Source organism: Salinivibrio sp. YCSC6, assembly GCF_004916735.1.
Taxonomy (GTDB): domain Bacteria; phylum Pseudomonadota; class Gammaproteobacteria; order Enterobacterales; family Vibrionaceae; genus Salinivibrio; species Salinivibrio proteolyticus.
Genome location: NZ_CP039516.1, coordinates 2766215 through 2823885 on the forward strand (window position 1 = coordinate 2766215; position 57671 = coordinate 2823885).

A 57671-nucleotide genomic window follows, 5' to 3' on the forward strand; every position below is an offset into this window, starting at 1 on the left:
CCCTTATTAATTCAGGTTTGATGGTAGCAATGGTAGCGCTTCTATCTCTATCTAGACCAGCATCAGCCTTCCAACTCAAGATCCACGAAGTGGACATCGCTCACAAGGCGGTTGCTGAAATCCCCGTAGCAAATACCTTAAATACACCAATAGTCGTGAGAATTACTCCCCCGGATGGATTGCAAGTCTTCCCCCGGCGTTTCCAACTTCTTCCAGGAGAGCGGCAAGTAGTAAAAGCACGTGAGAGTAATGGGAAAGTATTAAAACCAGGCGCGAAGATGGCATTCTCATATGCCGTACAAAGCGAAGAAAAACAAGGCGTTCACTCAAGAATCACGCTCAGACTCCCGGTGAGGGAGGTTTCTCGATGAAGAAAAAACTTTCACATGTGAAAGTTTTTGTGCCCACTGTCTTGGCCGCAGCTTTCACACTTACAACCTCACCAACACGTGCGGATGACTACCTGATGAAGTTTGTCGTGAACGGACAAAACAAGGGGGAATACCTTGTTTCTCGTGAAGTAGATAGCGCCATTGCTGAACCAGGGCTATGGCATGCTGCTGGTGTAAACACAAAAGAGCAACTTCCCTTGGAAAGGCTAAACAACCTTGGTCATGCAAAAATTGTTTGGTCAGAACAAACCATCTACTTTTACCCACGTAACAACGTAGCCAAAGCCAGAAAGGTCAAACCAGAGGTTACAATTGAGCCAGAGGTATCCAATCTGGATGCAAAATCCTTTGACTACTTTCTCACCTATCAAAGCAAAGGTGATATTTCGGGTAGCATCACGGGAACAGGCCGAGTCGGAAACCTCGATGTAGATATTAGAGCTGGACTAGGAGGGCAAGAATCATATTTCTCCAGCCAGTGGCACGACGAGGAGAACAGCAATGTCAAAGACATTGAAGTCGGTCGTGTTCAGCGCTACGGGCTGGATGGTTTCTCTCTCACGAATGAAAGTAGACTTGCTACTGGATCATTTTCTAATGACCAAATTGAGCTTTATTGGCCTGTTGGAACACGGGTAGATGTTTACCGTGACGGAACCTATTTACAATCCTTGGTTCTGGATAGTGAGCCGTTCTCTTACAAAATCGAACTGGATTACAGCAATAATCTATATAAATTTGACGCTGTATTGCCAGATGGCACAACGGACACCAAAACAGTAGAAAGAGCCATTTCGGGACGACTTGCCCCTGTGGGAGGGTTCAACTATCAAGCGGCTCTAGGTAAGTCTCCAACCACGGATGAAAGCAAGTTAATTGGACGCTTGAGTTACGGAGTGACCAATGAATTGTCACTTTTCGCTGGTCAGGACGAGCAGGAAAGACAGTATTTTTCTGCTTTATATTCAAGAGATGACTTTTCAATTGAGCCTGCTTGGTATGGCAGTAGTGGATACGCTCTGAGCGGCTCTTGGCAGGATGACAATCTTGCGATCTTTGGGAAATTAAGTGATTTAGACAACTATCAATTACGCTCTGTTAGTGTTTCATCACGCTCTCTGTTCCAACCAACTATTCAGTATTCTTCCCGCACGCACGGCGGCTATGAAACTCAGGAAACGACGCTACGCACGTATCACAGCCCGCGCCTTGAGACACTGAATACATCAATATCTTTATCTCCATACTATTCGAATCGTTTAGCCAATGGTGTCAGATCCAACATCTTTGGAGGGCGGATGCTTGCTAGCATGGAGGCGGGTTGGCAAGTTTTGGCGTTTTATGAGCACGAAAGTAAAGATATTAATGGTATTAGAGATATAGAACGTTTCAATGGAGAGATATCAAAACGATTCAGCTTGGGGAGTCTCACCTACCGCTACACGGCGAGCAATTTTGGGCATGGATGGGAAGGCCAGCAACAAGGCTTGCGCGCTGATCTTTGGAACTGGAAATTTGCAACTCTATCTGCTTCGTTCAACCATTCGCCTAGTGCTGGTAATAACATTACTTTATCAATTAGTGGTAGCTTTGGCCGCACGGGATTTCAGAGAACTCCCCAGCGAGGTCAAGCCACTCTCATGTTGTCCACCTGTCGGGATCTTAATGCCGATGGTATTTGCCAGGAAGATGAGCCGGACGTTAAGGGGGTTGTCGCTAGTGTGGATGGTCGCCAAGTGAAAACTCCGGCCATTGTTGACTCTCTGACTCCGTACCGTCGGTACAATATAGAAGTATCTGGAGATTTCGGGTTATCGCCTCGGTACAAGTCTATTCAGTCAGATCAGCTAGTTCGTGGAGGGATAAACCATCTTCGCCTGCCTTTGTCTGAAGTTAGGGAAATTGAGGGCCAGCTTGATCGAGACGGAATTCGAGTCGCTCTCGTTGACGCTGAAAAGGGAGATGTTCTAGCGGAACAAACCACTGAGTTTGGGGGATGGTATCTGTTTTATGCACCGGCTGGTCGCAAGATCAAGGTTGTTGAAGAACCTGAGTCACAACAGGCTCAAAACTTTCACATGTGAAAGTTTTGCATCCACTTCTTCGTCAGCCGTCTGATTTATCGCCAACGGCTGACGCCTCAGCCTTCTCATCAATATCTTTTATAATTTCCTTTGCTTTTTCATTCGCTTGCTGAACAACATCTGGTTTCTCCTGATCTAGAATCTGCTCTAACGTTCTTGCCATAATGACCTCCTTTTAAGACCAAGCTATTATAAACGATAGATGTTAGATAACGAGAGGGATGACGGATGACGCCGTTGATCTGGGGAATCTTGGGATTATTTGCCTTCTTTACAGTAGTAACTGTAGGTAGTCTGTACCTTTACAGAAAACGGGATAAACACTGAGTCAAATAACGCTCAATGTGTCCGTATTGGGCAGTTTGAGAGTCAATATACTGAAGGAACAAATGAGAAAATAACAGCAAGTAAAGTAAGTGAAGGGAAGAAAATGACTGAAAATCAACTTGCTGAAATGTTTGAAAATATCAGCTCATTAAAGGCCATGACAAAAGAAGTCATGACTATAAACGAGTGCGCACAATACACCGGGCTTTCCGTATCATATCTCTACAAGCTAACCCATAGAAAACTGATCCCGTTTTTCAAGCCGATGGGCAAACGGGTCTACTTCAAACGCACAGAAATAGACCAGTGGTTGCTACGTAACAAGCAAGGGGGTATCTATGAAGCAAGCTAATAGATACGCTCCCCCGCGAGCAGACGAGCGCGGAGCACTTCTCTGTGCCTACCGTGAATCTGAACGTTTTGTAAAAGAAAACGAGCGAGAGCGCATAACATCGATTAGCAGAACAACTTGGTGGAGACTGGAAAAAGCTGGTCAAGTACCCAAAAGGAAAAGAGTTGGAGGAAGCACGGTCTGGTTGCTGTCAGACATTCTAGCTTGGATGCAAAAGTAACAACACAACGATAAGCCTTGCTGTAAGAGAGTAATAACGGTTCATACTAAGTATTAAAGTATCAGACTAAAATGGCAGCGATCACAGTCGATACGCTGTCATTCCTAAATCGAAAATGCCCCATTTCGTTTCAGGCCCCCCCTTACGCTATAACGAATAACTCAGTATGCTATAAATAATCTAATCTCATTTTGAATGAAAAGGCGTACTATGAGCAAAAAAAGGTTGTCTGAAAAAGGACTGCTGGAGGGGATGACACCCCATACTGCGCATAGTGATGATCTAGCCGAGGTAACATTGGATGAGTTGGGCCTTGAAATCTCTGAGAGTGATTACAAGGCCGCGTTGAAGCGAATCGAATCACTGTTTGATGCGGTCGAACCTGGCACTCCTGAAGGTGAAGAGCTAGAAAGGCTAGCGGCAATGGTTGAAGAGTATGAGGAAAAGCACTTCCCCATTTAATAACTGCAACGCACTTCTGCCCCATTCCTTGTTTCGACTGTGGAACACACACTTCACCTAAGCCTCATTTGACTTACTTTTCGTAATACCAGTAATGTGTCTATGCGAATGGGGCTAAAATTTGAGTGTTAATTTTTTGTTTGAGCAGAAAATGATCGATAGAGGTTCGGGTTTGATGAAACTATCAGTGAATGAACGTAAAGCATTTTCAAAACTGTTAACGGAGCTAGCTCGTACATATAAAGTTTGGATAGATGACCCTAACGTTTACTACCAAGAGGTGCAAAAGGACAATTTAATATTTACATGCATTGATGCCCCTAATGACTTAAAGGAAGAAATGAGAGCGAAAAGGAAGAGTCAGGAACCTTGCATTTTCCAGTTGCATCATACAGCGTGCTCCCTATCACTAGTTAGAGAATTAGCGACGCTTATACATAAGAGAAGCCTAAACTGTTTATCCTATGAACTAAACCCTATCATAGAAGCGATAGTGTATGAGTATGTTAATTCTGATCTGGATGGCTTTGCTCGAAGCATTATGCATAACGAAGAGCAATTCGATGTTCGGCTTCAAACATTAAACGAAATTGTAAGTCGTCGAGTGTCTGCCTTCAAAAAAGAATTTACTCGTTCTGTTTTTCAGTTCCCAGTTACGATATTTAACTTGAACGAAAAATTACGACTAAGCAAAAGTATCCAATTGCTACCTGTAGACGAAAGTGTTTTGACAGAAAGGCAGCTAACGCAATTTAAAGATACAAGAACATTTGACTGTAACTATTACCTCGAAGTTTCTGTACAAACACAATGCAGTGAGAATTTAGCACGACAACTGGCAGAAAAAGCGAGAGATGCTACTTATAACGCATTGAAACTCTTAGCCACCCGATTATCACCCAGAGCAATTCCACTACTGGCGTCCAATGATAGAAATAGTCACCTATTTGACTTTTACAGATCTGGAAAAGACAGAAACAATATGAGCAATACGACTACTCGTCAGTTTCACTCTTTTCAGTTTGATTCTGAACTATTTTGGGAAGCCTTTCATGAGGGTAGATCTTCTGAAAAAAACCTTATAGACACTGTATTTCAGATACCAGAATTGCTTTTGATCCCCCACTTTTCTAGTCAGAGGGTCGTAGAGCGTTTAGAACGATCTTTACTATGGTATGGAGATGCTACTATAGAACCTAACTTCTATCAGAAAATACAAAAGCTAGTCAGTTCAATGGAAGCCTTGGTCAATTTTCATGATGGTGATCTTACAAAGTTATTCAAACAAAGAGTTACTCATTTAAATATTACTCACAGTGGGCTTAGTGATTTAATTGAAAGTAAAGCAACACAACTCTACAAAGCACGTTCAAAAATCGTTCATGGCTCATCAGTCGATGAGAGATTGGATTTTTGTGCCATTGATTTTTGTTCGGAAACATTACTAAGAGCTATCTACTATTTTTCTCTCTTTGGTTTTGAAAAAACAAACTTTAACAAAAAATTACCTGATTTCTTGGATGCGTTGCCAACCCGCGCTGAACTACGGTGTGATTAGTTAGAGGTGGCAGAGGGCTTATCAGCACGTGTAACCCTCCCTGTTTTAGTGGCATTCTAAATTAGAGTTTTTCCTACTTTCATGCCTTGCTAAATACTCCCAAGGAGTCAGATCATCGAGTGAGTCATGAGGGCGTTCATCGTTGTATTCCTTCATCCATTTTTCTGTCAGGTCTCGAACTTCACTCAAGGTTTTGAACACGTACATGTTGAGTATTTCTGTCCGATAAGTTCGGTTAAATCGCTCTATATAGGAGTTCTCCGTTGGTTTGCCTGGGCGAATAAATTCCAACTCAACTGCGTTCTCTTCCGCCCATTCAGCCAGCGTGGTCGAGATGAATTCAGGGCCATTATCCATGCGCAGCTTACTGGGGTACCCTCGCCAAGCAATAATGCGTTCTAGCACCCTTATAATGCGTGGTGCTGGCAGATTGAGATCTACTTCAATCGCTAGCACCTCACGGTTGAAATCGTCCACGACATTGAACGTACGAAAGCGCCTGCCGCAGAGCAAAGAGTCACTCATGAAATCGATAGACCAACAACTGTTGATCGACTCTGGACATGCCAGTGGTGCTGGATTTCGTTTTGGTAGGCGATTTTTTCCCTTGCGCCGTAGGTTTAGCTTGAGCGAACAGTACACTCGATGGACTCGTTTATGATTCCATCGGTGTCCCCAGCGCCTAAGTACTTTAAATAATTTTCCAAAACCGTAGGCAGGATAACGCTCTGCTGCGTCCTGCAACGTCGCGATAACCTCATCATCCCGATGCGGATCTGGTCGGTAACGATAGACTGAGTCGCTAATGCCAACTACGCGGCAGGCCATTCGCAAACTGACCTGATAGTGTTTGCGAGCGTAATCGACAAGCTCGCGCTTAACCGCTGGCCCTACAGCTTTTTTTCCAGAATATCTTTAACGATACGGTGCTCAAGGCTTAGGTCGGCAAACATTTGCTTGAGCCTCCGATTCTCATCCTCAAGCTCTTTAAGCCGTTTAACATCTGACGCTTCCATCCCACCATACTTGGACTTCCAGTTGTAGTATGTCGCATCAGAGATGCCATATTCGCGACAGACTTCGTTGACCTTTCGGCCTGCTTCGACTTCCTTCAAGATCTTTACGATTTGTGTTTCTGTGTAGCGTGATTTTTTCATCATGCGTTCTCCGTTTGTTTCAGTGTAAACGGAAAACCTCTAATTGCTAATGACCAGTTTTTTGGGGAGGGTTACACACGAACCTGAGTAACTCGTCCTTGCCCCAAAACTATTTAGAGTAAACAATCTTCAAGATAAGTTTGAAGTATATTTTCCCAACTTGAAGTTATCCAAATTTTTGAACCTAGGTAGACCTGATTGTAGGAAAATAATAAAGTTGCATAGCAATACACACAAAGAGAACAAGGCTATGCCACTAAAGTCTTTTCAAGAAAGGTTGGATTCGCTAGATGAAGGACAAGAACCGTCCATCCTACTAGCAAATGGCTTTTCACAAGCTTGGGATAGAGACATATTCAACTATCAAAACCTATTCACCGAAGCACAGTTCGGTGCTCGAGATGCGCAGCTAAGAGATATCTTTAATCGTTTTGAAACCTATGACTTTGAGCAAGTAATGCGAAGTCTCGAAGCGGCTGAGATTATAGGTGATGCTTACGGTGTTGATAGAGCAAAGTTAGATGAAATAAGATCTGACCAAGAACAATTAAAAGATGCACTAATTGACGTTATCTCTAGAACTCACCCAGCACGTTCTAGCCGAGTAACCACTGCACAATTTGAATCAGCAAAGAGCTTTATCAACCAGTTCGACAACATTTTTACCTTGAACTACGACCTCTTGCTCTATTGGATTGTTAACAAGAACGATATCGAACCTTTCGGGTACATTACCGACGATGGTTTCCGTGGTCCCGAATGGGAAAACACCGATGAGCAAGATGTTTACTTCCTGCATGGTGGACTACACCTCTACGATTCAGGTTCTGCTATCAAGAAACATACGTTCAGAGCTGCCACTGACACTAGTATCGTCGACCAAGTAAGAAACAACCTAGATAACGGCAAGTTCCCCCTGTTCGTTTCTGAACCTAGTCACGAGAAAAAACTTCATAAAATCGAGCACAACCCATATTTGAATGCAGGCTATAAAGCTCTAAAGCAGCTTGATGGTGTGCTATTTATCCACGGTCATTCAATGGATGAAAACGATAAGCATATTTTCGACCAAATCAAAGCAAGCAATGTGTCGAAAGTTTTCGTAAGTATCTTTGGTGATAAGGACTCTCCTGCCAACACTCGTACAAGAGCTAACGCCAAAGCATTCATAGAGCGCCCGGGATTAGAAGTTAAGTTCTACGATGCAGCAACAGCACCTATTTGGTAATACTGATATCTGTACTCAAACGCTCTCGCTATCGAGGGCGTTTAACCAATCTTTCTCTAGCTTCTTCAGCGGATAATCAAGGAAGCACTTAAAGTAAGTCTTGAGCATTTCTTTGTCGTTACAGCTATGGACGATTTTGAGAACATCTTCTGCATCAAAGTAATCTAACTTGTACTTACTGGTACTCTCTTTTGCCCGAGACAAAAGCTCTAACGATTCTTCGGAAAACCCTCCGGACGTCCACAGTGCAAAATATAAGTTCTTCCTCTTCCAGTCTGGATGCTCCAGTGCATATTTTCTGAGAGTTGGCACCCGAACCTGAAGCCACCTTTTAATCTCATCAAATGACACTGTGCCATTGGGTTGATGACCTTTACACTCAATAAACAGAATCTCCCCTGAGTGCAGTTCAGCAATAATATCTGACTCTGCTCGGCTACCATCCTGTGTTTTGCAAACCTCATTTAACCGGACATAGTTGGTTCGATAAGCCTTCTGAACAACGCTTGCAGAGAAATACTCAAACAATACGCCTCTGAGATTTCCAACAGCACCTTCTATTTTGCCCAACTGATCGAACAATTGATTGAATCTCTCTGGCTCTATAATGACAGCTTGAGCAGCACTCTCTAGGGTTCGCAGTAAGTTGACCAATCCCTTAGCAACATCACGACCAAAAAGACTTTCCACTGTAGCAGGTAAAACTCCGGCTTCTTTCGCCAGCTTGAAAGCATCAGATTTGTACTCGTTGGCAACAAACATCTGCATACAACGACCAACATTAGGCAGCCCCCTTAACGTTTTACACTTCCTCAAAAACGGCTGAATACCATCATCGCTGACTTTCTTGTTCAATAGGATGTCGCAAGCGAAAAAGCCAGGCTTTATCTTGTCGTTCTGCCCGATATCAACCAAGGGTGATATATAAGATGGTCCAGCCATATCCCAAACTGTTGTGCTTACCGTAGGTAACTCTTCCTCATCACGATCTTTGAAAAGGTTGTAACTGACTAAACCTAAATTCTTCGCCCATTGAGATACTGCACTTATGAGGAGCTTTTCAGCTATCAATCTTGCTCTAATGTCCGGAAGAATGAAATCCAAGTCTTGCTCATACTGAGTAAGCACAACACATCGCCCAAAGCCATCTAAATCACGAACCGACAGAATTTCGTGCATCTCAAGACGTTCGATGATTTTTTCAGGTGGTATATGCTTTTGCTGTCGTACGGGCGCACCGCATGAAATCAAAAAGTGCTCGTAAGGCATCACTCCATCACGCTCTTTAAGTGCTGCAATTGCATACCAATAAGCAGAGTTCGTATCTTTAAATGCAGAATACAATGCTCCCCAGAAGTAAGGAGAACGATAGTCCTTTTTTAGATACACAAATTTCACATTGCGAGGGAAAGGTAACCCTTCTAGACGATATATATCTTTACCTGCTCTCGAAACCCGCTTGCGAGCTGCATCATGAGATAGATGGTGTCTATCAACCAGTTCTTGTACCAAGTCCGTACTTAGACAGGGACCTATTTCCTTCAAGATATCTTCTAATAAACTCATGATGTCACACTGCGCTATATATATTTTCATTTTATGGACTAAGGGTCTTTTAAGACTCTTGGTTAACAATACCTTATAGATAGGGGACTAGCGAGGCATGGAGTCAGACAAATTGGGGGGATATGTCACAGTCACTATAAAATCCCTATTTTACACCCCTCTAAAAAGCTCTCAGATATCGCTACAGAAAGAATTTTTTTAGTTTTCTTTGTCGATCCGTTTGACAGAGCCATCAAAAAATAAGTATTAGATCTGTGCTAAAAAAAAAATAAATGAGCATAGAAAATTTATACTTACGAGAGCTACTTATAGCTATTGAGGAAAACGATAAGAACCTCACCACTGTTAAAGATCTAGAAGCCCTAGGTATCAAGGTCTACTTAAACAACAATGGATATGAATGCCGATTGGATGCGAAGTTCCATCTTCACTTCCAGCTCCTCGTTGAAGAGGGATTGATTGTCGATTGCGACCTGACGCCCTACAAGACCATGGGTGAAGCCGGTGTTATGTTTGATAGTTATGGTGATGCTTGGGACATCGAACTCTGCTGCAAGATGTTTTGGCTGACTGCTAAAGGGCGAGAGCGACTAAGCACCCTAACTAAAAGTGAGGTTGGTAAACACTTTGAAGATGACTTGAAGAAGTTACCAGCCAAAGCGTTAACCACCATTGTCACGGAATCAATTAAGACGGGATTGAAAAATCTCTTCTAGGTTGTAAAAGCTCGATGCCCCGGATTCTCGGGGCATTTTTTATCTGGTACTACATGGATATGTCTACCATGTCATCCGGGGTAGGCGTATCGGTATTGACGAAAGCTAGTTAGATTTATTGATAGCCATGAGAAATTGATTCACCACTATACCCTAAATCGCCATGTAGATGAGTTTTTATTCGGCTACACGGAACTGCCACTCGGTGTTTTGCAGTACAAAATGTTATCCGAACGGTAAATCTCTACTTAAGTACCTAACTCGGAAATGTCCAGAAGTGAGTTATAACGAGTATGAAACTTTATTCCTCTCCTACACTTCCGGTATGATTGCGCGTGAATGTCGCTTTAAACTGGTATTGTTTCACTTTTGCCAAATGGTGAGTGAACTGGTAAGTATGAACATTAAATCATGGCAAAAAATGCATATAACCAATTGATTTATATATTCATATACTTTTCACTCCACGAGCAGATCCAGAATATTGAGTAATCACTAGCGATTCTCAGCACTGACATTCAGACAGATAGAGATAGCTCGAGCGCTATACATTGAGCTGCCTCTATCTGCTCACCCTATACTCGCTCAGCCATTATTTGCCCTACATTTGAGGCTCGTGGCGACAAAAGACACGCATCGGCACCTAGCCTACTGCCAACTTCGCCGCTTGCTGCCACATAAAGTTTGGCATCGGAGTGGCTAGCTCCCACGTAATATCCATCGGCTGAGATCCGGTGTGCGAGATATAATTCACTTCGCCAAAATTCACAAACCCCATGGTACGCCCGAATTCATCCTTCGTTTGCTCACGTACAAACAAAAACAGGCGCTTCCCTATCTTTTGATGTTGAATGTAATCTTTTCCTCGGCCTTTATCAGGGCGCGAGCTGTTTTGCGACTGCCAGTGAAAGCGTGATGCGTTGATCGCATAATCGTGATACATGGTCGTCGGGGAAAATTGCTTTTCATTTTTATCCAAGGTGACAAATAACAGTTCGATATTTTGATCTTTAAGCGCATAAAGCCCCTCTCGTGCAGGTGGCTGCCGCTCCAAAGTGGTAGCACCAAACCCAACTAGAATTTGCTCACGCGCATATCGAGCATGAAGCCGTAATGGCACATCAGGCAAATCGTCCATCCTTAACTGCTCGTGCTTGGTTTGTGACAATTTCCAGTTCACCACATCCATTAATTCTGCTTTGATGCCCAGCCGTTTTAACGCGGCAAAGCTTTGCGCAATGGATGAAAAGCCAAGAACTGGCCCTGTTTGTTGCCAAACATCATAATGGCACATAAGTCGATGCCGTTCGCTACCCGTATCAGGCGCAAAATCTGTTTGGCAAAGCTGCTTTAAAAACTCTAGATACGCATGATCATCCGTGGTTAAAATCCGCTGAAAAATCGCCTTCTTGATTGCTTTAAGTGCACTTTCATCAACAGGAGAATCATTGACCTGCAGATCTGCTTTGTACACCAATTCTGACCAGCAGCCTCGCTTGTATAGTTCGTTCAAATCAATATGCGGATACAAGGTTAGGAAGTTCGCTAGCGTCAGCGGCAGGTGGGTGTGCTGAGGATATTGCCGAACCATTGCCACTAAGCGCCTTAGCGTTAGCGACGCTTTGCGGATGTTATCCAAGACCATTTCTTGGGTGCGCTTAGTAAGCTCAATACGACAGCCCAAAGGCGCATGGGGGAAGCCTTGTTCAATCTCGCGATTGATCGCTCGAGTGCTCTTGCCCACCAGCGCCCGAAACTTGTTTGCAAAGTCATACTCGGGACGCGAATGACCGACAAAGTCCAGGACGGTACAGCACTCTTTGCCCTCGGCTAACCGTAAACCGCGGCCTAGCTGCTGAAGGAAAATGGTTAAACTCTCGGTGGGACGCAGAAACAATAAGGTATCCACTTCAGGGATATCGACCCCCTCGTTGAAAATATCAACCACACAAAGCACATTGATCTCACCGACGCGCAGCGATTGCTGCTTTCGCTGGCGTTCATGCCGATTGTCGCTGGTCAACACATCCGCCTTAAGCCCTTGCAGTGAGAACTGTTGAGCCATGTATTGAGCGTGTTCTTTACTCACACAAAAAGCAAGTGCTTTCATACGGCTAAGATCCGTGATGATCTCGTTCATGCTGAGCAATATCTTATCCACCCGCGCTTGGTTGGAGGTATAGAGGTTGGTCAGCTGTGCAATATCATAGCGGCCACGCTGCCAAGGAATGGTCCGTAGATCGGTATCATCATCAATACCAAAATATTGGAATGGGCAAAGATGACGACGATTAATCGCCTCTGGCAACCGAATCTCAGCCGCAATAACGCCACCAAAATCCGCGAGAATATCGCCGCCATCGTAACGCTCGGGTGTCGCCGTCAGACCCAGTAGTATTGACGGCGAAAAGTGGTTCAAAACCGCTCGATAACTGCTCGCGGCAATATGATGCACTTCATCAATCACAATGTAGTCATAGTAATCGGCCGTCAAGTTGAGCGTATCGAGCTGGTTGTTCAATGTTTGAATCGAGACAAACAGCTGACAGTAATGATCTGGCGTGTGACCACCGACCCACAGCTCGCCAAAGGTGCTGTTACGTAATACCCCTCGATAGGCCGCACGCGCTTGCTTAAGGATTTCTTCACGATGGGCCACAAATAAAAAGTTGGCATCAGGGTGTTTTTTCAAAAAACGGGCAAAATCAAACGCAGAGATCAGTGTCTTACCAGTGCCTGTTGCCGCCACCACTAAATTGCGAAAACGTTGATGCGTCTGGCGCTCAACCGTCAGCTGCTCCAAAATCTCCTTCTGGTGAGGGAAAGGAGAGAGGTCGAAGAAAAACGTAGCACCATCTTCTTCGCCACCGCGCTGCTGCCGAAGAGCTTGATTCAGTTTTTCGGTACTTTTTACATCTCCGTCAAATCGCTCAAATTCATTCGAGGCCCAATAGGTTTCAAAGGTGCTGAGTGATTTATTGATAATATGGGGAATTTCTTGCGAGGTAATTTTGAGGTTCCACTCCAAGCCATTCGTCAGTGCAGAATGAGAGAGGTTTGACGATCCGATATAACCGGTGTGATAGCCGGTCTCGCGCAGAAACAAATAGCTTTTTGCGTGAAGACGCTCGCGCTCAGTGTTGTAGCTTAGCTTCACCTCGGTATTAGGTAGGCTAGCTAAATACTCCACCGCTTTCGCGTCTGTCGCGCCCATGTATGATGTGGTGATGACCTTTAACTCGCGACCACTGCGGGTAAAGGCTTCCAGCTCTTTTCGGAAAATTCTTATCCCCGCCCATTTGATGAATGACACCAACCAATAAATTCTGTCTGCGGATAAAATCTCTCTTTTCAGCTCTGACTCCAGTGAAAGACCCGCATTACTGCCACAAAAAAGCTCACTTTGCGTTAAGCCAGTGAGTGGGAAAACATCTTGCACATAACGCGCTAAATCAGATGCTATCGGGTTTTCAAACTCATAAAGGGCCGTCAGGATTTTCCCCTGACTCGCGAGCAAATTATCGTCGATAATGTCTTTATCGTGGATCTGGGTTTTCAGCCACAGCAAGAATTGGTTGGATAGTGTGATTTGCTGCTCTAGGCGATCATCACTGGCAGGCACGGCGTCGAGCACATGGTGCAAAACATGCGATAAAAAGCGAGACAACCAAACTGACGCCTCGTTGCTGGTAAGCGTCCGCTCGCCAACATAAAATCTTTCTCGATCAATACGGCTCTCAATAAGCTGCGTTACCAGCTGCTCATAAATTCCGACCTGCTGCATTTTTCCTTCCACGTGATGAGTCAGTTTCACCTTACAAACCACGGGTTGTAGGCGCTATGAAAGAGTCACTTTTCTATATTTTTCAAACAATAGCAACAAAGAGTTGAGCCAGACTCTATCAACGGATCAATGTGCCGACACGCCAAACAATCACGCCCCTCATCAGAGGGGCGTTTGCTTAACTCACCACTTCAGGCTTTTTTTCGGCCACCGGTTGCTCGGCGCGGCGCTTGTGTTTGCGATATTTGGGGTGGGTGATTGGGATCGCGGAGAGTAGCTTTTGGGTGTACTCATGCTGGGGATGATGGTAGACAGTTTCGGTCGGCCCCTCTTCTACCACATGACCAAAGTACATCACTGCCACCTTATCGGAGATATGGCGAACCACCGATAAGTCGTGGGAGATAAAAATCATCGCCAAGTTCATCTCTTGCTGGAGTTTCAGCAACAGATTAAGAATCTGTGCCTGCACCGATACATCCAAGGCGGAGACGGATTCGTCACAAATAAGCAGTTTCGGTTTAAGGGCAATTGCCCGCGCAATGCCAATTCGCTGTCGCTGACCGCCCGAAAACTCATGCGGATAGCGGTTAACCGCGTCATGGGGTAAACCGACTTTGTCTAATAGCTCAAGTACCCACTGACGACGCTCTTTCGCGGTGCCAATATTGTGAATAATAAAGGGCTCTTCTAAGATCCCGCCGATGGTATGGCGCTGGTTTAGCGACTCGAGCGGGTCTTGAAAGACAATCTGCATGTCTTTACGCAGTGGCCGCATCTGACGTGGCGATAAATGCGTGATGTCTTTACCTTCAAAGAAAATTTTCCCTTCGGTAGGCTCAAACAGCTTAAGCATGGTACGGCCAAGGGTGCTTTTGCCACATCCCGACTCACCGACCAGCCCGAGCGTTTCACCTTGTGACACCGAGAGCGATACGCCATCGACGGCTTTAATGGTATAGCCTTGACGAAGCAGGCCTTTGCCCGAGACAAAATACTGCTTCAGATTTTCTACTCTGAGGACTTCCTTGCTCATCTCGTTCTCCTGCAACTACGTGGATGATGGCGCAGCATCAAAGTCTTCCAACGGACGAATATCAATCATCTGCTTGGGTTGATGGTGACGCCCTGGCATTAATCCCAGCAAACGCTTGGTATACGGATGAGCTGGGTGATCAAAGAGGGTGAAAATATCTGCCCGTTCGCGAATTTGACCATCGTACATCACCGCCACATCGTCACATACCTCGGCGACCACTCCCAGATCGTGGGTGATAAAAATCACCGCCATGCCGGTTTCTTCTTGCAGCTCGTTAATCAAATCCAAAATCGAGGCCTGCACCGTTACATCCAAGGCGGTGGTTGGCTCATCACAAATCAAGATATCAGGCTTGCAGGCCAGAGCCATCGCGATCATTACCCGCTGACGCATCCCGCCGGACAGGTTATGTGGATACTCGTTCAGTCGCTTTTCTGGCATCGGGATTTTCACCTTAGCCAGCATGTCGAGCGCACACGCCGCGCGTGCTTTTTTGTCCAGCTCTGGGCGGTGTAGCGTCAAGACTTCATTGATTTGTCGGCCAATGGTGTGCACAGGGTTTAACGCTGTCATCGGGTCTTGAAAGATAATCGAGATCCGATTGCCGCGCATTGCATAGCGCTCTTTGGCGGGCAGAGTGACCAAGTCGGTCCCGCGGTACAAGATTTCACCACCCGTTATTTGCCCATAGGGTTTTGGAAGTAATCCCATGATTGACATCGCGGTGACACTTTTGCCGCTACCCGACTCGCCCACTAAGCCGAGCGTACGCCCGGCTTTGACCTCAAAGCTCACCCCGTGAAGTACCTCACGGGGGCCATCGTCAGTGGTAAAATTAACGGTCAAATCCTTAACCGATAGAATGACATCCTGCGTCATAATCGCCTCTACAGCTTGTATCTGTCATCAATGATGCTCACCGGCTCAAACGTTTTACCTTCGTCCATAGCGTCTTCAGTGGCTTCTTTCATCTCTTCATCAATCCAGAAGGTACCAAAGCCCATCACGCGGCCACTGGTGACCATGTTTTCGGTGCGCTTGGTCATCGCGTTGTCTGGGATTTGCACATAACGCCAAAAGCCTTGGCGTACATACGGCACCATGTAACCGGGGGCAATCACGCTCGCCTCAGAAATCTTAGCGCGGATCTGGTGCGACAGCTGATACTTCTTCTCCAGATCAAACTCCGTTTTGTACGCCATAATTAACGCATCCAACTCTGGAGCGCTGTAATTGGTATGGTTATTGGTTTGCGCTTTATTGGCATTATCTGAGTGGAAATATTCCCAGTAGGCAGGGATCTCTGAGGTGCCCATATTGAGAAAGGCAATTTGATGCTTTTTCTCCAGCACGTATTTAAACGCCGATGAGCCATCGACCAAGTTAATGGTAAATTCCAGACCCGCTTTTTTAGCTTGTTCTTTTAAGTAAGCAATACGCGGTGTGTGGTGTTGATAACCATAAGTGATCGCAAAGCTTAAACGCTCGCCTTTGTCGTTGATACGAATACCATCTGGCCCCACCTGATTAAAGCCGGCTTTTTCGAAATAGCTGATTGCTTTTTTAGGATCAAACGCTGGCGGTGTCGCCCCATCGTTATCGTATTCACCATGACCAAAGCCCATTGCATGCGGCTTACGCGAGTAGTCGCCTCGAGTGATTTTTTTGATCATACCATCAAAGTCAGTGGCATAGATGATGCCTTTGCGTACATTAATGTCATCCAGCAATGGCATTGCAGTGTTCAGCCACAGGCCGCCCGCGCCAACAGGAACCTCGTTATACCCCCAAAACTTGGTGATATAGCCTTTTTTATAAGGATCAGATTGGGTTTTATCATGCCACACATCCGGCAATAGCAGATCAAACACATCTAGGTTGCCCTTCTCAAAGTGCTTCATGGCAATGTCGTTATCCCGGATCACACGTAGACGAATTTTGTCGACGTTATAGCGGTGTTGATAATACGGGTTGGTGTAACCCCACCAATCATCCACGTGCTCAAAGGTGACACTACGGCCTTTTTGTACCCGCCCTAACGCATAAGGTCCCACTGTAGGCTCGGCCTTAAAGTTGTAGCGACGTACAAAGTCGTCAGCAATACCATCTTGGTTTTCATCTTTACTTGGATTGGCGTAAAAGTGTGCTGGACGTGGGATCAAACTACCCAAGGTATACATCAACTCATCGTCGTTTTTCTCTACCGCGGCCGATATCGCAATAGTGTGTTGATCAATCTTCTCTACCCCACCAATGGTATTGGTGTAGTACTCGTTGTACCAAGGCGCAACAATATCTTTGGAGCGATAAAACTGCATCATAAAGACAAAATCATCGGCGGTGACGGGCTCACCGTCCGACCACGTCGCTTTTGGGTTCAGTTTGAAATAGATGGTTTTATTATCGTCACCATAGGCCCACTCATTAGCCAAATCAGGGATCCATTCCAGCGTGTCTGGATGACGTTTTACCAATGAGGGCATTTCATCGAGAAAATAGCTTCGCAGGCCTGAGTTGGAGTCTGGGCCAACCGTACGCAAAGTTTGAGGAAAGGAGTTTAAGTGTGAGCGCAGAGTACCACCGCGCTTTGCCTCAGGTGAGCCAATTTTGGGCGCATCCCAATTGGTTTGCCAATTAAGGTTTTCAGGCAAATCTCCCGCCCAGCCGCTGAGGCTAAACATCGAGATTGAGGTCGCAAGGATCAGTTTTTTCATCGTGATTTCCTTATCGTGATTCATACACTGCGCGTTGTGTTTAAAGTTAGTCGTAACGGGTGAATTTTTTCGGATCAAACGCGGCGCGCACCGCTTCACCAATGAAGGTCACCATCACCAATACCACCACCAGTGAGGTCACCACGGACGCAACAATCCATGGCGCGTCCAAATTCGATTTGCCTTGCTGTAACAGCTCCCCCCAACTTGGCGTCGGTGGCATCAGCCCCAAGCCGAGATAATCCAACGCCGTTAGCGCGGTAATATTGAGGGCGATGGTAAAGGGCGCCAAGGTAACAATCATCACCATGGTGTTGGGTAAAATATGACGGAAAAGGATCCGGCTGGTTGAGGCGCCTAGTGCACGCGCGGCCATCACGTAATCGCGGGCCGACTCTTTATAGGTCATGGTGCGCATATACCAAGTGATCGCCATCCAACCAAACAGTACGTTAATCCCTACAAAGAGGGCAAAAGTCGGCTGGAGAATCGAGACCAATATCATGATTACGTACAAAAACGGCACCATCGACCAGATTTCGATAAAGCGCTGGAAAAACAAGTCAAACTTGCCGCCCCAAAAGCCCATCGCGCAACCTACCGCAGTGCCGATCGCATACGAGGCAGCCATGGTCAGCAATGCAAAACCCATTGCGGTACGAAAGCCATAGACAAGGCGGGCGAGAATATCGCGTCCGATCTCATCGGTGCCAAGATAGTGCTTGTCCGCTGCGCTTGGCGCGGTCGGCGGGAAGTCACCGCTAAAGTCTTGTTCCAGTGGGTTCCACGGCACCAGTGGCATCACCACATAATTATCACCGCCTTGCGCGGCAAAGGCTTTGGCGAGTTGACGATAGTTAGCTTCGCTAGTGCCCACTTGACCAAAGTCACTCGCCAAGTGCACATCACTCAGTACGGGGAAATAGTACTCGCCGTCGTATTTGACCATTAACGCTTTGCTGTTAATAAAAAACTCGGCGAACAGCGACAACACCAGCATCAAGGCAAGGATGATAAACGACCAGTAACCGCGTTTAATTTGCTTAAAGCTGCGGATTTTCTTTTGAGTTAAAGGGCTAAACGTCAACATATCAAGATCCAAACTTCACGCGAGGGTCAACCATAGCAACACAGATATCTGAGATAATGTTGCCAGCCAGTAGTAAAAGCGCATTGATGGCGACAATGCCCATCACCACCGGATAGTCACGCTCCATAATGGACTCATAGCCAAGTAAACCGATGCCGTTGATATTGAAAATTACTTCAATCAAAAACGCGCCAGTCATAAAGAACAATAAAGAGTTACCAAAATGGCTAGCTATGGGAATTAAGCTATTGCGCAGCGCGTGTTTGCGCACCGCCGAACGGAACGGTAATCCTTTGGCGATGGCAGTACGGATATAATCGGCAGATAAATTTTCCATCAGGTTGTTTTTCATCGTCATGGTCAAGGTAGCGAAGTCACCAATCAGATAACAAATCAGCGGCAGTACCGCATGCCACATCACATCTTTAGCGCGTTCCCAAAAGCTGGTCGCGTCATAATAGGCATCGCCAACAAAGCCCCCCATCGGGAACCATTCGAGGTGATAGCTAAATAAGGTGATCAGCAATACCCCCACCACATAGCCGGGTAGGGCAAACCCAATAAAGATCAGCACAGAGGAAGAGGAATCAAACACCGAACCGTGTTTGAGGGCTTTGTAATAACCAAGCGGAAGAGAGATAAAATAACTGATAAAGAAGGTCATTCCGCCGTAAAACAACGAGACGGGAAGACGCTCGGCGATCATGTCGGTAACCGGCTCGTAATAGCGCGTCGACTCACCCAGATCGAAATTGGCTAGTTTGCCCAGCCAATCAACATAGGCTTCTAGCACGGGTTTATCGAGCCCGTAAAAGGCGCGCAACTCGGCAATTTGGTCTTCCGACAACGCCGAGCTGTCACCGGCTCGCTGCATGCTAGAGCCACCATCGGCTTGTGCTTGCATTTGCGTCATCATCCGCTCTACCGGCCCCCCAGGCACGAGACGGGTGATACCAAAGATCAAAATAGTAATGCCAAGAAAAGTCGGCACCACTAACAACAACCGACGTAAAAAGTACGACAGCATAGTCCACTACTCCCTGTTAACTATGTTTCAGCTAACTGATGCTTGGGCAGGCGACATTGGCCTACCTTCTCACAAATGGTTTTATGCCATCCTAGGCGTAAAAACATTTATCCGTATTATACGCTTCAATTAAGTGGTCTATATTTATCTTGATTCGTCCTGTCGATCAACGATAACAGCCTGTCACAATGTGATTTTTTGAAAACTGCCGACCTACCTCAAATCGACCTATAACACGATATTTCTCTAATCACGTTATCACCAAAAGCAATAAACAACACAGTCAATAGAAGAAGAAGTTTGGAATAAAATGCACTAAAGATGATATTTCATGTCACCCAACACGCCGATCTATTGAGAAAGAGCCTTGTAACAAACCTTGACCAAACCTGCATGAAATCCAATACAAACCAACTGTAAAGCACTTAGCTTTGCGACTATTAAATCTCATAACCATTCAAACCGATATAAGCTCATAGAGTTGGTATTATTCACTAAAAAACTGTCCCTATTCGACATTTAACTCTAGGCCAAAAGACACGCTAATAATAAAACTATAAATTAAATGAAGCACCTATGTATTGCGTCACAGCCACTCACATTGACCAAAAAGACAAAAGTCCTTGTCTCTATTTGCGTTAATGGAAAGCGTCTCTCCTCATTGAATGCCCCTACAGGAAGAGGGTTGGTAATTTCCAGTAATCCTCTACAATTGGTTGGGTTATGCCGAGCATGTAGATGCTCGGCTTTTTTTCACCCTATTAACCCAAAGAGTGCCTGATGGAGTCTGTCTCTCGCGCAAAGCGCTTGTTTTCTACCACCCTGCCCATGCTATTCGGGGTGCTGTCACTGATGAGTTTTCAGTTAGTCGACAGTGCATTTATCGGCCAACTTGGGGTGCTTCCCCTTGCTGCGCAAGGCTTTACCTTGCCCATTCAAATGATCATTATCGGGATTCAGGTCGGGTTAGGTATTGCCACGACCGCGGTCATTTCACGCGCGCTCGGCGCGGATAAGTGCAATTACGCCAAGCAACTCGGCGGCTTAATCCTCCTTATGGGCACACTCGGTGTCGCGGGTTTCGCCTTGCTTTTGTATGCGCTACGTCACCCGATATTGATGCTACTCGATGCCCCTCAGAGCGTATTTCCGGTGATTGATAGTTATTGGATTATTTGGCTGGTCAGTGCTTGGGCGGGGGCGGTGCTGTATTTCTTTTACAGTATTGCGCGAGCCAACGGAAACACCTTGCTGCCCGGCTCCATGATGGTGGTCACCAGCCTGTTAAACTTGGTCCTCGATCCTGTGTTCATTTTCTGGCTCGATTGGGGCATAAATGGCGCTGCCGTCGCAACCCTGATCGCTTTTGGTAGCGGTGTGGTCATTGTCGCGCCACGGGTTATTCGCAAAGGTTGGATCTCGATGGCATGGCACGATTTAGACATTGCCAAAAGCGTCAAATCCATCGGCCATATTATGGGGCCGGCGATGATAAGTCAGCTGCTACCGCCCGTCTCGTCCATGCTGGCAACCAAGCTACTCGCCGGCTTTGGTCCTACGGCAGTTGCGGCATGGGCGCTGGGATCTCGCTTTGAATTTTTTGCGATTGTATCTGTGCTTGCACTAACCATGTCGATGCCACCTATGGTGGGTCGCTTATTGGGTAAAGGTGATCTCACCGAGATCCGTCATTTGGTGAAACTGGCCTGTCAGTTTGTCTTAGGCTTTCAATTGCTGATCGCTGTAGTGACCTGGTTTGCCGCCGATCCACTCGCCCAACTCATGACAAGCGATCAGCAAGTGACTGACATTTTGCATTGGCACCTGACCCTAGTACCGTTTAGCTTAGGCGCTTTGGGCGTGTGCATGTTGATGGTCTCCATTACTAATGCATTAGGCCGTTCATACACCGCCTTGACCATCTCCGCCCTTCGTCTGTTCGCATTTTTCTTGCCATGCTTATGGATTGGCGCGCAAGTGGCTGAGTTATATGGCTTATTTGTGGGCGCTTTAGTCGGCAATATTCTCGCTGGCGCAGTGGCTTATGGTATGTATCGACGCGCAATGGCTAAGCTTATGACGCGCAAGCCCCTCTAAACTGACTTAACAGTCACCACTATCATCGACGAGATACCACTAAAAAGCCCGCCACAACAGGGCGGGCTTGTGAACACAATGCGCTTAACGCATACGGGACTAATAACCCAGCTTGGTCAGTGTCGCTTGAATATCTTTGCCTTCACCGCCAGAGAGAGTTTTCACCGCAAGGTTAGGACGGTTGGTGAAAAAGCCATCCACACCACGGTCACGATAGCGCTCAAAATCTACCGCTTGATCAACGGTGTAAACATGCATCAGCAAGTCTTTCTCATGGCTCATCTCTACCATCCAAGGCGCTGCAAGCTCCATGTAGCTAAACTGGCTTGACCATGCATCATCGTGCTGCGTTTGGATAGTGGATGGACCCACACCGATCGCGCCATGCTGTTTGGCATAATCCAACCATTCTGCGTAGCCTTCTTTCGAAGCCACTTCTTGGCGCGCATAGTACTCGGCGTAAGACTCATCGTCTGCTTTCGGCGCACTGTCCTTGGTGGGAATGTAGCCATCACCCGCCCAAAGCAGCAAGATTTTTGGCACGGTTGGCATCACGCTTTGCAGCGTTTCAAGGCTCGATTTATTAAAAGTTTGTAGGATCACTTTGCCCTTGGCATCGTCATCTAGCCAGCCATGCTTGGTCAGATCGTCTTTCAAATCTTTCTCAATGCCAGGGAAGAACTCCGGCACCTTGGTCTCGATATACAGACCGGGCTGATGCGCACAGCCTTCAGCGATTTCACGCACTTGGTCTAAGGTGACAAGCTTCAAGCCACGGAAGCTTTCACGCGCGCGCTCTGGGTATGATTCATTAAACCAGCTACCCGCATCCAGTTTTTCCAGCTCTGCCCATGTAAAGGTATTGACCGGATCGTCGGCACGCTCAGGGTAGACCGTCTCGATATTAGTATTGCGCTTGAGGTTATCGTCATGCACAGCAATCAATTTGCCGTCTTTGGTGCGCTGCAGATCAAGCTCGAGGTAATCGGCACCCACTTCACACGCGAGCTGATACGCAGGCAGCGTGGACTCGGGGGCGTTGTAGGAATCACCACGGTGGGCAATAACGGCGTGATCGGCAATGCCAAGCTTTTCGCTAAGCGCACTGTCACTGGCTTGAACTGAAGAAGAGAAAGATAAGGCACTGGCCACACTCAGTGCGGCAACGGTCAAGCTCAGGGTCGCTTTTGATGTTGTATTCAACGGGTACTCCTTAATGTCGTTGAAATTGGCGAGATAATTAAACACTTGTTCAATTATCGAGACAGCATAGCAAAAGCCTGTTTTAAAGAGAAAACAAACTCAAAACGCCCACCGAAAAAGGTGGGCGTTAGCACGATTAAGAGGCCAGCGGCCAAAGTGACTCAACCGCCTGCAATGGGCGTTGGTCTGGGTTAGAGAGATAGTGCGGGCGTGGTGGTAAACCACTAAAGGGCGTCACTGGTTTATTCTCCACACTGTTATAGACAAACATTAAAATCGAGCGTGGATCATTGGCGATATTATCAGGTGAACCGTGCATTAAGTTGCAGTCATGGAACACCAAGGTGCCAGCTTTACCCGTGACGGAGGCAACGCCCTTATCATCGAGCAACGCCTCCATGGTCTCTGGTTTAGGCACGCCCAGCATTTGTTTTTTCAGCGACTGCTGATAGTTTTTCTCGCCGGTACTGCCTTCACAAGACACATAGTGATGATGCGAGCCAGGGATGACGTACAACGGCCCATTGTGCTCGGTGTTATCCGTGAGCATCAGCCAGACGGTAACCGCTCGCATCCGTGGCATTCCATCCTCAACGTGCCAAGTCTCGAAGTCAGAATGCCAAGGAAACGACTTACCTTTAAACGCCGGTTTAATATTGACGCGTGATTGCATCAAATACGCGTCCGAGCCCAAAATTTGTCGTACTTTATTGAGAATGCGCGGATCGCGCGAGAAGCGATCAATTAAGTCACTGTAGGCAAAGGGTTTAAAAATGGTGCGCAGCTCGTCGCTATCCGGCTCGGTATATAGCTCTTCATGGCCGGCCATATCATCACGTAGGCGGGTAATCTCGCGTTTAAGTGGTGCCACCATTTCCGGCATATAGTCATTCATCACCAAAAAGCCTTGGCGCTCAAACGTATCCAGCTCTTGCTGACTTAAGCTATGCGGTACCTTGGGTTGCACACGGCCGTAAACAACCGGATCTAAGCGTGGGGAAAGCGTTTCTTTACCATTGACGCGTGAGGGATATACATCGGCTATCGCTGCCATTATTGACACCTCCTTCATGTCATTCGTTTTCTGGTGATATCTTCTCTCTTTTTGGGGCCCCAAACGGGCATTGAGTGGAATACAGTTTCATATCGGGGCGACTCGATAGAAATCAACCCCGAAGCGAATTGCGGGAGCAGCCTAACAGGTTAGCAAGCGAGAGTGAACCTTTGTCATCGTGTTCACGAAAAAGGTATCCCCTTATTTTTTACAGTGAAAAACGAATAGGAACAGTGACCGTTATTGTCAGTCCCGGCAACGCATCTGGCGGCGTCGGCAACGGAGACGCACGCTGTACCAGCGCCTTAGCCTCTTCGTCCAAACTCTCAAAGTGGCTCGAGGTTTGGAGTTTGACCGATTGCACCTCGCCTTGGCGATTGACGGTAAAGGTTACCCGAGGCGAGCCTTGCTGCTTAAGTCGCCGAGCAAATCGAGGATAGCGCTTATAGTGCGCCAAATGCGCGTGAACCCGTCGCTGCCAATTCAACTTGGCAACCTCCCCCTTTACGGTTAGCTGTCCTTGCGCTGGGCCAGTCACTTTTTCACTGTGTGTTGGCGCGTCAACATGTTTCGGCGCACTCGCCTCTTGCGCGACCGACGACGCACGTGACGTTTTGGAGCTTTCCTTTGGTTTAGGGCGAGGCTCAGTCATTTGCACCTTGTGGGTCTCAACCGTTTTTTTCGTCTCTACCGCTTTAGGCGGCTTCTTGGCAGGACGTGAGACAGACTGCGGTTGTTTTTGGACTTGCGCATTTTCTTTATCTTCAACCACAGGCGTCGCGTTTGGCGTCGGCATCACTTTTTCCGGCACCGTCTCAGATGCATGAGCAGGCTGACTGGCGCGTTGCGGTTTGCCCTCTTTCACATCGTGCTTTTCCACCTTTGGGGCAGACACGTCTGGTGCGATGACAGAAATAGCAATCGGCACCGCGGCGGGAGGCGGTGCGAGCGTGCGCGCCGGTGTCCAAAAGTACGCGATCGCCATCCCAAGGTGGAGACTGACGCTCACTGCCGCCCCCACTAACCAGCCTTTTCGCGTGCGGTCTAACTCAAAGCCTTGCGGCAACCCAGCCAATACCGTCATGAGGAACTCGATGCTGACTGCGCAATACCCACCAGCCCGACTTGCTGATAACCCGCTTGACTAAGCGTATTAATCACTTCCAACAGTGACTGATAAGGCAAGGTTTTATCGGCCCGCAAATATAAACGGGTTTGTTTGTTCGCCACCCATTGAGGCAACTTCTGACTGGCCTCCTCAAGGGAAAACGCAGGATGCTCATCAACTTGCAGCATTTGTCCAAAGCCTACAGACAAATACACAGGCTGACTGGGCGAGGCATTCGGCTTCGCCGAAGAGGTGGGTAAATCCACCGGCACGCTGACGGTTGCAAGCGGGGCCGCAACCATAAAAATGATCAATAACACCAACATCACATCGATAAATGGTGTCACATTGATTTCATGGTTTTCTTGTAGTTCATGGTCTGACGAGGAAAATTGAAAGCTCATCTTTCTACCCTGCCTGTCGCCACGCAAGTTCAGTTTGCGCATTGCGCTCACTGTCGAGATCACGGCTCACCAGCACCAAAATAGCCACCGCTAAATCCCCCATTTGAGCACGATACGCAGCCAATGCACGGGTAAAATAGTTGTAAACAATCACTGCTGGGATCGCCGCGACCAGGCCAAGAGCCGTTGCCAGTAGGGCTTCAGCAATCCCGGGGGCCACCACGGCTAAATTAGTCGTTTGCGTATGCGCAATGCCAATAAACGCATTCATGATCCCCCACACGGTACCAAACAGCCCCACAAAGGGAGCCACGGACCCGATCGATGCCAGCACCCCTGTGCCGCGATTCATCATGCTAGCCTGTGCTACCTGTACCCGCTCCAACCGTGCTTGTACCCGCTCTTTAACGCCTTGACTGACTGCATCTACTTGTTCGGATAGGGCAAGCTCGGTTTGCGCCGCACTAAGAAACGCCAGCCCAGTGCCCTGATGACATGATGCCGCCGCTTTGGCCGCCGCAAAGCTTTCAGCGTGAGCGCAAAGTGACACCAGTGGCGCTAAGCGGCGACACGCACGACCGAGTTGCCACTGCTTAGTGACGAGCACAGCCCATGTCACGCCGGAAGCCGCCAGCAATATCAGCATGACCGCTTTAACGATAGGATCCGCAGCCTGATACATACCGAGCGGAGACAGTGCATCAACGGACAAATGGGTGGACTGCGAGCCTAAAGCGGTCACCACTGACCCGCTCTCCGCAGGTGCAGTGGATTCACTCGCCTGCACATGCACCGTGATGACTAAGAGCCACAGGCCCAGTCCTATCCAATATCGCTTCATTTTGAGTCCTTATTATCCATGCGTAATACGCCATATCGGTTATCTACCCGCTATACCGAACGAATAACGAAAACCCGTAACCGCGTCGTTAAAATTTTGCTTTTAGCATCAATTTAATAGTGCGCCCTGGCGCCGGTACACTGGAACGCACCAGTGGGTCAATGTGGTAGACATCGGTTAAATTGGTCCCTACGACTTCAAGCGCGATGTGGCGTGATAGCTGGTAATTGGCAAATGCATCAAACGTTAAGGTATCGTCGCGCTGAACCACCTCATCTGACTTGGCTTTGGCAAGGTACGCGCCTTTGATCCCAGCTTCTAACTGACGATTGAAAAAGCGATGGCCCAGTTGCAGCGACGTCGACCACGCTGGGGGGACTTGCGATTCTAAATATCCGCCAGGAAAACCGCCAAACAGACAATTGCGATAGTATTCTGGCTCGTCGGGGCGATAACGTGTGACGACGGAGCTCTCATCACAGACTTGATTGGTGAGCATGTAAGCGCCATTTAAATCGGCAAACCAATCACCATCATCGTAGTTCGCTTGCAGCTCCAACCCTGCCAGCGTCTGCGAATCAATATTGCTAAAGCGCAGCATGTCATCTCGCTCAATCACGTTTTCAGTGAGGTGGTGAAAGTAAGCCAGTTTCAGATCACCGTGAGTAAAATGATGAATGTAGCCTAACTCATGATTCACCGTTGCTTCGGGTTTGAGGCTGGTATACGCATTATTTAACGCAGAAAAGCTAAGCGTGCTTTCAAAGAGGCTTGGAAAGCGCAACATTTGGCTGTAGCGATAGTAAATACGGTCTTGCGGCGTGGGAGAAAATGCCACGGAGGCAAATGGTGACCAACCCTGCCCGTGATCGTGTGTTTTGGGACGCATGTTCACTTTGGTATTCAATTGATTGGTCGCACGACACGTCCCTTCAATGTAGTTGTCGGGTAATAGTCCATTAGCGGGGTCACAGGGGTTTTGCGCACGGCTATATTTACCGTTTCCATCGTGTAACCAAGCTTGTGTGCGCTCTTCAATTTGACCTTCTTTGCGCAGCTTGGCTTCTTCTTCAGCAAGATCAGCCAATATCTGGCTCTCAGGGAACCCAAAATCCTCCAGCATTCTACGATAACTGTCCAGTATCGCCTGAATTTCAGCCTCACTCAGGAACACTCGCACTTTATAGCTGGCTTCAAGCCCCGGTGAGACAGCCTGCTGCGTGAACAGAGTATCGCCCCCTTCGGCTTGTCGCGCGGCAAGGAAGTCATCTTTAACATCAAAGCCTTGAAACTTCACACCAGCGTTAAGCGTCCATTGGGTATGTGGCTGCCAAGTGGCTTGTAAGCTGGCATCAAATTCTTGATAGGTCCCTTCTTGTGGAAAGTGCACCCAACCATCGGCTTTGTTCGCATCATAAGTGTCATCAGAACGTTGCTCTCGGTATTGATATCGTCCTGCGGCAGTCATAGATAAGGTGTCACTGAACGCCATGGTATTACTGATATTCACGCCAATACGGCTATCTTTTGCATTAGACGCAGCAGTATTGCGCAATAGGGTGCTGTAGCCCGGCAACAGGTCATGGTTATTGGCATAGTTAGGAAACCCACCTCGGGTATTGGTATCACTGACGGTGTAAGTGGTCCATAACTTGGCCGTTAAATCAATCCAAGGGTCCTTTGGCGACCAATGATAATCAAGGTTATAAGCTTGCGCACGCACGCGGCTAAGTGGCCATTGCGCCATTTTATTGCCATCGACTAAGTCACCAGAGCGGCTCGCCATGATTTCACCATACTCGGCATCGGTGTAGCGCGCGCCAAGGCTCAATTGCTGCGCGCCCTCGAAAAGGAATGTACTTTTCAGCAACACAGATTCGGTTTCGCTGGACGTGTTGGGAATTTCCGCGCCCGGCAGATGGCGCAGTGCCAAGGTCTCTGGGTCGACCTTGGTCATATAGGCTTCTTTCGAATCGCCGCTTTTATAAAAACCGCTATCATGTTTGCCACCATAATAATTGCCTTTATAGCGATAAGCGTAAGCAGCCAACCATTCCATGCTTTCGTCTCGTTTCGCCAGCGCAAGACGGTAAGCATAATCATCCCCCGAGAAAGGATTGTTGTTCTTGTTGTGGCTCATCGGCTGCCAAAGCGAAGGATCGGCGTAAGGATATTGGGGTGTGGACGGAAACCCGTCGACGTCTCGATAATCTTGCCCTGTGTATAAGGTCCCTAACGTGGGCGCAACCGCATTGTTGCTTCCTTCAATCAAGAACTCACCGCCAAAGTCTTTTCCCGGCAGCAAAATATCTTGTGCAGAGAGGGTGTTGACGACCACCGCGCCGCCTGTGGATGTTTTGACATTCGCCACAGTATTGGGGCCTTTGATCACCTGCACACCACCAATTAAGTTGGGATCAATATAGCTGCGATTCGAGACACCGCGATAGCCACGCCAGACAGTCAGCCCTTGCTCTGTACCATCGATGAGGACAGGCACACGACCCGGCCCTTGAACACCTCGAATATTTGGGTCAATGCCGCCGCCGTTGCGCGCATCACCACTGTACACATTGGGCATACCTTTAAAGAGATCAGCCGCATCTTTACCTTTATATCGCTCAACCTCTTTTTTGCCCGCGTACACCGTTGACCGGTTGTCATCGTAAACAGCATATTTACCCGCTTCATCGCGACTAATCTCCCCTTCCGAAAACGACACATCTAGGGTATCGAGCGTCAGCGACTCTGTGCTGTCGGTAATTTGATAGCTGCCATCGGCTTGTCGGTGTGCCGTCAACCCCGTACTGGTCAGTAGGGTGTTGAGGCCTTGCTCTGGAGTAAACTGTCCGTCGAGCCCCGCACTGTAAAAACCTTCGGACAAACGCGCATCCAGATGAAATTCGATACCCGATGCCAGCGCAAAGGCTTTTAATACCGCATCAAGCTCTCCGGCGGGGATCTGGTAGGTATTTACCGTGTCTGTTTGGGCATAAACGGGGGAATAAAAAGGCACGCCCAAGGTTAACGATAGACACAATATCGATGACTGCAGTTTCACAATACGGCTCCACTTAAGTGAATTAACTAACCGATACACCGAACGAAGGCGTGGGATCCGTAAAGATGAGTGTCATTTTTTATTGGGCTGGAATAATTTGCACCCAGAGCGCAGTGCGAAAGCGCAGGGCAATAGGCAGAATGGTTTCTAAATGCGCCAGCGTTTGCTGGATATTACGGGTGGAAAATACCCCCGTCACGGTTAGATCATTCAGTTGCGCATCTAAGCGCAACCAGCCTGAGAAATACCGTGAGAGCTCTTCAACTAGCGTCGAAAGCGGCATGCGTTCAGCCACGAGTTTTTGCTCCAACCAGCTCACCGCGTGAGTTTCTAAAGGCGCAAGATGCCGCACCTTATTGTCCGTACATTGCACCGAATGCCCGGCGGGAATGTAACGCCGTTGACCCTGAAACGGCTGAATACGCGCATTGGTCGATAACAATTGTATGGCACTGAAGCGCGTGAACTGGCGCACCGCAAGCTGGCCTTGCTCCTCAACCCACACCTGACCGTGGGCGGTGAGAACCGATAAAGGCGATGCCGCTTCGAACAGCACTTCACCGCGCTCAAGGAAAATCTGTTTTTTCCCGCCTTGATAATCGACCCACACCCGCGAGTCTGTGTTTAACGCGACACGACTCTGATCCGGCAAGGTGAACTGTTTGAGCTCCCCGACTCGGCTTGCCAAGGCAACGCCCTGTTCGTAACGATGCGCATTAGAGCGCCATGCCAATAAGCACCCTGCGCCAATACCAATGCCACCAAGCATCAAAAACCGCCGGCGCGACAGGCCACTTTGTCGCAATAAGACCGAATGATGTCCCGAGACATCCTGAAGCTGGGATTGCACACCTTCCAGCGCTTGCCATGCCTTTTCATGATGAGGGTGAGCACGTCGCCACTGTGATAGCGCCTGTTTATCCTGCTCAGACACATCGTCCGCCCACATACGAGCCATCCATTGTGCCGCTTGTTCAACCACGTGAGGCGATAAAGATGACATCATGAATCACTCTTGTGCAGCGAGTACACAGGTCGCCAGTGCCTTGGCGACATACTTCTCTACCGAGGAAATCGAGACAGAAAGCGCCTTTGCGATGTCTTTATAGCTCATTCCCTCTAGCTGGCGCATCAGCAAAGCCTGCCGCACCTTGACCGGTAAATGTCCTAATAACGCATCAACCGCCACCAAGGCTTCCATGGTTTGTTGATGTTGCTCGGGCGAGCTGGCCATGCGTTCCGGCTGCGCTTGCAGATAGTCTAAGTAAGCTTGCTCAACGCGACGACGGCGATACCAATCGACGATCAAGCCTTTGGCGATATGAGTAAGGTAAGCACGCGCACTGTCTGTATCAGGCAAACGGCCAGAGTTAAGCAAACGCAAATAGGTATCTTGCACTAAGTCTGCCGACGTTGACGGGCATCCCATCCGTCGCTGAATAAAGCCCGAAAGCCAGCGCTGATGTGACACATACAGCGAGGTAACACCCTGATGTAACGCCTGCTGACTCCCTATCATTGAATGTGCTCCCTACACCAAAATCGACCACTCAATACAAACGCTAACAATTATCATTAATAATTGCGTATATGCAAGCATGTTCTAGACAGAGCCATGCTTTATCGACTCAGCGCACAGTTTGTGTCACACCGGCAATCGCGCACACATGTATCGAGTCAGTAAGTTCACGCTCTAGCGTTCAAATCCCCGCCGGTTCGTGCTAACCTGCGCGCCTCCCATCGGGAGACTACTATCTATTCGTCGATCTCCGTCAATACGATTGCGCTATGCTTTGGTATTGGCATCAGCCGGTTAAAGTGATCAATCCATGAGTCAAGGTACGCTTTATATTGTTTCTGCCCCGAGCGGTGCAGGCAAATCAAGCCTGATTTCAGCACTGCTGAATGACAACCCACGCTATGACATGAAAGTGTCGGTTTCACACACCACACGCGCTATGCGTCCCGGTGAAGAAAACGGCGTGCATTACCATTTTGTCGCAGTAGAAGAATTCAAGGCCTTAATTGATCAAGGCGCCTTTTTGGAACACGCAGAAGTCTTTGGCAACTATTACGGGACATCGCGCGTATGGATTGAAGAGATGCTTAATAAAGGCATCGACATCTTTTTGGACATTGATTGGCAAGGGGCGCAGCAAATTCGTCAACAGATGCCGAACAGTAAAAGCATCTTTATTTTGCCGCCTAGCCGCGAAGAGTTAGAGCGCCGTCTCACCGCTCGCGGCCAAGATAGCGAAGAGGTGATCGCCAAACGCATGCAAGAAGCACGTTCAGAGATCTCTCACTATGCTGAATATGACTATTTGATCATTAATGATGACTTTGATGTCGCATTAATGGATCTTAAAGCGATCCTCCGTGCAGAGCGGATGCGTCAGCCTAAACAAGCCAGCAAATATCATGCAATGATTGACGACTTGCTGGCCGACTAATCATGAATATTGGCGTTTGTTCGATTGCAGCGCACCCAGTGCTAGCAATGGACGGCCGCCTTTTGTATAATTTTCGGTCATTTTTAAGACCTGTTTATCACTACAGCTGGAGTCCTTCATGGCACGCGTAACTGTTCAAGACGCCGTTGAAAAAATTGGTAACCGTTTCGATCTCGTTCTGGTTGCGGCCCGCCGCGCCCGCCAAATGCAAACGGGTGGTAAAGATCCTCTAGTACCAGAAGAAAATGACAAGTACACCGTTATCTCACTGCGTGAGATCGAAGAAGGACTGATCAACAAAGAAGTGCTAGACGCGCGTGAGCGTCAAGAAAAGCAGGAGCAAGAAGCTGCCGAAATGGCCGCTGTTAGCACCATTTCTGGTCACCGTTAATCGCGTCATCATCAGGGAACAGGCCGTTTGTACCTCTTTGATAGCCTGAAAGAAGTCGCGAACCAATACTTGCCGGAATCGCAGCTTGAAGCGCTCCGGCAAGCGTATCTGGTTGCGCGCGATGCCCATGACGGGCAAACCCGCTCCACCGGTGAGCCCTACATCATCCACCCCATCGCCGTTGCGCGGATCCTCGCAGAAATGCGCTTGGACTGCGAAACCTTAATGGCGGCGTTGCTGCACGATGTGATTGAAGACACAGACGTGACCAAAGAGGATCTGCAACAACGCTTTGGTGATGTGGTTGCGGATCTGGTGGATGGCGTTTCCAAGCTCGACAAGCTCAAGTTTCGCGATCGCAAAGAAGCGCAGGCGGAAAACTTCCGCAAAATGGTCATGGCCATGGCCCATGACATTCGCGTCATTCTGATTAAGCTCAGCGACCGTACCCATAATATGCGTACCTTGGGTGCCCTGCGCCCCGATAAACGTCGCCGTATTGCCCGCGAAACACTGGAAATTTTTGCCCCACTCGCTCACCGCCTCGGTATTCACAATATTAAAGTGGAGCTCGAAGAGCTCGGCTTTGAAGCGCTCTACCCCAACCGCTATCGCGTCCTCAAAAAAGTGATTGCGCAAGCGCGGGGCAACCGCAAAGAAATGATCCAAAAAATCCATGCGGAAATCGAAGGCCGCTTGGAAGATGCCGGGATCAACGCGCGCGTGCTTGGCCGAGAGAAGAATCTTTATTCCATCTATAACAAGATGAAGAATAAAGAACAGCGCTTTCATACCATTATGGATTTGTATGCCTTTCGCGTGATCGTCGACGACCTCGACACCTGTTACCGCGTCTTAGGGCAAATGCATAATTTGTATAAACCACGTCCCGGCCGCTTGAAAGATTACATTGCCGTGCCGAAGGCGAACGGTTATCAATCACTGCATACGTCAATGATTGGTCCGCATGGTGTGCCAGTTGAAGTGCAAATTCGCACTGAAGACATGGACCAGATGGCGGACAAAGGGGTCGCTGCGCACTGGGCGTATAAGAGCGGCGCCGAACGTCCATCCGGTACCACGGCACAAAAACGTGCTCAGCGCTGGATGCAAAACTTGATTGAACTGCAGCAAAGCGCGGGGAACTCCTTCGAGTTTATCGAAAGCGTTAAATCCGATCTTTTCCCCGATGAGCTGTATGTCTTTACCCCGAAAGGGCGTATCGTCGAGCTCCCCGTGGGCGCCACGGCCGTTGACTTTGCCTATGCGGTTCATACCGATGTGGGTAACACCTGTGTCGGCGCGCGAGTCAATCGTCAACCGTATCCGCTAAGCCAACCACTGAAAAACGGCCAAACCATTGAGATCATTACCGCTCCAGGCGCTCGCCCGAATGCCGCATGGCTCAATTATGTGGTGACCGCTCGGGCACGGACCAAAATCCGCCAAGTGCTCAAAACCATGCGCCGTGAAGAATCAGTCACATTGGGACGTCGTTTGCTCAACCATGCGCTGGGTGAGAAGAACCTACCCGATGTCGATCCTGACCGCCTCAATGCGATTTTGACCGACCTGAAGCTAGAAAGCAGCGATGATTTGCTCGCCGCGATCGGCTTGGGTGAGTTAATGAGTGTCGTGATCGCTCGCCGCCTGCTGGACGATGAAAACACGGACGCGGAACCTTCGGACGGGAAAATGCCTATCCGTGGCGCAGATGGTATCTTGGTCACTTATGCCAACTGTTGCCGCCCTATTCCGGGCGATCCGATTATCGCGCACGTCAGCCCCGGTAAAGGCTTGGTGATCCACCGTGAAACCTGCTCAAACATTCGCGGCTACCGTCAAGAGCCGGATAAATATATGCCTGTTGAGTGGGCAGACGATTTCGATCAGGAGTTCAGTACTCGTCTACGCGTAGATATGCAGAACCATCAAGGGGCGCTAGCGGATTTAACCAACACCATCGCCGCGACGGGATCGAATATTCAGGGACTGACGACCGAAGAAAAAGATGGCCGCTTGTACACCATCTTTGTTCGCCTCACCACCACAGACAGGGTTCACCTTGCCAATATTATGCGCCGCATTCGTGTGATGCCAAACGTGGTCAAGGTCAGCCGTCAAAAGAACTAGCCATGTTGCCATTTCGTGCTCAGGCTATTACTCGCCCGCCTTTTGGTGGGCGAGCTTGTTTCTCTCCTATCGTGTAACTAACGGAACCTCACCATGACACCAGAACGGTTTGAACGAATTCATCAAGTGCTTGCTCAGCGCCAGCCTGATCTCACCGTGTGTATGGAACAAGTCCATAAGCCAAATAATATCTCTGCCATTATTCGCACCGCGGATGCCGTCGGCGTACATCGTCTTCATGCCGTCTGGCCAAAAGGCAGTAAAATGCGCGCTTTGGGTGGCACCTCAGCAGGCTCTCGCAACTGGGTCGATGTACAAACCCATGATTCGACTGCCGAAGCCTTTGATGCGCTTCACGCTCAAGGCATGCAGATCTTAGTCACCAACTTATCCGACACCGCCATCGATTTTCGCGACGTCGATTACACCCGCCCTACCGCTATCGTATTAGGCCAAGAAAAAGAAGGCATCAGTCGCGAAGCGCTCGATAAGGCGGATCAAGATATCCTCATCCCAATGGTGGGTATGGTACAGTCATTAAACGTGTCAGTGGCGAGTGCTCTTATTCTGTATGAAGCCCAGCGACAGCGCCAATTAGCGGGTATGTACCAGCGGGCTCACACCCGTATTCCAGACGAAGAAGTCCACAAGATCCTGTTTGAACGGGGCCATCCTGTTTTAGCACGCGTGGCTAAACAAAAAGGGCTGCCCTATCCACCGCTGGATGAACACGGGCAAATCGTTGCTGATGAGGCATGGTGGTCTGCGATGCAGGCAGCCAAACACAAACGTAGTAAATAACGGACTATTTTGATGCGATCATCCATGCTCAATGCTGTCTCAGTCGAAACAATGGCCGGTGTCGGCGCCAAAATGGCGGAAAAGCTGACCAAGCTGGGGTTGTATACGGTTCAAGATGTCTTGTTTCACTTGCCGTACCGTTATGAAGATCGCACACGCGTCTGGCCGATCGCCAGTTTGCTCCCCGGACAAACCGCGACCGTTGAGGGTGAAGTGACGCACAATGACACTGTGTTTGGGCGCCGCCGCATGCTGACCGTGCGGATCCATGATGGCAATGGTTCGCTGACGCTACGCTTTTTTAACTTCAACGCCGCGATGAAAAACAGCCTCGCCATCGGCAAACATGTGAAGGCTTATGGCGAGCTAAAACGCGGTAAGCATGGCCTAGAAATCATTCACCCTGACTATAAAGTCTTTTCTGAGCCTACCGAGCTTGCGCTAGAAGAAACCCTGACACCTGTCTATCCCACCACCGAAGGGCTGCGCCAAGCTACCTTGCGCAGTCTAACCGACCAAGCGTTGGCATTGCTGGACAAAAGTGGTGTACAAGAGTTACTCCCTGAGGGCTTATATGATAGACAGCTTTCATTACGCGATGCCTTACACCTTTTGCATCGCCCACCACCTGAGGTGTCACTTGAGGCCTTGCAAGCCGGACAACACCCTGCTCAACGTCGCTTAATTATTGAAGAATTACTCGCCCAACATCTGTCGATGCTGTCCGTTCGTCATCAAGCGCAAGCGGTCAGTGCAACGCCGTTGCCACCGAATGGGGCGCTGAGCCAACAATTGCTGGCCAACCTGCCATTCTCACCCACAGGGGCACAATCGCGCGTGGTCGATGAAATCAGTCGCGATCTAGCTAAGCCCGTCCCCATGATGCGCTTGGTACAAGGCGATGTGGGCGCGGGTAAGACGCTGGTTGCGGTATTGGCGGCGCTGCAAGCTATCGAACACGGTTACCAAGTCGCATTAATGGCCCCCACGGAGCTATTGGCCGAACAGCATGCGGTGAATTTTGCCCAATGGCTGGAGCCGTTGGGTATTCAGGTTGGTTGGCTCGCCGGTAAGCTTAAAGGCAAAGCGCGCGACGCTGAACTTGCACGGATTGCCAGCGGTGAGGCGAAAATGGTGGTCGGCACGCATGCGTTGTTTCAAGCCCATGTCGACTTTGACCATTTAGCCTTGGTGATCATTGATGAGCAACACCGCTTTGGTGTTCACCAACGCCTCGCCCTGCGAGAGAAAGGCGAGCAACAAGGGGCGCATCCGCATCAATTGATCATGACAGCCACCCCGATCCCGCGTACTCTCGCGATGACTGCGTATGCCGATCTCGATACCTCGATTATCGATGAGCTCCCCCCGGGGCGCACGCCAATCCAAACCGTTGCCGTGCCAGATACGCGTCGCGATGACATTATTGCGCGTGTCAGTGCCGCCTGCGGTGAAGGCCGCCAGGCGTATTGGGTGTGTACCTTGATTGAAGAATCCGACGCTCTCGAAGCACAAGCTGCTGAAGATACCGCCACCGCACTCAAAGCGGCACTTCCTCATCTTGCCGTCGGCCTTGTCCACGGACGCATGAAAGCGGCCGAAAAACAAGCCGTCATGCAAGCCTTTAAGCAAGGGGAGCTGCATTTGTTGGTCGCAACTACCGTGATTGAAGTGGGCGTCGATGTCCCCAATGCGAGTTTGATGATCATTGAAAACCCCGAGCGGCTCGGGTTGGCACAGCTTCACCAATTACGGGGCCGTGTCGGTCGAGGCTCCGTCGCCAGCCACTGTGTGCTCTTGTATCATGCCCCTTTGTCTAAAACCGCCAGTCAACGCTTGGGCGTCCTGCGCGAGAGCAATGATGGCTTTGTGATCGCACAGCGCGATCTCGATATTCGCGGGCCCGGCGAGCTTCTCGGTACCCGGCAAACCGGCTTGGCCGAGTTTAAAATTGCCGATTTGGTGCGTGACCAAGCGCTGATCCCCGAGGTACAGAAGTTAGCGCACCACCTGCATCAACACTATCCGCAACACGCCGCCGCAATCATCGCACGTTGGCTTGGCCATAAAACCCATTATTCCAACGCATGATCGTCGATATCGCTCTCCCAGTGGGCCATGACCAACGCCATGGCCTCGGATTTGCTATATCCGGCTTGATTGGCCACCTGAATAAAATGCGCCAATGGCGCTTGTACATATTGCAACCGTTGATGAGGCTCAGCAGGACGCGCTTGCTGGCTGACTTTCATCCCAACGCCTCGCACTCGCTCTAACCATCCTTGCTCGGCAAGTTGCTGATAACTGCGCGAGACCGTCATCGGGTTCATCTTTAACTCTTGCGCCAGCACGCGTACCGACGGCAAGCGCTCGCCTGAGCGCAGCGCACCACTGGCGATCTGACGCTGGATTTGCTCAATCAATTGCTGAAATTTCGGGGTAGGATCGTTTTTATCTAAACAAAGTCGCATAGGCCATAGTGTGTGTATTAGTTCTATACGACAGTATGGTCGGCCTATCCGCCTTCGCGAATAGGCCGTGGAGAAAACGTGGCAACGCGCACACTAGCTTTTAGTACGCCCTTGATTGACCGGAAATGTCATCTGGATCCTCAGCCCTCCTTCGGTACGGGAAGACAGGCGAATATCGCCGCGCAGTTGTTCCACAATCCGTTTCACAATGGCGAGTCCCAGTCCGGTTCCCTCGCTACCACGAGCCGAATCCCCCCGCGTGAACGGCTGGAAAAGCGACGCTTCTAGGCTCGCATCAATGCCCGGTCCATTGTCCTCAACTTCGACCCATTGGTGGGTATGATCGGCGGTACTGCCACAACGAATGCGTACCCAGCCGTTGCCATAGCGGACCGCGTTAACCACTAGGTTAGTCACGGCCCGCTTAAGCGCCACCGAGTTGGCATACAACTCGCCATACAAAGGCAGCAACTCGGTATCCATTTCGATACCCACCAGCTGTTGGCTATTCGCCACATCACGACAAATGCTCGCTAAATCTACCGGATCAGGGTCTTGCTGCTGCACCGCGCGCAGATAATCCATAAACTGGTTGATGATCTCGTTGCACTCTTCGGTGTCTTTGGTGATGCTATCGGCAAGGTATTCATCGTCCGGCGACATCATTTCGGTCGCCAAGCGAATGCGCGTCAGCGGCGTGCGCAAATCATGGCTCACCCCTGCCATCAGCAAGGCGCGATCCTCTTCGAGTTTGCGTATGCCTGCAGACATTTTATTAAACGCCACTGTCACCGCTTGAATTTCAGAGGCGCCTTTTGGAGCAACAGGCTCAGGAAACCGGCCTTCAGCCACATCTAACGCAGCACGCTCTAAGGTCACCAGAGGGCGATTTTGCATCTTGATAAACAGCCAACCACCTGCAATCACCAGCAACGCAATAATCAGGCTGTATTGGAAAAGGGGCGCAAAGTCATCTTGATGCAGTTCGGAAAGCGGAATACGCATCAAAAAGTCATCGATGGCGTCAAACTTTAACCACAGTACATAGCTGTCTTCACCGCTGACAAGGCGCACTTCGGTCGGCGTTCCCAGCTCTTCGCTCATCCGCGCACTGAGATAATCGATCTGCATCGCGTCTTGGTAGGCGCCTGCGGCGTCACTATTGGGGGCATGTAAGGTCACCCCAATTTGTTCCAGCAGTTGCCGACGCACGGGCTCACCCAAATGCAGCACTTCCCCGTCTCTCAGCGTCCAATCCTCTTCTAGCATCAAGCGCACTTCAAAGGCCAAGATTTTATTAAACTGCTGCAAGCTGGGGAGCAGGGCATAATTAACGATGGTGAGATAAGAAAAAACTTGGCTGGCAATCAATAGGCCAGCCAAAATCAAAAGCGTGCGGGCAAAGTTGGTGCGCGGCGACATCCGCATCGCTTATACCTCGCCGTCAGGGACAAACACGTAGCCCAATCCCCACACGGTCTGGATATAGCGTGGCTTGCTCGGATCTTCTTCAATCATGCGGCGCAATCGCGAAATTTGCACATCAATGGAGCGTTCCATCGCGGAGTACTCACGTCCGCGCGCCATATTCATCAGCTTGTCGCGTGATAACGGCTCGCGCGCATTGGTCACCAAGGCTTTAAGGACCGCAAATTCGCCCGAGGTTAACGTCATCGGGTCGTCATTACGGAACATCTCCCGTGTACCGAGGTTGAGGCGAAACTCGCCAAATTCGACCACCTTGGTGTCTGCACTCGGTGCGCCCGGCGCTTCAATGGTTTGGCGGCGCAAGACAGCACGGAGACGCGCCAATAGCTCCCGTGGGTTAAATGGCTTGGGCAAGTAATCGTCCGCGCCCACTTCTAATCCGACAATGCGGTCAATTTCATCACCCTTTGCGGTGAGCATTAAAATCGGTAATTGGTTGTTCGCCTGACGCAAACGGCGGCAGATAGATAAGCCATCTTCACCCGGCAGCATCAGATCCAAGACCATCAGGTGAAAGGCTTCCCGCGCGAGCAAGCGATCCATCTGTTCGGCATTGGCCACACTGCGCACTTGGAAGCCCTGCTCAGTTAGGTAACGCTCCAGTAGCGAACGCAGACGCATATCATCATCCACCACTAGGATTTTATAGTTTTCTTGCATGGTTAACCCTCATACTCAATGCGGTTATCTGCCGACAAATCAAGCAGTCATTGCTGTAATCATACCGGATTTTGCCACATTTGCGCGGATTGACACTGATGGTTCCGCCACGAAACAACGAAGAAATTGTTACCGAGTGTTGCCTCGACAAGCTTGCTCGGTTCTTGTAATTTGCTCGTTGAAATTGCATCACTTATTGAGGCTTCGCGAGGGTTAAGGAGACGCTGCGTGAAAACCAAACTGGTCACCCGTGAAGGGTTTAACGCACTCAAAGCGGAACATGACCACCTGTGGCATGAAAAACGCCCAGAGATCACCAAAATTGTCAGTTGGGCGGCAAGTTTAGGCGACCGCTCAGAGAATGCCGACTACACCTACAACAAGCGCTTGCTGCGACAAATTGACCGCCGCGTCCGTTATCTGCGCAAGCGGCTGAATGAACTCACCATTGTCGACTACTCACCCCAACAAGAAGGGCGGGTCTTTTTTGGCGCTTGGGTAGAAATTGAAAACGAGGCGGGCGATATCAAGCGCTTTCGGATTGTTGGCCCTGATGAGATTTACGATCGCAAAGACTACATCTCGATTGATGCGCCCATGGCGCGCGCCCTGCTCAAAAAAGCGGTCGATGATGAGGTGGTGGTCCGAACCCCTGAAGGCGAGAAGCATTGGTTCGTCAATACAATCACTTACCCAACCGAGACCGACTCACGGGAACCTTAACGACCACAAGGGTCAAAGAAACAGATTCAATGGCAGTGCTGCGGTGCTGCCGTGCTTGTTTACAAAAGGATATGCATGCACAGTCAACTGACTCAAACCCTGGCTAAAGAGCTCAATGTCTCACCCAACCAGGTCGCAACCGCCGTTGCGCTGCTCGATGACGGAAATACCGTCCCCTTTATTGCTCGCTATCGAAAAGAAGCCACCCAAGGGCTGGATGACAGCCAACTGCGCACGCTGGAAACACGCTTAGTGTACTTGCGCGAAATGGAGGCTCGGCGTGACACCATCCTAAAATCGATTGATGAGCAAGGTAAACTAACCGATAGCTTGCGTCGCGACATTTTGGCGGCGGACAGCAAGAACCGCTTGGAAGATCTCTATCTGCCCTATAAACCCAAGCGTCGTACCAAAGGACAGATTGCCATTGAAGCAGGCCTAGCACCCTTGGCCGAGGCCTTATGGCAAGACGCGTCGCACGATCCTGACACGCTCGCCCAATCCTATTTCAATCCCGAGCAAGGCATCGCCGACACCAAGGCAGCACTCGACGGCGCCCGCGCCATCATGATGGAACGCCTCGCTGAAGATGCCGCCTTGCTCGATAAAATTCGTCAATATCTCAACCAATACGCGGTGTTGCGCGCAAGTGTTGTCACAGGCCAAGAAGAGGCTGGGACGAAATTTAAAGACTACTTCGATCATCAAGAGCCGATCGCTAAAGTGCCTTCTCACCGCGCCTTAGCCATGCTACGTGGCCGCAACGAAGGCGTCTTGCAACTGGCCTTAGTCGCTGACCCAGACCAAGAAGCAGACAGTAAAGGCAGTATCTGCGAAACCATGATTGCCGAGCATTACGGCTTATCCTTGGGCAGTGCGCCCGCCGATCGTTGGCGTAAGCAAGTTATCGCGTTCGCGTGGCGAGTCAAAATACTCATGCACCTTGAGACTGAGCTTATGGCCAGTTTGAAAGAGCGGGCCGAAAGCGACGCCATTGATGTCTTTGCCGCCAACCTGAAAGACGTTCTGATGGCCGCTCCCGCGGGCCCACGCTGTACGCTCGGCATTGATCCGGGTTTGCGTACCGGCTGTAAGGTGGCCGTGGTCGACGGTACAGGGAAATTGCTCGATACCGCCACCATTTATCCTACCGCCCCGCGTCACGACGTAGATAGGGCGAGCAAAACGGTGCTCAATTTAATTAAACGTCATCAGGTCAACCTCATCGCAATCGGCAACGGCACCGCCTCCCGCGAGACCGAAGCGTTTGCCAAAACCATGCTGAGTCAGGCCGGCTTAGCCATTCAGACCGTCATGGTCAGTGAGGCGGGTGCCTCGGTGTATTCGGCATCGGAATTAGCTGCGAATGAATTTCCCGACCTTGATGTCTCGCTGCGTGGTGCCGTTTCTATCGCCCGCCGCCTGCAAGACCCACTGGCCGAACTGGTTAAAATTGACCCGAAATCGATTGGTGTAGGCCAATATCAGCACGATGTCTCTCAAAGTCAGCTTGCCAAAAAACTCGATGCTGTAGTCGAAGACTGTGTGAACGCGGTCGGAGTGGATCTGAATAGTGCATCGGCGCCACTCCTGACTCGTGTCGCTGGCTTAAGCCAAACCATGGCGCAAAATATTGTCGCTTTTCGTGATGAAAATGGCCGCTTTGGCGATCGTAAAACCCTGCTAAAAGTGCCGCGTCTTGGCCCTAAAGCATTCGAGCAATGTGCGGGCTTTTTACGGGTAATGGACGGTGCCAACCCGCTGGATCGCTCTGGCGTTCACCCAGAAACCTATTCTTTGGTCAAACGTATTGCGGAGAAAACTGGCAAAGCCGTCGAGGCACTCGTCGGTAACAGCCGTTTCTTGCAAAGCCTGAACGCGAAAGAGTTTGCAGATGACAGCTTTGGGGCAATCACGGTTACCGACGTGCTTAACGAGTTGGCAAAACCCGGCCGCGACCCGCGTCCTGAGTTTAAGACCGCCACCTTTGCGGAAGGCATCAATCAAGTCAGCGACCTGAAGCCCGGAATGCAACTGGAAGGCGTGGTGACCAACGTGACGCACTTTGGCGCCTTTGTCGATGTCGGGGTTCACCAAGACGGCTTGGTGCACATCTCCGCCCTATCGAATCGCTTTGTCAGTGACCCTCGCGATGTGGTCAAAGCCGGAGATGTGGTTAAAGTCAAAGTGATGGAGGTGGATGTACCACGCAAACGGATTGGCTTATCCATGCGTTTGGACGATACCCCTTCAGGCGACAGTGCACACCAAGGACAAGGCGATAACCACAAAGCGGGACAGCACCGCCCTTCACGCAAGGCGCCTCGTCAACCCACCAAACCTATCGGCGGGAGCATGGCAGATGCCTTTGCCCGCGCCAAGCGCTCTTAATGACGCAAAAAAGCCCCGTTCGTCTTGGCGGGGCTTTAACGTCAATCGGCTCAACGGACCGAGCTTAAATCACAATTAATACTTCTGATGGCATATTCGCCACGGTCGCTTGCTGGTAGCGCATCGCGACCACCGCACGGGTGCGTTCAAATCTTTGCAGCTGCTCAATTTTCTCCAACACCTCTTCAGGCATTTTGAGCCCCAACGGATAGCCGTTTTCTGGTCGCGCCTCGTCTCCGGGCTCACTACGTGTGATGGCATCAATGCGGTTAGCAACATTGGCGCCGTTGTAGTCTGCGTCTTTAAATGACTCAGGGGTATAGTCGAAAGAATAATTGGGGTGCTGCGACGGATCCCACGACGGATTACGCAGTTGCTTGTCTTGCTCCGTCGCTGGTTTTTCATGATCCAGCGCGGGCGGCTGTTTGGTCGGAACAATTTTTTCGCGCACGCGATTTTCCCGCGCAACTTGCTCAGTTGGCGGGTTCACCGATGGCGCGACAGTTGGGATACTGACGCTTGCTGGCGATATATTCATCTGATGCTACCTCCCAACATCAGCTGAAGGCCTCATTGTCAGTCCGGCCTCGTCTCCTTATAGTTTAGACGACAACCGCGAGTATTGTGCCTATTGTTCCCAGCGCAGACAAAAATTGTCCTGCGTTATAGGCGGTATCATCGTTTTCCTTCACTTTGTCCGGATGGTCCATGCCCAACGCGCCATAAGTAAAGGATTCAACCGATGATTTCTCTTTAGACTTGTCAACGCCTTCAGCGTTTTTGGCTGCTTTCGCATCCTTGACGTCTTTCACCGCTGGGGTGGCCGCTGTCTCAGCGGGCTTTGTATCTTTGACCTCTTTGTCCGCATTTGGTTGCGTTTGCGGCGGCGATTTTGGCTTCATCGACTGAGGATGATAGGCCTGAGACTGCCCAACGTTGCCTACGTTCATTATGGTCTCTCCTCATACCAGAGCAAGTGACATAGTTAACTTATCGGCAGAGGAATGACAAGATTTAGTCAATTCTGCCAAAAATCGTTCAGCGCGCGCAGTCAGGGCGGCAATTGGTTGCCAGAAAGGCGGTGAGCCTGTCTACCACACCGTCAGGCTCAGTGACAAAAGGGGCATGGGCACTGTGTGCAAAGACCTCACTCGGTGAATGAGGTACCCAAGCGTCCATCTGTCCCGCCACGGCGACAGGTACCAACCCGTCGAGGCGACCGTACAACCGCAGCCAAGGTAAGCGAATTGACTGGCATGCTTGACGTAAATCCGCCGAAGCCAGTATTTGCAAACCATCGGCCAGAGCCTGAGGATCCGGTGCAGGTCGTGAAAACACTGCCTGCTTGAGCGCTTTAATGTCTTTCTTCGCAGTGGGCGACCCCATGGCCTGCAGCGCCATAAATCGCTCCACGGTCAAAGAAAAATCCTGCTCAAGCTGTGAGGCAAATGCATTCAGCACCGCGGGTTTAATGCCTCGCCATCCCGGTTCCGCGACAAACTTGGGTGAGCTTGCGACCGTCACGAGCCCCGTCAAACGATGGGGCGCGAGCAGGGCCGCTTGCGTGGCCACCAATCCGCCCAGTGACCAGCCCAACCAAGTTGCTTGCGCTGGTGATTCTTTAAGCAACACTTGTGCCAGTTGTTCTAAATCAAGCCCCGGCTGTGCGGGGCTCAACCCAAATCCGGGCAAGTCAACACAATGAACCCGGTAGTTTGCAGTGAGATACGGCAAGATAAGCGACCAAACAGCACTGTTCATTCCCCAGCCATGAATGAGAACCAGATCGGGGCCTTGTCCGTAAGATTGCCAATCACATAACGCCATGCTTTACACTGCCTTTGTACTCTTTTTCATCAGGATGGCTATGATACCAGCAATTCATCCCCCTCGCCTTGCTGGCGTTTGGCAAAGCATTAGGGGCAAATCTTTGCCCCATCAGTGCCCCGTGTGTCGCTTATCCCTCCCTGCCGATCACACCTTGTGCTGCGATGCGTGCTGGGATAAACATCATCAGGCCTACGGGTGTCAATGTTGTGGCTTGCCGGTGCTCACCCCTCAAACACATTGTGGTCAGTGTCTCAGCCATCCACCTGCGTGGCATACGCTTACCGCGATCAGTGCCTACCTCGACCCGCTCCCTGATTTGGTTCACCGCTTTAAATATCAAGGAGACTTCGAGCTGGCCCTTCCGTTCGCCACGCTGCTCAGCGAGAAAATCGACACGCCTGCCCCAGTCTTACTGCCTGTTCCCTTACACTGGCGGCGACGAATACAACGCGGCTTTAACCAAAGCGCCCATCTGGCATGGGCGCTACAACAGCGGCTTGGCAGCCGAGTCGTCACTCACTATCTAAGACGTACTCGCCATACCTCTCCTCAGCAAGGGTTGGATAGATCTGCGCGACTGAAGAACCTGCGCGGGGCATTTCGCTTACACGGTGCACTGCCGGCAGAGCATGTTGCGCTTGTCGACGACGTGGTGACAACCGGAGAAACGGTTAGTCAACTTTGCCGTTTGTTGCGCCGAGCGGGTGCGAAACGGGTCGATATTTATTGTATTGCGCGGACCAAGCTCCCTTGAGATAAACCGCAGTGACCATAAATTAGCCACATTGAACAAGGGGTGATAGCAAGTAAAAACCGGAGTACACTGTACAAAACACACTGGATTAGTCAGGTATTTGTCGTGTCAGAAGTCAAAATTTCAGAAAATGCACAAAGCCACTTTGTGAAGTTGCTTGAGCAACAGCCCGAGGGCACCAATATTCGCGTGTTTGTGGTTAACCCAGGCACGCCAAACGCCGAGTGCGGTGTTTCTTATTGTCCACCCGAAGCAGTAGAAAGCAGCGATACCGAACTCAAATTCAACGGCTTCTCTGCTTTCATTGATGAGCTAAGCCTACCGTTTTTAGACGAAGCGGAAATCGACTTTGTCACCGATAAAATGGGCTCACAGCTGACGCTGAAAGCACCGAATGCGAAAATGCGGAAAGTGGCCTCCGATGCGCCTTTGATGGAGCGTGTTGATTACGTGATTCAAAGCCAAGTCAACCCACAGCTTGCCAGCCATGGCGGCCATGTTAACTTGATTGAAATCACCGATGACGCCGTGGCGATTTTGCAATTCGGTGGCGGTTGTAATGGCTGCTCAATGGTAGACGTGACCTTAAAAGAAGGGATCGAAAAGCAGTTGCTGGCCGAGTTCAGCGGCGAGCTAAAGGGTGTGCGCGATGTGACCGAGCACGCGCGTGGCGATCACTCTTACTATTAAGACGCTGCCTTTCCATCGCAAAAACAGGCCAACTGGCCTGTTTTTTTGTTGATAGGTCTCAGTGCGTGACGTCAAAAAAGCTATCTCGTCGCCAGTGGTAAACAAAGCACACCGCAAGACTGAGCCCTCGTAGCGCCATAAAAGTGAGCATCGCTAACCACAGGGCGTGATTGCCCCAATCTTGCGCTAGCCACCATGCAGCAAAAAAGCCCGCGGTGGCGACAAACATTCCATTGCGCATGTCTTTACCCCGCGTCGCACCAATAAAGATACCATCGAGCAAAAAGCACCACATCGACACTAAAGGCATGGCCACCAACCAAGGCAAATAACGCGCCGCTTGGTCACGCACCGCCTCGATGTCGGAAATCAGCGCAATGATGTGACGGCCTGCCACACCAAATGCCAGCGTGATCGCCAGGCAAATTACCAACGACCAAAACGTGCTACCTATCAATGACACCAACAACGCAGACTTGCTCTGCGCGCCAATCGCTCTACCCACCATTGCTTCCATCGCATAGGCAAAGCCGTCCATTGCAAAAGAAATCAACATCAGAAAACTCATCAGCACCGCATTGGCGGCCACAATGTCATCGCCGAGCGTCGCCCCTTGGAAGGTCATAAAGGTAAACGCCAACTGCAAGCTAAGGCTGCGTAAAAAGATGTCTCGATTAAGCTTAAGCAAGCGGCTCATCCCAGTTAGCCCGCGCTCAAACACCGACCGAACGGTCGGTAACTGACGCGATTGCCAGATACCTTTGACAAAATAGAGCCCCAACATGAGGCCGATATAATCGGCAGCCACACTCGCTGCAGCAGCTCCTTCGACTTTCATATCGAGGCCCACCACAAACAGCAAATCAAGGACAATATTGGCACTGTTAACCACAATCAGCAGCCACATCGGCTGGCGCGCATTTTGCGCCCCCAGTAGCCAACCCATGATCACCAAGTTCATCAAGGTCGCCGGCGCACTAAAGATCCGAATGGAGAAGTACTGGCTCGCGTAATGTTTCACCTCGGCGCTGGCATCACTAAAGTGCATCACCCCCTCTAAAATAGGCACATGCAGTGCGATCAACAGTACAGCCAGCAAGCCCGCTAAGGTCGCGCCACGCACAAAGGTGGCCGCCAGCTCACGGTTATCACTCGCGCCATAGGCTTGCGCGGTAAACCCGGTGGTCGCCATACGCAAAAAGCCCAACAGCCAAAAGGTCACATTTATCATGGTGCTGCCAACCGCCACACCACCTAAATACCATGCATGGTCTAAGTGGCCGATCACCGCGGCATCCACTAACCCTAACAGGGGGACGGTGATATTGGAGATCACCATAGGTAAAGCCAGCGATAAGACCCGCCAATGAAGCTCACGCTGAGTGAGAGACTGCCACATACTTCCTCGTTCTCAATATTGGACGCCACGCTATGCGTCAGGATGATGTATCATTTTTGATAAAGAACACGATTGCAGCGATAACCGGCAAGGTCAGCGGGTGGCCCTTATCGATGCAGCAGTGTACCATTGCGACAATCTAATCGACGAGCGGCCATTGCACTGCATCAGTTGCATTGCGCCAACTAGGCTCATCACCTCTGTAAATAAGGAAAGGTTATGCGTGTATTTTTTGCCTGTGTGTTGGCGGTATTGCTAGCGGGTTGCTCGAAAGTGACCAAGCAAAACTACGATCAGCTCGAAGTGGGCATGAGCTATGACGCGGTTGTGAGCCACATTGGCGAGCCTAGCCAATGCGACGACACCATGGGCTTAACCCACTGTGTGTGGGGCGGCGATGGTAAGCACATCAAAGTGTCTTTTGTCGCCGACAAAGCCACCGTACTGTCGGCGCAAGGGCTAAAGTAGGCCCTTAATAGCGCAACGCGTGGTCGGCAAGGAGCACCACAAAGGTCGCGAAGATATGCCATATCGAGAACTTAAAGGTCTGCCACGCGATGCCTTTTTGCGACTGGGTTTTCAGTCGCCAAGCGTAACCGACAAAGACCAGATTTAACGTGGTCGCCCCTACCAGATACAACCAACCACTCATCCCGGTCAGCCAAGGAAAAATGCCCACGATGACCAGCAGTAGGGTGTAAAGCAAGACCATAGTTTGGGTAAACCCTACCCCATGAGTGACAGGCAGCATCGGCACATCGGCTTTAGCATAATCATGGCGGCGATGTATCGCTAACGCCCAAAAGTGAGGCGGCGTCCAAGTAAAAATGATCATCACCAGCAGCAGCGCGTGGGCGTGAAGCTCTCCGGTCACCGCGGTCCAGCCTAGCAAAGGCGGCATTGCACCCGCCAACCCGCCAATCACGATATTTTGCGGGGTCGCGGGTTTAAGCCACTGGGTATACACCAACGCATACCCGACTAGACTGGCAAACGTTAGCCAAGCAGTGAGCGGGTTCAGCCACCAACAGGCAATGAATCCCATCACCATCAGTATCACCGCAAAGGCCAACGCGGCGCCTTGACTCACTCGTCCCTCGGCCACGGGGCGATGGCGGGTGCGCTGCATTTTCGTGTCAATTTTCCAGTCGATAACGTGATTAAACACCGCCGCTGCGCTGGCTTGCGCACCAATGCCAAACAATCCCACCAGCACCGCCGACCAAGGTGGCCAGCCGGGAGTGGCTAAGCACATGCCCACCAACGCGGTGAGAAGCAACATAGCAACCACACGCGGTTTGGTTAGCTCGTAATAATCACGCCAATTGGCGCCAACCCGTGTCGAAACACTAGCGGTTCGTTGAAACTGTGCCATCACGAGCTCCTTGAGATAGTGGCGAGGAAAGAGATAAACGACGAGTGATCAGCAACGTAACCAACAGTGATAATCCCCCTAAGTTGTGTGCCACCGCCACACTCAGCGGCAGTAGCGCGACCACATTGGTCACCCCTAACGTAATTTGCATCGCCAGCACACCACTCACTGCCATTGCCAGCGCGCGCGCCCCAGCACGCCACAGCATCCATGCCCAAGCGAGCACTAATACGGTGACCACCATGGCGCCCAGACGGTGGGTAGCATGGATGGTCACCCGCTCGGCATGGTTCAGCACGCCAAATTGGTAGGTTTCGCTAAGAGGACTGACGGGATGAAAGGCGGAAGGGGTGAAAAGCTGCCACCAAGGGCTTTCGCAGATAGGTAGCTGAGTGCAGACGGTGGCGGCATAGTTGGCAGAGGTCCAGCCGCCGAGGCCGATTTGTACAATCACCGCGACCAAAGCCAACGTGCCCACGCGGCGCGCGGATGACGACATCGAAAACACAGGCAATCGGAGCGCGCCTGTCGCCACCGCCAGCCAAACTAGCAAGCATACCGTGGTGAAACCACCGAGTAAGTGCGCCATCACCACCACCGGCATCAAACTTAAAGTCACGGTCCACATCCCTAGGGCGGCTTGCGCGATGACCACTACACTGAGCAAGGTGGTCAGTGGTCGTAAAGCCTGATAGTCAGGACGTCGCCAGCTGATCCACGCCAACGCAAAAATCGCCAGCCCTAAAGTGCCGGCCACGTAGCGGTGCAACATTTCATTCCATGCTTTATGGATATCAAGCGGCGCATCAGGAAAACGCGACATGGCGACCGATTGCGCGCTTTCACTGGCCGGTACTGCCAAATGGCCATAGCATCCGGGCCAGTCTGGGCAGCCTAGCCCCGCTTCAGTAAGGCGGGTAAACGCGCCAAGCCCAACCACCAGCACGGCCAGTATCAGTGTCGATAAGACGGCAAGTTGGTAGCGACGCGTTGCCATAATCAGCCTACCTTCGACAATTTAAGAAGCCGTTTGAGATCACGCAATAAGCCTTTGCCTTGCGCTACCCACTTCGTTTTATCGTCACTGACAGGATAGGCCAGCACCACATTGTTCATCGGATCGCTAAGATAAATAGTATTTTTATCAAATGCTTGCTGCTGCCATGCTTGCGCCTGTTCCGTCGTCAGGGTTTGCCATGTCAGTACCTCCGGTGCGTTAGGGGTGGTACTTGTCAGTGCCACACTAGTGACCCGATCGCGCTCTTTGCCGACCGCAATCGGAATTTGTGTTAACTGAAACAAGGCTTGCTCGCATACAGCGTCACATTGCTCTGGCACCCGATAAATCAACCGCCACTGGCCTTGCTCAGGCAACCAATTCAAGGTCGCCGGCTCAGCGAGAAACTGTCCGTAATTAGTGACTCCTTTTTCATACCAGCTCTGCTCTAGCACCAATTTCGCCACCACCACAGGCAGGACAAAAATACCAATCAATGCTAGGAGCGTCATGCGTCCTTTCACACCGCTTCCCTCTGTTTTGTTTTGTACCACCAGATGCCCGCGCCAATACTGACTGCGAGCGCCATAAGTGCCCATTGCAAGGCATAGCCATAATGTTTTACCGGTGGCATTACCACCGGCTGCCACACCGGCGTAATCCCCGCTTGCGCCAAGGCATCCCGACTCGGCGTGGTCACATCCATCAATGTTTCTGTCCGTATCAACCACTGCGTATTCAGCGTTGTCAGTTGGGCGTTAAGTGCTTTTAAATCAATGCGCTGAACTCGAGCGGGCCAGGCGTGCGATGCCGTTTCTTCCTTGAGTACCAACCGCTCAGAGGGTGTATCGACAAAGCCAGACAGCTGGTAGCGCGATGCCAACACGGGCACGGCCGGCAAACGGCGCAATGCTGGCGCGGCCACCCAGCCCAATTCCACCAGCAACCATTGCGATGGCTGTTGGCTCGGCACAAAAGGAAGAAAAAGGCGATAGCCAACCTGACCTTGGTGGGTCTGATTATCCAGCCACACGGCAAATTCAGGGCGAAACTGGCCGTCGAGCGTCAACCGTTGGCCTTTTCGCACCATGCCTGAAAGTGAGTTGGGGGCTTGATTGGCATCAAACTGTGCCAAGTGTTGGGCTTTTTGCACGCCACGCGTCCATTGCCAATGACTTAACTTGACGAGTAGCGCGACCACAACCACAGTCAATATCAGAAACCCCATTCGCCGTCCTTGTTTCATGATTACCTATTGCGCTAAGGAGCGCTTATGCTGGTCAAAGCTATTCTGATTTGTTTGCTGATCTTTATTTTATTTAACTTATTTCGTGCCATTCCTGTCTTGCTCAATGGCGATCGCTCCGTGCCTTTATCTCGCTTTTTGGGCCGTCGCGTTTTATTTTCCGTCTGTATCTTCTTACTGCTTTTATTGGCGCTATCAATGGGCTGGATTACCCCCAACCCACGCCCCTATTGAGCTATAAGATGTATACAAAAACGAACAAGCATAACCACACCACATCAACAAAGTGCCAATACCAAGCACTGGCTTGAAAACCAAAGTGTTGTGTCGGCGTGAAGTGGCCGCGTAATACACGTAACCAAATCACAAACAACATGATGGTGCCTAATGTAACGTGTAGGCCATGAAAGCCAGTTAATAAATAAAAGGTGTTGCCATAGACCCCAGAGTCGAGACGTAGATCCATTTCTTGGTAAGCATGGATATATTCTTCGCCCTGAAAAAACATAAACAATGCGCCTAATAACACCGTGGCCAATAGGAAGCTTTTAATTCGCCCCCGTTGATTTTTCTCCATCGCGGTATGGGCAATCTGGAGCGTCACAGAAGAGGTCAGGAGGATAAAGGTGTTTAACAGCGGTAACCCCATCGCGGGCATCGCGGTGGTTTCAATCCCGCCCGGGGTTAAAGTGAGTGGCCACTGAGCGACGAAATCTGGCCACAATACCGCGGCCGTCATCGCATTGTTACTCGCCCCCCCCAGCCACGGAACGGCGATAAAGCGGGCATAAAAGAGCGCACCAAAAAAAGCGCCAAAAAACATTACTTCAGAGAAAATAAACCAACTCATTCCTTGGCGAAAAGAGCGGTCCATTTGGGCCGAGTACAGCCCTTGCATGGATTCGCGGATCACGTCGCGAAACCAACCGGTGAGCATAACCAAAATAAGTACGGTACCGGCCAGTAACAGCCAAGGGCCATTGCCACCAAATAAACCGCCCACCGTGGCACCTGCGCCAGCGGCAATCAAGAACAGCGCCACCGCACCAACAATCGGCCAAACACTCGCCGCAGGGACATAATAACGTTCAGGCGTCGCCATGAGCGCCTCCTTATTCCTTGGCGCTGGCGGTCACATCAAACAAGGTGTAGGCCAGCGTTAAGTGGTTAATGTCATCCGGCAGCTCAGGATCCACATAAAACACGAGGGGCAAAGCCGCATCCTCGCCACGCGGTAAAGGCTGACGGTTAAAACAAAAGCATTCAATTTTGTTCAAGTATTGGGCGGCTATCCCGGGTGAGACCGAAGGCACCGCTTGGCCAATGGTGTCATAGCGCGCATTGTTGGTGGCTAGGTAGTTGATGGTATGGGTTTCACCAGGGTGCACTTGCATCTGATTAACTTGGGGCTCGAACGTCCAGCGCATCCCCGGGTTGATGTAGGCAATAAATTCAATGGTCACCAAGCGATCTTGGTCAATGCCCGCACTGGATGCGGCGGCCTCATTGTCGGTTTTGCCATTGATCCCAGTAACGTCACAGAACACGTCATACAAAGGCACTAAGGCAAACGCAAAGCCAAACATCGCCACGGCGAGCAGCAGTAAGCGGCGCACCGAGCGCGCAGACTCAGTGGCCATGGCGCGTCTCCTCTAGATCCGGTGGTGTCTCAAAGGTGTGATACGGTGCCGGTGAAGGCACTGTCCACTCCAGCCCTTCGGCACCCTCCCACGGCTTCGCCGCAGCAGGTTCACCGCCGCGCGCGCATTTGATCACCACCGCGAGGAAAATAAGTTGTGATAAGCCAAAGGCAAAGCCACCGATGCTGACAATGGCGTTCACGTCCGCAAATTGCAGCGCATAATCGGGGATCCGGCGTGGCATCCCCGCCAGTCCCAGAAAGTGCATGGGGAAGAAAAGCACATTGACCGAAATCACCGAGCACCAAAAGTGCCACTTGGCTAAGGTTTCATTAAACATATGGCCGGTCCACTTGGGGAGCCAGTAGTAAGCCGCGGCCATAATCGAGAACACCGCTCCCGAAACCAGCACATAGTGGAAGTGCGCCACCACAAAATAAGTATCGTGATACTGAAAATCGACCGGCGTGATTGCCAGCATCAAGCCCGAAAACCCGCCGATGGTGAACAGCACAATAAAGGCAATTGCAAACAACATGGGTACTTCAAAGGTCAAGGATCCCCGCCACATGGTGGCGACCCAGTTAAAGACTTTCACCCCAGTCGGCACCGAGATCAGCATGGTGCAGAACATGAAAAACAATTCGGCAAACACAGGCATCCCAGTGGTGAACATATGGTGCGCCCATACCAAAAAGCTTAACCCCGCAATCGAGGCGGTGGCATACACCATTGAGCTATAGCCGAACAGGCGCTTCCGTGAAAACGCAGGGACAATGGCCGAGATAATGCCAAAGCTGGGCAAAATCATGATGTAGACCTCGGGGTGACCAAAGAACCAGAAAATATGCTGGAACATCACAGGATCGCCGCCCCCCGCGGCATCAAAAAAGCTGGTACCAAAGTACTTATCGGTAAGCACCATGGTGGCGGCCCCTGCCAATACCGGCATTACCGCAATCAACAAAAAGGCCGTGATCAGCCACGTCCAAACAAACAGCGGCATTTTCATGTAGGTCATGCCCGGCGCACGCATATTGGTGATGGTGACAATCACATTGATGGCCCCCATGATTGAGCTGATCCCCATGATATGCAGGGCGAAGACAAACAGGCCGGTACTGTCTGGGCTATAAGTGGTCGACAGCGGCGCGTAAAACGTCCAGCCAAAGTTAGGGCCGCCGCCTTCCATAAACAAGGAACCAATAAGCAGTAAGAACGCGAACGGCAGGATCCAAAAGCTCCAGTTATTCATCCGCGGCAGCGCCATGTCCGGCGCCCCTATCATCATCGGCACCATCCAGTTAGCCAAACCGGTAAACGCGGGCATCACCGCGCCAAACACCATGATCAGGCCGTGTACTGTAGTCATTTGGTTGAAAAAGTTAGGCTCAACCAGTTGCAGGCCGGGCTGGAAAAGCTCAGCACGAATAACCATCGCCATCGCCCCACCCAGTAAAAACATGGTGAAGCTAAAAATCAGATACATGGAGCCAATATCTTTGTGGTTGGTGGTCAACACCCAACGCATGATCCCACGCGGTTTGTGGTGATGATCGTCATGCAAGGTATCTGGGGTAGTATCTGTCATCACGCGCTCCTAAAGATCTTCACCTGACTTCACCGCGTTGATTTGCGCAGCTTGTACGGTATCACCGGTGTCATTGCCCCACGCATTGCGCTCATAAGTCACCACCGCCGCCAATTCTTTGAGCGACAATTGCGGACCAAACGCTTGCATGGCGGTACCTGCTTTGCCGTTGACGACAATATCAATATGATCGACCAACCTATCCGGTTGAATGGCAATCTCAGCGCCGGCCAACGCGGGGAACACGCCCGGCATCCCTTGTCCTTCGCTTTGGTGACACATGCCACAGCGGCTGTCATACACTTGCTTGCCAAGCGCCATCAGCTCATCCATCGGCATTTCCATGTCCAGCAAGCGTTGCTCCTCTTCGCGCGCTTTTTGCTGTGCTAGCGCCGTTTTTTGCACCCAAGCATCAAATTCCTCTTGCGGCTTGGCGATCACCACAATCGGCATAAAGCCGTGGTCTTTACCGCACAGCTCTGCACATTGGCCGCGATAAATGCCGGGCTTATCAATTTTGGTCCATGCCTCATTAATAAAACCGGGGTTAGCATCTTTCTTCACCGCAAAGGCGGGCACCCACCACGAATGAATCACATCTTGTGAGGTGATTAAAAAGCGCACCTTGCGCCCGACTGGCAACACCAGAGGCTGATCGACCTCGAGTAAATAGGTGTCACGCTTTTGTCTTTCATTGCGGATTTGTTCGGGGCTGGAGGCAAGCAGAGAAAAAAAGGCAACGTCATGGTCAAAATAGCGGTAATGCCACTTCCATTGTGAGCCCGTTACCTGCACCGTCAGGTCCGGCTCGGTGGTGTCTTCCATATCGAGTAACACTCGGGTGGCCGGAATCGCCATACCCACCAAAATCAAAAACGGCACGAGCGTCCACGCAATTTCTACCTTGGTGCTTTCATGGAATGAGGCAGGTTTAGCGCCTTTGGATTTACGATGGCGGATAATGGCCCAAAACATCACTCCAAACACCAGCACACCAATCGCAACGCAGATATAAAAGATGGTCATGTGCAGGTCATACACCTGCTGACTGATGGCCGTGACCCCCTGGGTGAGGTTCCAACCTTCTCGTTCTGCAGCATGCACACCTACTGCAGGAAGGAGCATTGTCCCTATCAAAAGTAGTAATCGGCGCCTCAACACGGCTTCCTCCTGCCTCACTCATGATTGACGCTGACGAGAATACGTACAGATACAATCACTAACGATAGTTAACGTTTTATTTACAATTAAGTTAGGCAAGGATGGCGAAAAGGACAAAGAATCGAGGCGAAAAAGATCATAAAGCCAGACACGTGCCCACCTTGTGTGAGCACGACGGCAGAAAAACGATAGTGCGAAAAGCTATAACTCGATATGAAGGACAACAGGCGTGAAACGGAGACGATAGCGTGGCATGGCCGCTAATGCACGTTGCCACAACCGCCAACGGGGACAGGGTTTATCGAGCGGTGATTTTTCTTCTACGCGGCACGCCCACGGCAACGCGTTCACGATCGCCATTCTCGGGTCGGCAAAACCATGTTGGTACTGTTCGCAGCCCAGCTTTTGTCCCATGCGAGTATGACATTTGTCCCCCGCCAGTACTAAACATGCTTCCATTTGCGGAAAGTGGCGGCTGATATGATGGCAAAAGGCTGAAATTTCGCGGTTACTGCACTCCAGTAAGGCTTGGTCACAAATTAGCATTGTGGGGTGACCAGCAGGTACCGCTAACTGATCCAGCCAATCAAGCTGCTTGACCGAGCCTTGCACCATCCGAAACCGTTCACTGGTATGAAAGAGTCGCTCACGCCAGAGTAAGGTTTCGTCGACATCTACTTCTAGCCAACGGCAACGGCCATTGTCGAGACGGTAAAAACGGGTATCGAGTCCGCCTCCCACGTTGATAATCCACGCGGTGGGATGCTGGGCTAAGAATTGTTTTACAATCGCATCACATTGACTGGTAAGCGTGGCATAAAGCAACTGGGTTTGATCCAAGTTGTGCCAATCACATTCAGGCTGGAGAACACATCCCTGACAGGCTGCAGCCGCCACCGGATCGTAAATCACCCCATCATCGGTAAGGCTCTCACGGCTGCGCAGCCACATCGGCTTAAATAGCTTGCTAGGAACAGAATGCTGTTGAGTACGCACGGACACCTCCACATACGATAATTATAGATGATAATAATTATCGTTTGCTTGAGCAATAATGCAAAGGTGTTTTTTTAACCGCGGTCAAATCACGGGCGAGCGGCGCCCGTGCCAGAAACCTATTACATCCAATCGGCGTTACGGATCACACCCACAGCCACGCCTTCAATGGTCAGTGATTGTGCGGTTAAATCCACCGAGATCGGCATAAATTCGTCATTTTCAGCGTGCAATACCACTTGCGCGCCTTTTTTCTCAAGACGCTTCACGGTCACATCGTCATCAACGCGTGCGACAACGACTTGGCCATTGTGCACATCTTGGGTCTTGTGTACCGCCAGTAGATCGCCATCTAGGATGCCGATGTCTTTCATGCTCATACCATTGACGCGTAATAAAAAGTCAGCGCGCGGTTTGAACAAGGCAGGGTCAACTTGGTAATGACTTTCGACATGCTCTTGCGCCAATATCGGCTCACCAGCCGCCACGCGACCAATCAGCGGCAAACCTTGATCTTCTGGGGCGACCACTTCTTCTTCGCAAATCAAACGAATGCCTCGTGACGCGCCGGGAATAATCTCCAGTACCCCTTTACGGGCTAAGGCTTTTAGATGCTCTTCCGCCGCGTTCGCGGAACGAAAACCCAACTGACGAGCAATCTCGGCACGGGTCGGCGGCATCCCTGTCTCTTCGATATGGGCTTTGATTAAATCAAAAACCTGCTGTTGTCTCGCGGTTAACGGCTTCATGCTCTTACCTGTCTTTTTATACAGTTAACTGTGAGTATATCCAGTAATTAAATGCTTGAAAAGGCCTAATTCGCGCAGCGAGAAGCGGATCTCATTGTGGCTTGAAACGGCGGGTTAGCGTAATTTCCCGACCTTTCGTTGCGAGTTCGCCATACTTTTCTGCTATCCTTGGCGCGCATTTTGATTTTGAGGCGCTAACCGTTATGGCTCTCTGGCAAAAACTCTATTATAAGCTATTGAATTTGCCG

Annotated in this window: 55 protein-coding genes (2 of these 55 running past the window's edge); 21 read left to right on the forward strand and 34 right to left on the reverse strand. The window is 50.2% G+C overall.

The genetic code is table 11. The features are described 5' to 3' along the window. Positions 1–371 carry the 3' portion of a hypothetical protein gene (locus tag E8E00_RS12910; protein WP_096630498.1) on the forward strand. Its footprint begins 7 nt before the window's first position, so 371 of the gene's 378 nt are visible here — the last part of the coding sequence; the start codon falls outside the window, past its left edge; it ends in the stop codon at positions 369–371. Further along, positions 368–2476, forward strand: coding sequence for a hypothetical protein (locus E8E00_RS12915; protein ID WP_096630495.1), 2109 nt, complete (start codon positions 368–370; stop codon positions 2474–2476). Before E8E00_RS12910 ends, E8E00_RS12915 begins: the two co-directional genes overlap by 4 nt. A gap of 22 nt (positions 2477–2498) precedes the next feature. Here the strand turns inward: E8E00_RS12915 and E8E00_RS17175 are convergent, their stop codons facing one another. Beyond that, on the reverse strand, positions 2499–2639 hold the full coding sequence (locus E8E00_RS17175) for a hypothetical protein (protein ID WP_168174062.1): 141 nt from the start codon (positions 2637–2639) through the stop codon (positions 2499–2501). A 267-nt stretch (positions 2640–2906) separates the two neighbouring features. Here E8E00_RS17175 and E8E00_RS12920 point away from each other — a divergent pair, with 267 nt between their 5' ends. From E8E00_RS12920 to E8E00_RS12935, 4 genes are all read left to right on the forward strand, one after another. Next, positions 2907–3155 carry an AlpA family transcriptional regulator gene (locus tag E8E00_RS12920; protein WP_096630493.1) on the forward strand — a complete coding sequence of 83 codons (249 nt, stop codon included), beginning with the start codon at positions 2907–2909 and terminating at the stop codon, positions 3153–3155. Continuing rightward, on the forward strand, positions 3142–3375 hold the full coding sequence (locus E8E00_RS12925) for an AlpA family transcriptional regulator (RefSeq protein WP_096630491.1): 234 nt from the start codon (positions 3142–3144) through the stop codon (positions 3373–3375). The genes E8E00_RS12920 and E8E00_RS12925 overlap by 14 nt, the downstream gene beginning before the upstream one ends. A gap of 210 nt (positions 3376–3585) precedes the next feature. After that, a complete protein-coding gene (locus E8E00_RS12930) occupies positions 3586–3837 on the forward strand; it encodes a hypothetical protein (protein ID WP_096630488.1) in 252 nt (83 codons plus the stop codon). 187 nt (positions 3838–4024) lie between these two features. Continuing rightward, on the forward strand, positions 4025–5395 hold the full coding sequence (locus E8E00_RS12935) for a HEPN domain-containing protein (RefSeq protein WP_240531918.1): 1371 nt from the start codon (positions 4025–4027) through the stop codon (positions 5393–5395). 45 nt (positions 5396–5440) lie between these two features. Here E8E00_RS12935 and E8E00_RS12940 read toward each other — a convergent pair. Next, positions 5441–6552, reverse strand: a protein-coding gene (locus E8E00_RS12940; protein ID WP_240531955.1) for an IS3 family transposase whose coding sequence is annotated in 2 segments (ribosomal slippage) — positions 5441–6300 and positions 6300–6552 — 1113 coding nt in all. Because the reading frame shifts where the segments join, the coding sequence is not laid out codon by codon here. A 250-nt stretch (positions 6553–6802) separates the two neighbouring features. On the opposite strand from E8E00_RS12940, the gene E8E00_RS12945 reads away from it, so the two are divergent. Continuing rightward, positions 6803–7780, forward strand: coding sequence for a DUF4917 family protein (locus E8E00_RS12945; protein ID WP_096630486.1), 978 nt, complete (start codon positions 6803–6805; stop codon positions 7778–7780). Between the two features lie 15 nt (positions 7781–7795). Here the strand turns inward: E8E00_RS12945 and E8E00_RS12950 are convergent, their stop codons facing one another. Continuing rightward, complete coding sequence (locus tag E8E00_RS12950) at positions 7796–9346, reverse strand: hypothetical protein (RefSeq protein ID WP_231494633.1); 1551 nt, start codon at positions 9344–9346, stop codon at positions 7796–7798. Between the two features lie 272 nt (positions 9347–9618). On the opposite strand from E8E00_RS12950, the gene E8E00_RS12955 reads away from it, so the two are divergent. Continuing rightward, entirely contained in the window at positions 9619–10062 is a 444-nt protein-coding gene (locus E8E00_RS12955) for a hypothetical protein (protein ID WP_096630481.1), read from the forward strand. A gap of 643 nt (positions 10063–10705) precedes the next feature. Here E8E00_RS12955 and E8E00_RS12960 read toward each other — a convergent pair. The 6 genes from E8E00_RS12960 to E8E00_RS12985 all read right to left on the reverse strand — a co-directional run bounded on the left by E8E00_RS12960 (position 10706) and on the right by E8E00_RS12985 (position 19716). Beyond that, positions 10706–13846, reverse strand: coding sequence for a DUF3427 domain-containing protein (locus tag E8E00_RS12960; protein WP_096630479.1), 3141 nt, complete (start codon positions 13844–13846; stop codon positions 10706–10708). 178 nt (positions 13847–14024) lie between these two features. Then, positions 14025–14882 (reverse strand): ABC transporter ATP-binding protein, encoded by an 858-nt coding sequence (locus E8E00_RS12965; protein ID WP_096630477.1) that lies wholly within the window; start codon positions 14880–14882, stop codon positions 14025–14027. Between the two features lie 15 nt (positions 14883–14897). Beyond that, a complete protein-coding gene (locus E8E00_RS12970; protein ID WP_069588948.1) occupies positions 14898–15764 on the reverse strand; it encodes an ABC transporter ATP-binding protein in 867 nt (288 codons plus the stop codon). 8 nt (positions 15765–15772) lie between these two features. Further along, positions 15773–17599: an extracellular solute-binding protein gene (locus tag E8E00_RS12975; protein WP_096630475.1), complete on the reverse strand. Its 1827-nt coding sequence runs from the start codon at positions 17597–17599 to the stop codon at positions 15773–15775. 46 nt (positions 17600–17645) lie between these two features. Then, positions 17646–18689, reverse strand: coding sequence for an ABC transporter permease (locus tag E8E00_RS12980; RefSeq protein ID WP_096630473.1), 1044 nt, complete (start codon positions 18687–18689; stop codon positions 17646–17648). A 1-nt stretch (position 18690) separates the two neighbouring features. Continuing rightward, a complete protein-coding gene (locus E8E00_RS12985) occupies positions 18691–19716 on the reverse strand; it encodes an ABC transporter permease (RefSeq protein ID WP_096630470.1) in 1026 nt (341 codons plus the stop codon). Between the two features lie 780 nt (positions 19717–20496). On the opposite strand from E8E00_RS12985, the gene E8E00_RS12990 reads away from it, so the two are divergent. Next, positions 20497–21813 (forward strand): MATE family efflux transporter, encoded by a 1317-nt coding sequence (locus tag E8E00_RS12990; protein ID WP_096630468.1) that lies wholly within the window; start codon positions 20497–20499, stop codon positions 21811–21813. A gap of 99 nt (positions 21814–21912) precedes the next feature. Here E8E00_RS12990 and E8E00_RS12995 read toward each other — a convergent pair whose 3' ends face one another. From E8E00_RS12995 to E8E00_RS13030, 8 genes are all read right to left on the reverse strand, one after another. Further along, on the reverse strand, positions 21913–23016 hold the full coding sequence (locus tag E8E00_RS12995) for a glycerophosphodiester phosphodiesterase (RefSeq protein WP_069588970.1): 1104 nt from the start codon (positions 23014–23016) through the stop codon (positions 21913–21915). Between the two features lie 136 nt (positions 23017–23152). Next, the gene (locus tag E8E00_RS13000) at positions 23153–24070 is read right to left on the reverse strand and encodes a phytanoyl-CoA dioxygenase family protein (protein WP_096630466.1); all 918 of its coding nucleotides are present in this window, start codon (positions 24068–24070) and stop codon (positions 23153–23155) included. Positions 24071–24278: 208 nt separating this feature from the next. Further along, the gene (locus E8E00_RS13005) at positions 24279–25154 is read right to left on the reverse strand and encodes an energy transducer TonB (protein WP_096630463.1); all 876 of its coding nucleotides are present in this window, start codon (positions 25152–25154) and stop codon (positions 24279–24281) included. Beyond that, entirely contained in the window at positions 25151–25582 is a 432-nt protein-coding gene (locus E8E00_RS13010; RefSeq protein WP_096630460.1) for a biopolymer transporter ExbD, read from the reverse strand. The genes E8E00_RS13005 and E8E00_RS13010 overlap by 4 nt, the downstream gene beginning before the upstream one ends. Positions 25583–25586: 4 nt before the next feature. After that, the gene (gene exbB, locus E8E00_RS13015; RefSeq protein ID WP_096630457.1) at positions 25587–26423 is read right to left on the reverse strand and encodes a tonB-system energizer ExbB; all 837 of its coding nucleotides are present in this window, start codon (positions 26421–26423) and stop codon (positions 25587–25589) included. A gap of 88 nt (positions 26424–26511) precedes the next feature. Beyond that, positions 26512–29484 (reverse strand): TonB-dependent receptor, encoded by a 2973-nt coding sequence (locus E8E00_RS13020; protein WP_136588390.1) that lies wholly within the window; start codon positions 29482–29484, stop codon positions 26512–26514. Positions 29485–29563: 79 nt separating this feature from the next. Further along, positions 29564–30490 carry a DUF4880 domain-containing protein gene (locus tag E8E00_RS13025; RefSeq protein ID WP_096630452.1) on the reverse strand — a complete coding sequence of 309 codons (927 nt, stop codon included), beginning with the start codon at positions 30488–30490 and terminating at the stop codon, positions 29564–29566. Between the two features lie 3 nt (positions 30491–30493). Further along, positions 30494–31003, reverse strand: a complete 510-nt coding sequence (locus E8E00_RS13030; protein WP_069588980.1) for a sigma-70 family RNA polymerase sigma factor — start codon at positions 31001–31003, stop codon at positions 30494–30496. A 310-nt stretch (positions 31004–31313) separates the two neighbouring features. Between E8E00_RS13030 and gmk the strand changes: the two genes are divergently transcribed. The 5 genes from gmk to recG all read left to right on the forward strand — a co-directional run bounded on the left by gmk (position 31314) and on the right by recG (position 37353). Next, entirely contained in the window at positions 31314–31937 is a 624-nt protein-coding gene (gmk, locus tag E8E00_RS13035; RefSeq protein ID WP_069588981.1) for a guanylate kinase, read from the forward strand. 118 nt (positions 31938–32055) lie between these two features. Continuing rightward, complete coding sequence (gene rpoZ / locus E8E00_RS13040) at positions 32056–32328, forward strand: DNA-directed RNA polymerase subunit omega (protein ID WP_069588983.1); 273 nt, start codon at positions 32056–32058, stop codon at positions 32326–32328. Positions 32329–32355: 27 nt separating this feature from the next. Continuing rightward, complete coding sequence (spoT, locus tag E8E00_RS13045; RefSeq protein ID WP_069588984.1) at positions 32356–34461, forward strand: bifunctional GTP diphosphokinase/guanosine-3',5'-bis pyrophosphate 3'-pyrophosphohydrolase; 2106 nt, start codon at positions 32356–32358, stop codon at positions 34459–34461. A 93-nt stretch (positions 34462–34554) separates the two neighbouring features. Further along, positions 34555–35262 carry a tRNA (guanosine(18)-2'-O)-methyltransferase TrmH gene (gene trmH / locus E8E00_RS13050; RefSeq protein WP_077639834.1) on the forward strand — a complete coding sequence of 236 codons (708 nt, stop codon included), beginning with the start codon at positions 34555–34557 and terminating at the stop codon, positions 35260–35262. 12 nt (positions 35263–35274) lie between these two features. Then, positions 35275–37353, forward strand: coding sequence for an ATP-dependent DNA helicase RecG (gene recG, locus E8E00_RS13055; RefSeq protein ID WP_096630449.1), 2079 nt, complete (start codon positions 35275–35277; stop codon positions 37351–37353). On the opposite strand, the gene E8E00_RS13060 is transcribed toward recG, so the two are convergent. The 3 genes from E8E00_RS13060 to ompR form a co-directional block, all read right to left on the reverse strand. Further along, entirely contained in the window at positions 37338–37733 is a 396-nt protein-coding gene (locus E8E00_RS13060) for a GntR family transcriptional regulator (RefSeq protein WP_096630447.1), read from the reverse strand. The two genes, recG and E8E00_RS13060, sit on opposite strands and share 16 nt — an antisense overlap. A 93-nt stretch (positions 37734–37826) precedes the next feature. Further along, positions 37827–39161, reverse strand: a complete 1335-nt coding sequence (envZ, locus tag E8E00_RS13065) for a two-component system sensor histidine kinase EnvZ (RefSeq protein WP_069588992.1) — start codon at positions 39159–39161, stop codon at positions 37827–37829. Positions 39162–39164: 3 nt separating this feature from the next. Beyond that, positions 39165–39881, reverse strand: a complete 717-nt coding sequence (ompR, locus tag E8E00_RS13070) for a two-component system response regulator OmpR (protein ID WP_069588994.1) — start codon at positions 39879–39881, stop codon at positions 39165–39167. A 228-nt stretch (positions 39882–40109) separates the two neighbouring features. On the opposite strand from ompR, the gene greB reads away from it, so the two are divergent. Together greB and E8E00_RS13080 are read left to right on the forward strand one after the other, a co-directional pair. Further along, positions 40110–40604 carry a transcription elongation factor GreB gene (greB, locus tag E8E00_RS13075; RefSeq protein ID WP_069588996.1) on the forward strand — a complete coding sequence of 165 codons (495 nt, stop codon included), beginning with the start codon at positions 40110–40112 and terminating at the stop codon, positions 40602–40604. Positions 40605–40679: 75 nt separating this feature from the next. After that, a complete protein-coding gene (locus tag E8E00_RS13080; protein ID WP_096630444.1) occupies positions 40680–42995 on the forward strand; it encodes a Tex family protein in 2316 nt (771 codons plus the stop codon). A gap of 64 nt (positions 42996–43059) precedes the next feature. Here the strand turns inward: E8E00_RS13080 and E8E00_RS13085 are convergent, their stop codons facing one another. From E8E00_RS13085 to bioH, 3 genes are all read right to left on the reverse strand, one after another. Further along, the gene (locus E8E00_RS13085) at positions 43060–43533 is read right to left on the reverse strand and encodes an ATP-dependent Lon protease (protein WP_069589003.1); all 474 of its coding nucleotides are present in this window, start codon (positions 43531–43533) and stop codon (positions 43060–43062) included. A 64-nt stretch (positions 43534–43597) separates the two neighbouring features. Continuing rightward, positions 43598–43897: a hypothetical protein gene (locus tag E8E00_RS13090; protein WP_371414238.1), complete on the reverse strand. Its 300-nt coding sequence runs from the start codon at positions 43895–43897 to the stop codon at positions 43598–43600. Positions 43898–44033: 136 nt separating this feature from the next. Continuing rightward, positions 44034–44822, reverse strand: a complete 789-nt coding sequence (gene bioH / locus E8E00_RS13095) for a pimeloyl-ACP methyl ester esterase BioH (protein WP_077639828.1) — start codon at positions 44820–44822, stop codon at positions 44034–44036. 40 nt (positions 44823–44862) lie between these two features. Between bioH and E8E00_RS13100 the strand changes: the two genes are divergently transcribed. Both E8E00_RS13100 and nfuA read left to right on the forward strand, forming a co-directional pair. After that, the gene (locus tag E8E00_RS13100; RefSeq protein ID WP_077639827.1) at positions 44863–45579 is read left to right on the forward strand and encodes a ComF family protein; all 717 of its coding nucleotides are present in this window, start codon (positions 44863–44865) and stop codon (positions 45577–45579) included. 105 nt (positions 45580–45684) lie between these two features. Beyond that, positions 45685–46269: a Fe-S biogenesis protein NfuA gene (gene nfuA, locus E8E00_RS13105; protein ID WP_077455024.1), complete on the forward strand. Its 585-nt coding sequence runs from the start codon at positions 45685–45687 to the stop codon at positions 46267–46269. Between the two features lie 58 nt (positions 46270–46327). On the opposite strand, the gene dinF is transcribed toward nfuA, so the two are convergent. Then, complete coding sequence (gene dinF / locus E8E00_RS13110; protein WP_096630442.1) at positions 46328–47668, reverse strand: MATE family efflux transporter DinF; 1341 nt, start codon at positions 47666–47668, stop codon at positions 46328–46330. A 219-nt stretch (positions 47669–47887) separates the two neighbouring features. On the opposite strand from dinF, the gene E8E00_RS13115 reads away from it, so the two are divergent. Beyond that, complete coding sequence (locus E8E00_RS13115; RefSeq protein WP_069589015.1) at positions 47888–48136, forward strand: DUF3862 domain-containing protein; 249 nt, start codon at positions 47888–47890, stop codon at positions 48134–48136. 4 nt (positions 48137–48140) lie between these two features. Here E8E00_RS13115 and cyoE read toward each other — a convergent pair whose 3' ends face one another. The 4 genes from cyoE to E8E00_RS13135 are packed head-to-tail and all read right to left on the reverse strand — an operon-like array spanning position 48141 to position 51268. After that, the gene (gene cyoE, locus E8E00_RS13120; RefSeq protein WP_077455022.1) at positions 48141–49043 is read right to left on the reverse strand and encodes a heme o synthase; all 903 of its coding nucleotides are present in this window, start codon (positions 49041–49043) and stop codon (positions 48141–48143) included. Continuing rightward, entirely contained in the window at positions 49018–50040 is a 1023-nt protein-coding gene (locus tag E8E00_RS13125; protein ID WP_069589021.1) for a heme A synthase, read from the reverse strand. Before E8E00_RS13125 ends, cyoE begins: the two co-directional genes overlap by 26 nt. Positions 50041–50042: 2 nt before the next feature. After that, entirely contained in the window at positions 50043–50552 is a 510-nt protein-coding gene (locus tag E8E00_RS13130) for a hypothetical protein (protein ID WP_240531917.1), read from the reverse strand. Positions 50553–50560: 8 nt separating this feature from the next. Beyond that, on the reverse strand, positions 50561–51268 hold the full coding sequence (locus E8E00_RS13135; protein ID WP_168174061.1) for an SURF1 family protein: 708 nt from the start codon (positions 51266–51268) through the stop codon (positions 50561–50563). 45 nt (positions 51269–51313) lie between these two features. Here E8E00_RS13135 and E8E00_RS13140 point away from each other — a divergent pair, with 45 nt between their 5' ends. Beyond that, complete coding sequence (locus tag E8E00_RS13140) at positions 51314–51520, forward strand: DUF2909 family protein (protein ID WP_077455019.1); 207 nt, start codon at positions 51314–51316, stop codon at positions 51518–51520. Between the two features lies 1 nt (position 51521). On the opposite strand, the gene E8E00_RS13145 is transcribed toward E8E00_RS13140, so the two are convergent. From E8E00_RS13145 to lexA, 6 genes are all read right to left on the reverse strand, one after another. Continuing rightward, complete coding sequence (locus E8E00_RS13145; RefSeq protein ID WP_096630434.1) at positions 51522–52388, reverse strand: cytochrome c oxidase subunit 3; 867 nt, start codon at positions 52386–52388, stop codon at positions 51522–51524. Positions 52389–52398: 10 nt separating this feature from the next. Further along, entirely contained in the window at positions 52399–52926 is a 528-nt protein-coding gene (locus E8E00_RS13150) for a cytochrome c oxidase assembly protein (RefSeq protein ID WP_096630432.1), read from the reverse strand. Further along, positions 52916–54517 (reverse strand): cytochrome c oxidase subunit I, encoded by a 1602-nt coding sequence (ctaD, locus tag E8E00_RS13155; protein WP_077765119.1) that lies wholly within the window; start codon positions 54515–54517, stop codon positions 52916–52918. The genes E8E00_RS13150 and ctaD overlap by 11 nt, the downstream gene beginning before the upstream one ends. Before the next feature lie 9 nt (positions 54518–54526). Continuing rightward, entirely contained in the window at positions 54527–55642 is a 1116-nt protein-coding gene (gene coxB / locus E8E00_RS13160; RefSeq protein WP_096630430.1) for a cytochrome c oxidase subunit II, read from the reverse strand. Positions 55643–55879: 237 nt separating this feature from the next. Further along, the gene (locus E8E00_RS13165) at positions 55880–56674 is read right to left on the reverse strand and encodes a class I SAM-dependent methyltransferase (RefSeq protein WP_371414194.1); all 795 of its coding nucleotides are present in this window, start codon (positions 56672–56674) and stop codon (positions 55880–55882) included. A gap of 122 nt (positions 56675–56796) precedes the next feature. Then, complete coding sequence (gene lexA, locus E8E00_RS13170; protein WP_069589035.1) at positions 56797–57423, reverse strand: transcriptional repressor LexA; 627 nt, start codon at positions 57421–57423, stop codon at positions 56797–56799. Positions 57424–57626: 203 nt separating this feature from the next. Between lexA and plsB the strand changes: the two genes are divergently transcribed. Next, positions 57627–57671 carry the start of a glycerol-3-phosphate 1-O-acyltransferase PlsB gene (gene plsB / locus E8E00_RS13175; protein WP_077674518.1) on the forward strand. It continues 2421 nt past the right edge of the window, so the window shows 45 of its 2466 coding nt (coding positions 1–45); its start codon is at positions 57627–57629; its stop codon lies off the right edge, out of view.

What these genes read in the sequence shown, in the direction of transcription:
- E8E00_RS12915 (WP_096630495.1), top strand. Translation starts at nt 368, where the DNA reads ATGAAGAAAAAACTTTCACATGTGAAAGTTTTTGTGCCCACTGTCTTG.
- E8E00_RS17175 (WP_168174062.1), bottom strand. Translation starts at nt 2,639, where the DNA reads ATGGCAAGAACGTTAGAGCAGATTCTAGATCAGGAGAAACCAGATGTT.
- E8E00_RS12920 (WP_096630493.1), top strand. Translation starts at nt 2,907, where the DNA reads ATGACTGAAAATCAACTTGCTGAAATGTTTGAAAATATCAGCTCATTA.
- E8E00_RS12925 (WP_096630491.1), top strand. Translation starts at nt 3,142, where the DNA reads ATGAAGCAAGCTAATAGATACGCTCCCCCGCGAGCAGACGAGCGCGGA.
- E8E00_RS12930 (WP_096630488.1), top strand. Translation starts at nt 3,586, where the DNA reads ATGAGCAAAAAAAGGTTGTCTGAAAAAGGACTGCTGGAGGGGATGACA.
- E8E00_RS12945 (WP_096630486.1), top strand. Translation starts at nt 6,803, where the DNA reads ATGCCACTAAAGTCTTTTCAAGAAAGGTTGGATTCGCTAGATGAAGGA.
- E8E00_RS12950 (WP_231494633.1), bottom strand. Translation starts at nt 9,346, where the DNA reads ATGAGTTTATTAGAAGATATCTTGAAGGAAATAGGTCCCTGTCTAAGT.
- E8E00_RS12955 (WP_096630481.1), top strand. Translation starts at nt 9,619, where the DNA reads ATGAGCATAGAAAATTTATACTTACGAGAGCTACTTATAGCTATTGAG.
- E8E00_RS12960 (WP_096630479.1), bottom strand. Translation starts at nt 13,846, where the DNA reads ATGCAGCAGGTCGGAATTTATGAGCAGCTGGTAACGCAGCTTATTGAG.
- E8E00_RS12965 (WP_096630477.1), bottom strand. Translation starts at nt 14,882, where the DNA reads ATGAGCAAGGAAGTCCTCAGAGTAGAAAATCTGAAGCAGTATTTTGTC.
- E8E00_RS12970 (WP_069588948.1), bottom strand. Translation starts at nt 15,764, where the DNA reads ATGACGCAGGATGTCATTCTATCGGTTAAGGATTTGACCGTTAATTTT.
- E8E00_RS12975 (WP_096630475.1), bottom strand. Translation starts at nt 17,599, where the DNA reads ATGAAAAAACTGATCCTTGCGACCTCAATCTCGATGTTTAGCCTCAGC.
- E8E00_RS12980 (WP_096630473.1), bottom strand. Translation starts at nt 18,689, where the DNA reads ATGTTGACGTTTAGCCCTTTAACTCAAAAGAAAATCCGCAGCTTTAAG.
- E8E00_RS12985 (WP_096630470.1), bottom strand. Translation starts at nt 19,716, where the DNA reads ATGCTGTCGTACTTTTTACGTCGGTTGTTGTTAGTGGTGCCGACTTTT.
- E8E00_RS12990 (WP_096630468.1), top strand. Translation starts at nt 20,497, where the DNA reads ATGGAGTCTGTCTCTCGCGCAAAGCGCTTGTTTTCTACCACCCTGCCC.
- E8E00_RS13000 (WP_096630466.1), bottom strand. Translation starts at nt 24,070, where the DNA reads ATGGCAGCGATAGCCGATGTATATCCCTCACGCGTCAATGGTAAAGAA.
- E8E00_RS13005 (WP_096630463.1), bottom strand. Translation starts at nt 25,154, where the DNA reads ATGACGGTATTGGCTGGGTTGCCGCAAGGCTTTGAGTTAGACCGCACG.
- E8E00_RS13010 (WP_096630460.1), bottom strand. Translation starts at nt 25,582, where the DNA reads ATGAGCTTTCAATTTTCCTCGTCAGACCATGAACTACAAGAAAACCAT.
- exbB (WP_096630457.1), bottom strand. Translation starts at nt 26,423, where the DNA reads ATGAAGCGATATTGGATAGGACTGGGCCTGTGGCTCTTAGTCATCACG.
- E8E00_RS13025 (WP_096630452.1), bottom strand. Translation starts at nt 30,490, where the DNA reads ATGATGTCATCTTTATCGCCTCACGTGGTTGAACAAGCGGCACAATGG.
- E8E00_RS13030 (WP_069588980.1), bottom strand. Translation starts at nt 31,003, where the DNA reads ATGATAGGGAGTCAGCAGGCGTTACATCAGGGTGTTACCTCGCTGTAT.
- gmk (WP_069588981.1), top strand. Translation starts at nt 31,314, where the DNA reads ATGAGTCAAGGTACGCTTTATATTGTTTCTGCCCCGAGCGGTGCAGGC.
- rpoZ (WP_069588983.1), top strand. Translation starts at nt 32,056, where the DNA reads ATGGCACGCGTAACTGTTCAAGACGCCGTTGAAAAAATTGGTAACCGT.
- trmH (WP_077639834.1), top strand. Translation starts at nt 34,555, where the DNA reads ATGACACCAGAACGGTTTGAACGAATTCATCAAGTGCTTGCTCAGCGC.
- recG (WP_096630449.1), top strand. Translation starts at nt 35,275, where the DNA reads ATGCGATCATCCATGCTCAATGCTGTCTCAGTCGAAACAATGGCCGGT.
- E8E00_RS13060 (WP_096630447.1), bottom strand. Translation starts at nt 37,733, where the DNA reads ATGCGACTTTGTTTAGATAAAAACGATCCTACCCCGAAATTTCAGCAA.
- envZ (WP_069588992.1), bottom strand. Translation starts at nt 39,161, where the DNA reads ATGCGGATGTCGCCGCGCACCAACTTTGCCCGCACGCTTTTGATTTTG.
- ompR (WP_069588994.1), bottom strand. Translation starts at nt 39,881, where the DNA reads ATGCAAGAAAACTATAAAATCCTAGTGGTGGATGATGATATGCGTCTG.
- E8E00_RS13080 (WP_096630444.1), top strand. Translation starts at nt 40,680, where the DNA reads ATGCACAGTCAACTGACTCAAACCCTGGCTAAAGAGCTCAATGTCTCA.
- E8E00_RS13085 (WP_069589003.1), bottom strand. Translation starts at nt 43,533, where the DNA reads ATGAATATATCGCCAGCAAGCGTCAGTATCCCAACTGTCGCGCCATCG.
- E8E00_RS13090 (WP_371414238.1), bottom strand. Translation starts at nt 43,897, where the DNA reads ATGAAGCCAAAATCGCCGCCGCAAACGCAACCAAATGCGGACAAAGAG.
- bioH (WP_077639828.1), bottom strand. Translation starts at nt 44,822, where the DNA reads ATGGCGTTATGTGATTGGCAATCTTACGGACAAGGCCCCGATCTGGTT.
- E8E00_RS13100 (WP_077639827.1), top strand. Translation starts at nt 44,863, where the DNA reads ATGATACCAGCAATTCATCCCCCTCGCCTTGCTGGCGTTTGGCAAAGC.
- dinF (WP_096630442.1), bottom strand. Translation starts at nt 47,668, where the DNA reads ATGTGGCAGTCTCTCACTCAGCGTGAGCTTCATTGGCGGGTCTTATCG.
- E8E00_RS13115 (WP_069589015.1), top strand. Translation starts at nt 47,888, where the DNA reads ATGCGTGTATTTTTTGCCTGTGTGTTGGCGGTATTGCTAGCGGGTTGC.
- cyoE (WP_077455022.1), bottom strand. Translation starts at nt 49,043, where the DNA reads ATGGCACAGTTTCAACGAACCGCTAGTGTTTCGACACGGGTTGGCGCC.
- E8E00_RS13125 (WP_069589021.1), bottom strand. Translation starts at nt 50,040, where the DNA reads ATGGCAACGCGTCGCTACCAACTTGCCGTCTTATCGACACTGATACTG.
- E8E00_RS13130 (WP_240531917.1), bottom strand. Translation starts at nt 50,552, where the DNA reads ATGACGCTCCTAGCATTGATTGGTATTTTTGTCCTGCCTGTGGTGGTG.
- E8E00_RS13135 (WP_168174061.1), bottom strand. Translation starts at nt 51,268, where the DNA reads ATGGGGTTTCTGATATTGACTGTGGTTGTGGTCGCGCTACTCGTCAAG.
- E8E00_RS13140 (WP_077455019.1), top strand. Translation starts at nt 51,314, where the DNA reads ATGCTGGTCAAAGCTATTCTGATTTGTTTGCTGATCTTTATTTTATTT.
- E8E00_RS13145 (WP_096630434.1), bottom strand. Translation starts at nt 52,388, where the DNA reads ATGGCGACGCCTGAACGTTATTATGTCCCTGCGGCGAGTGTTTGGCCG.
- E8E00_RS13150 (WP_096630432.1), bottom strand. Translation starts at nt 52,926, where the DNA reads ATGGCCACTGAGTCTGCGCGCTCGGTGCGCCGCTTACTGCTGCTCGCC.
- ctaD (WP_077765119.1), bottom strand. Translation starts at nt 54,517, where the DNA reads ATGACAGATACTACCCCAGATACCTTGCATGACGATCATCACCACAAA.
- coxB (WP_096630430.1), bottom strand. Translation starts at nt 55,642, where the DNA reads ATGCTCCTTCCTGCAGTAGGTGTGCATGCTGCAGAACGAGAAGGTTGG.
- lexA (WP_069589035.1), bottom strand. Translation starts at nt 57,423, where the DNA reads ATGAAGCCGTTAACCGCGAGACAACAGCAGGTTTTTGATTTAATCAAA.